General features: G+C 36.5%; 55 protein-coding genes. 33 read left to right on the top strand and 22 right to left on the bottom strand.

The features are described 5' to 3' along the window. Positions 1-271: 271 nt before the first annotated feature. The 13 genes from EK17_RS08790 (at position 272) to EK17_RS08730 (ending at position 16,258) form a co-directional block, all read left to right on the top strand. Complete coding sequence (locus EK17_RS08790; protein ID WP_198018184.1) at positions 272-2,131, top strand: AMP-dependent synthetase/ligase; 1,860 nt, start codon at positions 272-274, stop codon at positions 2,129-2,131. 67 nt (positions 2,132-2,198) lie between these two features. After that, positions 2,199-4,595, top strand: coding sequence for a 3-hydroxyacyl-CoA dehydrogenase/enoyl-CoA hydratase family protein (locus EK17_RS08785; protein ID WP_035589833.1), 2,397 nt, complete (start codon positions 2,199-2,201; stop codon positions 4,593-4,595). Positions 4,596-4,609: 14 nt separating this feature from the next. Further along, on the top strand, positions 4,610-5,821 hold the full coding sequence (locus EK17_RS08780) for a thiolase family protein (RefSeq protein WP_035589830.1): 1,212 nt from the start codon (positions 4,610-4,612) through the stop codon (positions 5,819-5,821). Between the two features lie 17 nt (positions 5,822-5,838). After that, positions 5,839-7,629, top strand: a complete 1,791-nt coding sequence (locus tag EK17_RS08775) for an acyl-CoA dehydrogenase family protein (RefSeq protein ID WP_035589828.1) — start codon at positions 5,839-5,841, stop codon at positions 7,627-7,629. Beyond that, positions 7,610-8,560, top strand: a complete 951-nt coding sequence (locus EK17_RS08770) for an MBL fold metallo-hydrolase (protein WP_051904558.1) — start codon at positions 7,610-7,612, stop codon at positions 8,558-8,560. Before EK17_RS08775 ends, EK17_RS08770 begins: the two co-directional genes overlap by 20 nt. Before the next feature lie 19 nt (positions 8,561-8,579). After that, a complete protein-coding gene (locus tag EK17_RS08765) occupies positions 8,580-10,598 on the top strand; it encodes an FAD-dependent oxidoreductase (protein ID WP_035589824.1) in 2,019 nt (672 codons plus the stop codon). Continuing rightward, complete coding sequence (locus EK17_RS08760; protein ID WP_035589820.1) at positions 10,595-11,095, top strand: hypothetical protein; 501 nt, start codon at positions 10,595-10,597, stop codon at positions 11,093-11,095. Before EK17_RS08765 ends, EK17_RS08760 begins: the two co-directional genes overlap by 4 nt. A gap of 2 nt (positions 11,096-11,097) precedes the next feature. Then, positions 11,098-12,246 (top strand): iron-containing alcohol dehydrogenase, encoded by a 1,149-nt coding sequence (locus EK17_RS08755; RefSeq protein WP_051904557.1) that lies wholly within the window; start codon positions 11,098-11,100, stop codon positions 12,244-12,246. A 4-nt stretch (positions 12,247-12,250) separates the two neighbouring features. Further along, complete coding sequence (locus EK17_RS08750; protein WP_035589816.1) at positions 12,251-13,612, top strand: aldehyde dehydrogenase family protein; 1,362 nt, start codon at positions 12,251-12,253, stop codon at positions 13,610-13,612. 3 nt (positions 13,613-13,615) lie between these two features. Beyond that, complete coding sequence (locus EK17_RS09190; protein WP_051904556.1) at positions 13,616-14,614, top strand: lysophospholipid acyltransferase family protein; 999 nt, start codon at positions 13,616-13,618, stop codon at positions 14,612-14,614. A 67-nt stretch (positions 14,615-14,681) separates the two neighbouring features. Next, a complete protein-coding gene (locus tag EK17_RS08740) occupies positions 14,682-15,107 on the top strand; it encodes a MerR family transcriptional regulator (RefSeq protein WP_035589814.1) in 426 nt (141 codons plus the stop codon). After that, positions 15,082-15,474 carry an acyl-CoA thioesterase gene (locus EK17_RS08735; protein ID WP_051904555.1) on the top strand — a complete coding sequence of 131 codons (393 nt, stop codon included), beginning with the start codon at positions 15,082-15,084 and terminating at the stop codon, positions 15,472-15,474. Before EK17_RS08740 ends, EK17_RS08735 begins: the two co-directional genes overlap by 26 nt. Then, positions 15,467-16,258, top strand: a complete 792-nt coding sequence (locus tag EK17_RS08730) for an enoyl-CoA hydratase/isomerase family protein (RefSeq protein WP_035589808.1) — start codon at positions 15,467-15,469, stop codon at positions 16,256-16,258. Before EK17_RS08735 ends, EK17_RS08730 begins: the two co-directional genes overlap by 8 nt. Here the strand turns inward: EK17_RS08730 and rfaD are convergent, their stop codons facing one another. Next, a complete protein-coding gene (gene rfaD, locus EK17_RS08725; RefSeq protein WP_035589805.1) occupies positions 16,259-17,197 on the bottom strand; it encodes an ADP-glyceromanno-heptose 6-epimerase in 939 nt (312 codons plus the stop codon). Between the two features lie 52 nt (positions 17,198-17,249). Between rfaD and EK17_RS08720 the strand changes: the two genes are divergently transcribed. Continuing rightward, positions 17,250-17,816: a hypothetical protein gene (locus EK17_RS08720; RefSeq protein WP_156957541.1), complete on the top strand. Its 567-nt coding sequence runs from the start codon at positions 17,250-17,252 to the stop codon at positions 17,814-17,816. Positions 17,817-18,082: 266 nt separating this feature from the next. On the opposite strand, the gene EK17_RS08715 is transcribed toward EK17_RS08720, so the two are convergent. Continuing rightward, positions 18,083-19,480 carry a dihydrolipoyl dehydrogenase family protein gene (locus EK17_RS08715; protein ID WP_035589800.1) on the bottom strand — a complete coding sequence of 466 codons (1,398 nt, stop codon included), beginning with the start codon at positions 19,478-19,480 and terminating at the stop codon, positions 18,083-18,085. 123 nt (positions 19,481-19,603) lie between these two features. On the opposite strand from EK17_RS08715, the gene EK17_RS08710 reads away from it, so the two are divergent. Then, positions 19,604-19,984, top strand: coding sequence for an RrF2 family transcriptional regulator (locus EK17_RS08710; protein ID WP_035589797.1), 381 nt, complete (start codon positions 19,604-19,606; stop codon positions 19,982-19,984). Here EK17_RS08710 and EK17_RS08705 read toward each other — a convergent pair. Beyond that, complete coding sequence (locus EK17_RS08705) at positions 19,981-20,940, bottom strand: iron-sulfur cluster assembly scaffold protein NifU (RefSeq protein WP_035589794.1); 960 nt, start codon at positions 20,938-20,940, stop codon at positions 19,981-19,983. The genes EK17_RS08710 and EK17_RS08705 overlap by 4 nt on opposite strands. Before the next feature lie 10 nt (positions 20,941-20,950). Further along, on the bottom strand, positions 20,951-22,120 hold the full coding sequence (locus tag EK17_RS08700) for a cysteine desulfurase family protein (protein ID WP_035589791.1): 1,170 nt from the start codon (positions 22,118-22,120) through the stop codon (positions 20,951-20,953). A 200-nt stretch (positions 22,121-22,320) separates the two neighbouring features. Here EK17_RS08700 and dtd point away from each other — a divergent pair, with 200 nt between their 5' ends. After that, complete coding sequence (gene dtd / locus EK17_RS08695; RefSeq protein ID WP_035589788.1) at positions 22,321-22,776, top strand: D-aminoacyl-tRNA deacylase; 456 nt, start codon at positions 22,321-22,323, stop codon at positions 22,774-22,776. On the opposite strand, the gene EK17_RS09185 is transcribed toward dtd, so the two are convergent. Then, positions 22,770-24,653 carry a diguanylate cyclase gene (locus tag EK17_RS09185; RefSeq protein ID WP_051904554.1) on the bottom strand — a complete coding sequence of 628 codons (1,884 nt, stop codon included), beginning with the start codon at positions 24,651-24,653 and terminating at the stop codon, positions 22,770-22,772. The genes dtd and EK17_RS09185 overlap by 7 nt on opposite strands. A 112-nt stretch (positions 24,654-24,765) precedes the next feature. Here EK17_RS09185 and EK17_RS08685 point away from each other — a divergent pair, with 112 nt between their 5' ends. From EK17_RS08685 to EK17_RS08670, 4 genes are read left to right on the top strand one after another with little or no spacing between them, the layout of a single operon-like run. Next, the gene (locus tag EK17_RS08685; protein WP_035589786.1) at positions 24,766-25,401 is read left to right on the top strand and encodes a 7-carboxy-7-deazaguanine synthase QueE; all 636 of its coding nucleotides are present in this window, start codon (positions 24,766-24,768) and stop codon (positions 25,399-25,401) included. Further along, positions 25,398-26,117 (top strand): 7-cyano-7-deazaguanine synthase QueC, encoded by a 720-nt coding sequence (queC, locus tag EK17_RS08680; RefSeq protein ID WP_035589783.1) that lies wholly within the window; start codon positions 25,398-25,400, stop codon positions 26,115-26,117. The genes EK17_RS08685 and queC overlap by 4 nt, the downstream gene beginning before the upstream one ends. After that, positions 26,095-28,689 carry a CBS domain-containing protein gene (locus EK17_RS08675; protein WP_035589779.1) on the top strand — a complete coding sequence of 865 codons (2,595 nt, stop codon included), beginning with the start codon at positions 26,095-26,097 and terminating at the stop codon, positions 28,687-28,689. The genes queC and EK17_RS08675 overlap by 23 nt, the downstream gene beginning before the upstream one ends. Continuing rightward, entirely contained in the window at positions 28,664-29,203 is a 540-nt protein-coding gene (locus EK17_RS08670) for a nucleoside deaminase (RefSeq protein ID WP_035589776.1), read from the top strand. The genes EK17_RS08675 and EK17_RS08670 overlap by 26 nt, the downstream gene beginning before the upstream one ends. Here EK17_RS08670 and EK17_RS08665 read toward each other — a convergent pair. Genes EK17_RS08665 through EK17_RS08640 form a run of 6 tightly spaced genes read right to left on the bottom strand, consistent with a single transcriptional unit; the run spans position 29,200 to position 35,836 of the window. After that, positions 29,200-30,474, bottom strand: coding sequence for a TRAP transporter large permease (locus EK17_RS08665; protein WP_035589774.1), 1,275 nt, complete (start codon positions 30,472-30,474; stop codon positions 29,200-29,202). The genes EK17_RS08670 and EK17_RS08665 overlap by 4 nt on opposite strands. Beyond that, the gene (locus tag EK17_RS08660; RefSeq protein WP_035589771.1) at positions 30,474-31,013 is read right to left on the bottom strand and encodes a TRAP transporter small permease; all 540 of its coding nucleotides are present in this window, start codon (positions 31,011-31,013) and stop codon (positions 30,474-30,476) included. The genes EK17_RS08665 and EK17_RS08660 overlap by 1 nt, the downstream gene beginning before the upstream one ends. A 59-nt stretch (positions 31,014-31,072) precedes the next feature. Beyond that, the gene (locus tag EK17_RS08655) at positions 31,073-32,071 is read right to left on the bottom strand and encodes a TRAP transporter substrate-binding protein (RefSeq protein WP_035589859.1); all 999 of its coding nucleotides are present in this window, start codon (positions 32,069-32,071) and stop codon (positions 31,073-31,075) included. Positions 32,072-32,090: 19 nt separating this feature from the next. Then, positions 32,091-34,391, bottom strand: a complete 2,301-nt coding sequence (locus EK17_RS09555; protein ID WP_035589770.1) for an NADP-dependent malic enzyme — start codon at positions 34,389-34,391, stop codon at positions 32,091-32,093. Between the two features lie 34 nt (positions 34,392-34,425). Then, complete coding sequence (locus tag EK17_RS08645) at positions 34,426-35,202, bottom strand: ABC transporter permease (RefSeq protein ID WP_051904553.1); 777 nt, start codon at positions 35,200-35,202, stop codon at positions 34,426-34,428. After that, on the bottom strand, positions 35,195-35,836 hold the full coding sequence (locus EK17_RS08640) for an ABC transporter ATP-binding protein (RefSeq protein ID WP_035589768.1): 642 nt from the start codon (positions 35,834-35,836) through the stop codon (positions 35,195-35,197). Before EK17_RS08640 ends, EK17_RS08645 begins: the two co-directional genes overlap by 8 nt. 35 nt (positions 35,837-35,871) lie before the next feature. On the opposite strand from EK17_RS08640, the gene EK17_RS08635 reads away from it, so the two are divergent. From EK17_RS08635 to rsmG, 10 genes are read left to right on the top strand one after another with little or no spacing between them, the layout of a single operon-like run. Further along, the gene (locus EK17_RS08635) at positions 35,872-36,795 is read left to right on the top strand and encodes a KamA family radical SAM protein (protein WP_051904552.1); all 924 of its coding nucleotides are present in this window, start codon (positions 35,872-35,874) and stop codon (positions 36,793-36,795) included. Then, a complete protein-coding gene (locus tag EK17_RS08630) occupies positions 36,788-37,147 on the top strand; it encodes a molybdenum cofactor biosynthesis protein MoaE (RefSeq protein ID WP_035589766.1) in 360 nt (119 codons plus the stop codon). Before EK17_RS08635 ends, EK17_RS08630 begins: the two co-directional genes overlap by 8 nt. Continuing rightward, a complete protein-coding gene (locus tag EK17_RS08625) occupies positions 37,144-38,181 on the top strand; it encodes a polysaccharide deacetylase family protein (RefSeq protein ID WP_051904551.1) in 1,038 nt (345 codons plus the stop codon). Before EK17_RS08630 ends, EK17_RS08625 begins: the two co-directional genes overlap by 4 nt. Positions 38,182-38,238: 57 nt before the next feature. Next, on the top strand, positions 38,239-38,373 hold the full coding sequence (rpmH, locus tag EK17_RS08620) for a 50S ribosomal protein L34 (RefSeq protein ID WP_022671092.1): 135 nt from the start codon (positions 38,239-38,241) through the stop codon (positions 38,371-38,373). Continuing rightward, on the top strand, positions 38,361-38,711 hold the full coding sequence (gene rnpA / locus EK17_RS08615; protein WP_084675139.1) for a ribonuclease P protein component: 351 nt from the start codon (positions 38,361-38,363) through the stop codon (positions 38,709-38,711). Before rpmH ends, rnpA begins: the two co-directional genes overlap by 13 nt. Next, positions 38,680-38,955: a membrane protein insertion efficiency factor YidD gene (gene yidD / locus EK17_RS08610; RefSeq protein ID WP_051904549.1), complete on the top strand. Its 276-nt coding sequence runs from the start codon at positions 38,680-38,682 to the stop codon at positions 38,953-38,955. Before rnpA ends, yidD begins: the two co-directional genes overlap by 32 nt. Continuing rightward, complete coding sequence (gene yidC, locus EK17_RS08605) at positions 38,942-40,483, top strand: membrane protein insertase YidC (protein ID WP_035589763.1); 1,542 nt, start codon at positions 38,942-38,944, stop codon at positions 40,481-40,483. Before yidD ends, yidC begins: the two co-directional genes overlap by 14 nt. Next, positions 40,473-41,831 (top strand): tRNA uridine-5-carboxymethylaminomethyl(34) synthesis GTPase MnmE, encoded by a 1,359-nt coding sequence (gene mnmE / locus EK17_RS08600; protein ID WP_035589760.1) that lies wholly within the window; start codon positions 40,473-40,475, stop codon positions 41,829-41,831. The genes yidC and mnmE overlap by 11 nt, the downstream gene beginning before the upstream one ends. A gap of 30 nt (positions 41,832-41,861) precedes the next feature. Next, positions 41,862-43,748: a tRNA uridine-5-carboxymethylaminomethyl(34) synthesis enzyme MnmG gene (gene mnmG / locus EK17_RS08595; protein WP_035589758.1), complete on the top strand. Its 1,887-nt coding sequence runs from the start codon at positions 41,862-41,864 to the stop codon at positions 43,746-43,748. Continuing rightward, complete coding sequence (gene rsmG, locus EK17_RS08590) at positions 43,723-44,292, top strand: 16S rRNA (guanine(527)-N(7))-methyltransferase RsmG (RefSeq protein ID WP_035589756.1); 570 nt, start codon at positions 43,723-43,725, stop codon at positions 44,290-44,292. The genes mnmG and rsmG overlap by 26 nt, the downstream gene beginning before the upstream one ends. On the opposite strand, the gene EK17_RS08585 is transcribed toward rsmG, so the two are convergent. The 11 genes from EK17_RS08585 to ppsA all read right to left on the bottom strand — a co-directional run bounded on the left by EK17_RS08585 (position 44,287) and on the right by ppsA (position 54,000). Further along, on the bottom strand, positions 44,287-44,823 hold the full coding sequence (locus EK17_RS08585; RefSeq protein ID WP_198018183.1) for a helix-turn-helix domain-containing protein: 537 nt from the start codon (positions 44,821-44,823) through the stop codon (positions 44,287-44,289). The genes rsmG and EK17_RS08585 overlap by 6 nt on opposite strands. Before the next feature lie 124 nt (positions 44,824-44,947). Further along, positions 44,948-45,499 carry an acetate uptake transporter gene (locus tag EK17_RS08580; protein WP_035589754.1) on the bottom strand — a complete coding sequence of 184 codons (552 nt, stop codon included), beginning with the start codon at positions 45,497-45,499 and terminating at the stop codon, positions 44,948-44,950. Between the two features lie 105 nt (positions 45,500-45,604). Continuing rightward, complete coding sequence (locus EK17_RS08575) at positions 45,605-46,366, bottom strand: polysaccharide deacetylase family protein (RefSeq protein ID WP_035589752.1); 762 nt, start codon at positions 46,364-46,366, stop codon at positions 45,605-45,607. Beyond that, complete coding sequence (locus EK17_RS08570) at positions 46,363-47,094, bottom strand: glycosyltransferase family 2 protein (protein WP_035589749.1); 732 nt, start codon at positions 47,092-47,094, stop codon at positions 46,363-46,365. The genes EK17_RS08575 and EK17_RS08570 overlap by 4 nt, the downstream gene beginning before the upstream one ends. Continuing rightward, on the bottom strand, positions 47,094-47,399 hold the full coding sequence (locus tag EK17_RS08565) for a metal-sulfur cluster assembly factor (protein ID WP_035589747.1): 306 nt from the start codon (positions 47,397-47,399) through the stop codon (positions 47,094-47,096). Before EK17_RS08565 ends, EK17_RS08570 begins: the two co-directional genes overlap by 1 nt. Then, positions 47,399-47,779, bottom strand: a complete 381-nt coding sequence (locus EK17_RS08560; protein WP_035589745.1) for a hypothetical protein — start codon at positions 47,777-47,779, stop codon at positions 47,399-47,401. Before EK17_RS08560 ends, EK17_RS08565 begins: the two co-directional genes overlap by 1 nt. A gap of 9 nt (positions 47,780-47,788) precedes the next feature. After that, positions 47,789-49,207 (bottom strand): Asp-tRNA(Asn)/Glu-tRNA(Gln) amidotransferase subunit GatA, encoded by a 1,419-nt coding sequence (gatA, locus tag EK17_RS08555; protein ID WP_035589742.1) that lies wholly within the window; start codon positions 49,205-49,207, stop codon positions 47,789-47,791. A gap of 2 nt (positions 49,208-49,209) precedes the next feature. Further along, positions 49,210-49,497: an Asp-tRNA(Asn)/Glu-tRNA(Gln) amidotransferase subunit GatC gene (gene gatC, locus EK17_RS08550; RefSeq protein WP_035589740.1), complete on the bottom strand. Its 288-nt coding sequence runs from the start codon at positions 49,495-49,497 to the stop codon at positions 49,210-49,212. After that, positions 49,481-50,203, bottom strand: coding sequence for a tRNA pseudouridine(38-40) synthase TruA (gene truA / locus EK17_RS09315; protein ID WP_269557970.1), 723 nt, complete (start codon positions 50,201-50,203; stop codon positions 49,481-49,483). Before truA ends, gatC begins: the two co-directional genes overlap by 17 nt. 14 nt (positions 50,204-50,217) lie before the next feature. Continuing rightward, entirely contained in the window at positions 50,218-51,573 is a 1,356-nt protein-coding gene (locus tag EK17_RS08540) for a TldD/PmbA family protein (RefSeq protein WP_035589736.1), read from the bottom strand. Between the two features lie 33 nt (positions 51,574-51,606). Next, positions 51,607-54,000 (bottom strand): phosphoenolpyruvate synthase, encoded by a 2,394-nt coding sequence (gene ppsA, locus EK17_RS08535; RefSeq protein WP_156957540.1) that lies wholly within the window; start codon positions 53,998-54,000, stop codon positions 51,607-51,609. Between the two features lie 250 nt (positions 54,001-54,250). Between ppsA and EK17_RS08530 the strand changes: the two genes are divergently transcribed. From EK17_RS08530 to EK17_RS08520, 3 genes are all read left to right on the top strand, one after another. After that, positions 54,251-55,993, top strand: coding sequence for an acyl-CoA synthetase (locus EK17_RS08530; RefSeq protein ID WP_035589730.1), 1,743 nt, complete (start codon positions 54,251-54,253; stop codon positions 55,991-55,993). A gap of 22 nt (positions 55,994-56,015) precedes the next feature. After that, positions 56,016-57,164, top strand: coding sequence for an acyl-CoA dehydrogenase family protein (locus tag EK17_RS08525; protein ID WP_035589727.1), 1,149 nt, complete (start codon positions 56,016-56,018; stop codon positions 57,162-57,164). 12 nt (positions 57,165-57,176) lie between these two features. Next, positions 57,177-57,671, top strand: a 495-nt coding sequence (locus tag EK17_RS08520) for a thiolase family protein (protein ID WP_035589724.1), incomplete at its 3' end; no start/stop codon positions are given.

Below are 57,671 nucleotides of genomic sequence, written 5' to 3'. Positions count from 1 at the left end.
TTTTATTATACAAACTTTGATAAAAAAAACAATATTTAACCTATTGGTAATTATATTGCCGATATGGTAATTTTTTTCTTGACTTAATCTATTTTATAAATAAAGTTTAAATTAGTGAGAAACGGAAAAATTAGTTAAATTTTCGCCTTTATGAGGAGAATATGTTTAAGCATTAATAGAAAAGGCGAAAAGATGATGAATGTCTGTTGTAAATTTTTTATTGACTTTTACGTAAATGTAGATTATAAATTAAGCGAAAGGGAGGTTAGAGGTGAGCGACTACAGATATCCATTTAAGTCAATCCCTGAAATGCTGAGGGAAAGTGCCAGGAAATATGCTGACAAAACGGCCATTATGTACAAAAAGGAGGGCAAATATATATCTCTCTCCTACAGGCAGGTTTATTACCGAACCCTTCAGGTATCAAGAGGTCTGAAAAAGATGGGCATAAAGCCCAAAGACAAGGTTGCAATTCTATCTGAAACAAGACCTATGTGGGTATTGGCTGATTTTGGTATTTTGAATATTGGTGCAATTGAAATACCCATATATCACACAGATTCTCCTGAACAGATTGCTTATATAATAAACCACTCTGAAGCAAAAGCTATCTTTGTCTCCAACAAGGCTCAATACATGAAACTCCTTCAGGTCAGAGATAAAATACCTTCTATAGAGTTTGTTATTGCTCATGATAGATTCTTAGGTAATAGTTCTTTGCCTGTTTATACTTTATTCCAGGTTTCTGAGATTTCAGAAGAACTCTCAGAAAAAGATCAGAAAGAGATAGAAGATTTTATGGATACAATTGAACCAGATGATATTTATACGATACTATATACATCTGGCACAACGGGTAACCCAAAAGGGGTATTACTAACCCATAAAAATATAATTTCTAATGTTCATAACACTGTTATTAAAGCAAAAGATTTTTTAGGGGAAGATGAAATATTCCTGACTTTCCTACCATTCAGCCATGTACTTGGAAAAACCGATAGCTGCTATCTACCAATATATACAGGAGGTGTAATAGCGTTTGCTGAAAGTATAGATACACTGGCTGATAATATGAAAGAAGTTAAACCGACAGTGATAGTAACCGTTCCAAGACTTCTTGAGAAAATACATGCAAGAATCAATAATGTTATACATGAAATGCCACCTTCCAAAAAGAAACTTATTCAATGGGCAATAAATACAGGCATTCAATACATAAAAGATAAATATATAGAGCGTAAAAATCCATCTACATTTAAGTATAACCTTGCAGATAAACTTGTATTTGAAAAACTAAGAAAAGTTATGGGGTTAGAAAGACTCAAAGGATTTGTCTCTGGAGGAGCTCCTCTTGACAAAGACCTGAATATTTTCTTCTGGGCTTTAGGGTTGAGAGTATTTGAAGGATATGGTTTAACGGAAACTTCCCCCGTTTTATGTGTAAATACCCCCACACAATTAAAGTTTGGGTCTGTAGGTACATTAATAGATGAAACCGAGGTAAAGGTAGCAGAGGATGGGGAGTTACTATTTAGAGGTCCACAAATAGCCAAAGGTTATTACAAAATGCCTGAGGCTACAGAAGAGGCATTTTCAGATGATGGATGGTTCAAGACAGGTGATATTGGAAAGATTGATAGTGAAGGTTTTATTTACATAACCGATAGAAAGAAAGAATTAATAATCACCGCTGGCGGCAAAAACATTGCACCCCAGCCTATAGAGAACATGCTTAAGATGTCTGAGTACATCTCAAATGCTTGTCTGTATGGTGACAGACGTCCATACATTGTGGCGCTTTTAACATTAAACATGGAGAGGATTATCGATTATGCAAAAGAGCATCACCTGAAGTATTTTGATATCAAAGACCTGGCAAAAAACGAAAAAATTCTTCAGTTGATAAAAAACGAAGTTGAGAAGGTAAATAAAAATTTAGCACGAGTAGAAACAATCAAGAAATTTGCAATTCTTCAGGATGATTTTTCAATCGAGGGTGGCGAGCTTACATCTACACTAAAATTAAAAAGAAGGGTTATATACAAAAAGTACTGGGATATTATTGAGTGTCTATATGCCGAAGATGGATCATGTTACAAATGTTCAATTGGCTCTCAACAAAACGGATAAGCTATCACTTTAAATAGGCTACCTGCAGGTGGCCTGAAGAAAACAATTTTTGAAGGAGGTTGGATAAATGAGGGTTATTAGAAAAGTAGCCGTCTTAGGAGCAGGTGTTATGGGCTCCACAATAGCGGCACACCTTGCCAATGCTGGTTTGGATGTGCTGCTTTTAGACATTGTGCCTAAGGATTTAACAGAAGAGGAAAAAGCCAGGGGATTAACTTTAGAGGATAAGCAGGTAAGAAACAGAATTGTTATTAAAGCCTTAGAAAACCTCAAGAAGATGAAACCTGCTGCGCTATATCATAAAGATTACATAAACAACATAGAGATAGGTAACTTCGAAGATGATATGGCAAAGATCAGAGACTGTGACTGGGTTATAGAGGTTGTTGTAGAAAATATGGATATTAAGAAATCTCTTCTCAAAGATAAAATTATCCCTAATATTTCCGATACAGCAATTCTTTCATCCAATACAAGTGGTCTTTCCATTAATGAGATGGCAGAGGTTGTGCCGGATGATTTAAAAAAGCGCTTCTTGATAACGCATTTCTTTAATCCACCGAGATACATGAGACTTATGGAGATTGTGCCATCCAAATACACAGATCCTGAAATAGTTAAATTTATGGCTGATTTTATATCGTTTAGGCTTGGCAAGGGCATAGTTTATGCAAAGGATACTCCAAACTTTATAGGTAACAGAATAGGCGTCTATGCAATGTTTGCAGCTTTGAAGCATATGCAAGATCTGGATTTGACAGTTGAGGAAGTCGATTCTATTGCAGGGCCTTTAATCGGTCTTCCAAAAACAGCCATTTTTAGACTCGCAGATCTTGTAGGAATAGACACAATGGTTCATGTGGCAAACAACACCTACCAACTTCTGGATCCTTCAATAGATGATGAAAGAGAAATATATAAAGTACCCGCCTTTCTTGAAGATATGGTAAAAAAGGGTCTCTTAGGTAACAAAACAAAACAGGGTTTTTATAAGAAGGAAAAAGTAGAGGGCAAAAAAGTTGTATATTACTATGATATAAAAACAGGCGAATATAAACCTGCTACAAAACCTTCATTTCCATCCACTCAAGCAGCCTCGCAGGGAAAATCGCTTAAAGAAAAGATAAATATCCTCATTAATGGTAAAGATAAAGCTGCTCAGTTCGCATGGAGACTGCTTAGAGATATTCTGATTTATTCCTTTAAAAGAATTCCCGAAATTGCAGACGATGTTGTCAATGTAGATAACGCAATGAAGTGGGGATATAACTGGCAGATGGGACCGTTTGAGTTATTCGATGCTATTGGTGTAAATCAGTTTGTAAAGAAAGCAAAAGAGGATGGAGTAGCTCTGCCTGAAAAATTAGAGAATATAGAAGTATTCTATAAACTTGATGGTGCAAAGGAACTCTACTTTGATATTCTAAGCGGAGAATACAAAGAAGTTCCAAGAAAAGAAACATACATTAACTTAGATATTCTCAAAAAAACAGGCAATCTTGTTGAGCAAAACAGTGGTGCATCTATTATAGATTTGGGCGATGGTGTATTTAACCTTGAATTCCATACAAAGATGAACGCTATCGGTGCAGAGATTGTCTCTATGGCTAAAAAAGCTATTAAAAGAGCAGAAGAGGAAGGAGTTGCTTTAGTTATTTCTAATCAGGGAAGAACATTCTCTGTTGGAGCAAACCTTTTCCTGATAGCCACATCTATTGCCGAAGGTGCGTTTGATGAAATTAATATGGCTGTAAAGCAGTTCCAGAATATGACAATGGGATTCAAATATGCAAGAGTGCCTGTTGTTGCGGCGCCCTTCCAGATGACTTTGGGTGGCGGATGTGAAACATGCTTGCACTGTGATGCCATTGTTGCACATGCTGAAACATACATGGGTCTTGTAGAGGTAGGCGTTGGATTAATACCTGCTGGTGGTGGTACAAAAGAGATGGCTCTGAGAGTAATGGAATTAGTAAAAAGATTCAAGGCTCCTGATTTTATACCATTCCTTGCCAAATACTTCGAAAATATAGCCATGGCAAAGGTTTCTACATCTGCAAGAGAGGCTTTTGAGCTTGGATACATGGATGACAGTGATTCAGTTACAATGGATATCGACAACCTCATATACGATGCAAAACAGGTTGCTTTAGCCCTTGCAAGGAATTATAGACCTAAAAAGCCAGCTACCAACCTGCCGGCACCAGGAAGAGATGCTTTTGCTACAATTAAAAATATGCTTTGGACAATGTATAAAGGAAACTACATCAGCGAATACGATATGAAAGTGGGCGAAAAAATTGCCTATGTAATGTGCGGTGGTGATGTTGCACCTGCAACGATGATTACAGAAGAATATCTGCTTGATTTAGAAAGAGAGGCTTTCCTGTCGTTGTGTGGAGAAAAGAAAACTATCGAAAGAATTCAACATATGCTTAAAACAGGCAAACCATTAAGAAACTAATAGGAGGTTTAAAGATGAGTAGAAACGCATACATTTTAGCAGCCTACAGAACACCGGGATGTAGAACATCAAGGAAGGGTAGATTTGGCAAGGGTCAATTTAAGGACTTAAGACCCGATGATTTAGCAGCTATTGCGATAAAGGGATTAATTGAAAAAACCGGTATAGACCCAATGACAATTGACGATGTAATATTGGGGTGTGCATTTCCAGAGGCTGAACAGGGAATGAATGTAGCAAGAATTGCCTCTCATAAGGCAGGATTGCCGTATCAGGTTCCTGCCATGACGGTAAACAGATTTTGCTCCTCAGGTCTTCAAACCATAGCAATCGCAGCAGAAAAAATAATGGCTGGCTTTGTTGATTGTGTTATAGCAGGTGGAACCGAGTCCATGACCATGGTTCCAATGGGCGGCATTAAATACTCTGCAAACCCTGAACTCATAGCTACCTGGCCAGAGACCTACACACCAATGGGTTTAACAGCAGAATTTGTTGCACAGAAACACAATATTTCAAGAGAAGACCAGGACGAATTTGCTTATAACTCCCATATGAAAGCTGTAAAAGCCATTAACGAAGGCAAATTTAAGGACGAAATTATACCTGTTGAGGTAGAACAAACGATTCTTGAAGGTAATAAAGTCAAAAAAGTCAAAAAAATCGTTGATATTGATGATGGTCCAAGACCCGAAACAACCATTGAAACACTTTCAAAACTCAAACCAGCATTCAAAAAGGATGGCACTGTAACAGCTGGAAACTCCTCTCAGATGACAGATGCTGCTGCTGCCGTTCTTGTGGTAAGTGAAGATTATCTAAAAAAGATTCAGAAGGATCCAATGGCTCGGTTTGTTGCCTACGCCGTGGCAGGCGTAGAGCCACACATGATGGGAGAAGGACCAATAGCAGCTGTTCCTAAATTGCTAAATATAGTCAAAAAACTTGAAGGTATAACAATGGACGATATTGGCCTAATAGAACTCAATGAGGCATTCGCGGCTCAATCACTTGCCTGCATTAGAGCCCTTGGCTGGAATGATATAATGGATACAATAAATGTAAACGGTGGAGCAATAGCTTTAGGTCATCCACTTGGAGCAACGGGTGCTAAACTTGCTGCAACCCTCATTAATGAAATGAGAAGAAGAAATGTTAAATATGGACTGGAAACAATGTGTATCGGCGGTGGAATGGGTGCTGCCGGATTATTTGAATTAGTATAAAAAGGAGGTTTAGAACAATGTCTGAAGTTTTAAAGGGTGGTGAATATCTAATTAAAGAAATTTCAAAAGATGATGTATTTACACCCGAGAATTTATCCCCAGAACAAAAACAGATGATGGAAACAACGGAGCAATTCATAAAAAATGAGGTCTTGCCTTTTGTCCCCGATATGGACAACTCCAACCACGACTTTACCCTGCTTGTTGAAAAAATGAAAAAGGCTGGAGAATTAGGTCTGTTTGCTATATACGCACCGGAGGAATACGGCGGAATGGATCTTGGTCTAACAACAGGAGCATGTGTAGTAGAAAAAGTTGCACCTGCTGGCTCATTCTCCGTTGCTTATGCAGCACACACAGGTATAGGTTCTTTGCCTTTAATCTATTACGGCACAAAAGAGCAAAAGGATAAATATTTAGAAAAATTAGTAACAGGTGAATGGATTGCTGCTTATTGCTTAACCGAGCCAGATGCTGGAACAGACGCATTGGGTTTAAGAGCTACAGCAAAACTCTCCGAAGATGGCAAATACTACATTCTTAACGGAACAAAACAGTTTATTACAAACGGGAGTATAGCAGATCTTTACACCGTTTTTGCAAAAACACCTGAAGGTGAATATATTGCGCTACTGGTTGAGAGAAGTTTTGATGGTGTAAGCATAGGTAGAGAAGAAGACAAATTGGGCATCAGGGGCTCCTCTACAGCCCAAATCATGTTCGATAATGTTAAAGTGCCTGTAGAGAATGTATTGGGTAAGATCGGTGAAGGTCATAAGATTGCATTCCAGGTGCTTGATGAGGGAAGGTTTATTTTAGGTGCTGCAGCTGTGGGTGCTGCAAAAGCAGCTTTAGAGGATGCTGTAGCATACGCAAATGAAAGAAAACAGTTTAAAATGCCTATATCCAGCTTTGGAGCAATCAAGGAAAAGATTGCAGATATGACTTCCTTGATCTATGGTGCTGAATCTTTAGCATACAGACTTGCAGGATTGTACGATCAGAGGGTTGCCGAAATTGAGGTAGACAAAAGCAATCCTGAATATTACAAATACTACCACAAGGCATTAGAAGATTACGCAACAGAGTGTTCAATTACAAAGGTCTTTTGTTCTGAGGCATTGGATAAGGTTGTTGATGAGGTTGTTCAGATCTATGGTGGATATGGATTTGTTACAGACTATCCGGCCGAAAGATACTACAGAGACTCAAGGATAAACAGAATTTTTGAGGGAACAAATGAAATAAACAGATACCTAATACCTGGTATGTTGCTTAAAAAAGCCATGAAAGGTGAATTACCACTTGTAGCAAAGGCAAAAGAAGCCTTAGATGCCCTCATGACACCAAGCTTTGAAGAGGTTGATGAATCGATTAGATTTGCAAGGGAAAAGATGCTCATCAAGAATCTTAAAACCATGTTCTTGATCTTGGCAGGCGCTGCAACCCAGAAGTATATGGATAAAATTAAATACGAACAGGAAATACTCTTTGCTCTTGCAGATATAGCTATGGGTATCTTTGCAATAGAAAGTGCTGTTTTAAGGGCTGATAAAATCTATGATTCATTGAGTGATGCAAAGAAAAAGCTCATTGAGGGTCTTGTTAAGACATTCACATTTGAGCAGAACGAAAACATAAAAAAGGCTGCCAATAAGGGTGCATTCTTTGTGGAAGAAGGAGATAATCTAACGGCTATACTGAGTGGAATCAGAAGATTTACAAAATACGAAGCCGCTGGATTATTAACTGCAAAACGTGATGTGGCAAATTATATGATTGAGAATAATGGCAAATACCCGTTCTAATGAACCGCAAGTTTTCACCCTTAATACACCCTATCCTGTAGGTGCTGTCCACATCTATACCCTCCACAGTGTGGGGGGGCTTGTTCTATTTGACACAGGTCCTCCCACACCCTCCTGTTTTAACTTTTTAAAGTCACACATAAATTTAAAAGATCTAAAATATCTGCTTATAACTCACTGTCATGCGGATCATTATGGCGCTGCAGCATTTATAGAGGAACACTCAAAAACCAAAATTGTAATATCAAAAAATGATATATTAAAACACACTCAGGGAGAAAAAAGAATAAAATTAACAAAAGAAATTTTTAGATCATTAGGTTTTCCTTCAAAAGATCTAACAGAGGTTGAAAGTATAGTCAAAAGCTTTCTTGTCAACTTCCCTAAAAATCCTTCTCCATTGGAAGACATTGCAACAGAAATAAGAACATTGGGCATAGATTATATACATTGCGGTGGACATTCATCTGATGATATTGTTTATTTAACAAACAAATACGCAATAACTGGTGATATATTACTAAAAGGTATTTTTCAAACCCCACTTATCGATGTTAAGATGGAAAGTGGCGCAAGATTCAGAAGTTACGAATCCTACTGTGATACTCTGAATAAACTAAAAAAAATAAAAAAATACAAAATACTCCCTGGCCATAGAGAAGTTAGTTCAGTTGAAGAGATAGTTTTATTCTATGTTTCAAAGATGTTTAGCAGAATAATATCCATTAAACAATGCTTGAACAATTGTACTGTCTATGAAACCGTAATGAAAATTGTTAAAGACAATAATCCTTTCAAAAAGTTTATTAAAGCCGGTGAAATTGCCTTTTTTAAAGATTTTTTAGAAAACCCAGAGCTACTTAAAAAGCAACTGATACATTTAGGTATTTTTGATAACGTAAAAAATTTATATTTACAAGCATTAATATAGTAAAAAGAGGGAGGATAAGATGGATTTTAAGCTATTATTTTCACCTATTACTGTAAATAGTACAGTAATACCAAACAGGATTGCAATGCCACCCATGCATTTAAATTATACTCCAAATGGTTACATAACAGAGCAATTTACAGCATTTTATAGAGAAAGAGTTAAAGGTGGTGTTGGATTAATTGTAATTGGGGGATGTTCTATAAATGCAACAGCCGGCGGTCCGATGCTTGTGGGTCTGGATGATGATAAATATATACCGGGTTTAAAGAACTTTGTAGAAACACTGAAACAACAGGGTCCCACAGTGCTAATTGCCCAACTTTACCATGCAGGCAGATATGCACATCCGTTTCTTATTTCCCAACAACCGGTAGCTCCCTCACCTATACCTTCAAGATTAACAAAAGCCCAGCCCAAACAGTTGACAATAGAAGAAATCCAGGCAATAGAGGATGACTTTGCCAATGCTGCCAAAAGAGCCATTGAGGCTGGTTTCGATGGTGTTGAAATTTTAGCATCAGCAGGTTATCTCATATCACAATTTTTATCACCTTTGACAAACAAAAGGGATGATATGTATGGTGGAAACCTTCAAAATAGGATGAGATTTGGTCTTGAAGTTATAGAAAAAGTAAGAAACGTTATTGGTATAGATAAAATTCTCTCCATTCGTCTTGGTGGTAGTGATTTCATGGAAAACTCAAATGACTCTGATACCATTAAGGAGGTTGCAAAGGCGTTTTCAAAGGCAGGTATAGATTTATTCAATGTAACTGGAGGCTGGCATGAAACAAGGGTGCCTCAGATAACCTCTCATCAACCGCATGCAACCTTTAAATATCTTGCATACGGTATAAAAAAAGCCACAGGTAAGCCAACGATTATATCAAACAGGATATCAACCCCTCAAATAGCAGAACAACTACTCAGGTATGGATGGGGAGATATGGTTAACTTTGCAAGACCATTAATTGCAGATCCATACCTGCCCCTAAAGGCAAGGGAAGGCAAAACAGGGTTTATAAGACCATGTCTGTCGTGTAATCAGATGTGTTTTGATAGAATTCTTCAGGGAAAACCATCCCAATGCGTCGTTAATCCATTTGCAGGAAAAGAAGAAAAATTATCTGAAGATAGTTTAAAGATTTCAGATAAACAGCTAAATATTGCCGTAATAGGCGGGGGTATAGCTGGCTTAACAGCTGCTGTATATCTTGCTCAAAAAAATCACAGGGTTACCATATACGAAAAAGGCAGTAAGATCGGCGGCAAGATGGATATTGTTGCAGCTCCACATGCAAAAAAGGATTTTAAAAAGATTATAGAATATTATAAAACCCTTCTGGATAATTTAAATGTATCTATTAAGCTAAATAGTAAACCCACCATTGAAGAACTAAAAAAATCGGGTTTTGATTATTTTATTGTGGCAACTGGCTCGAAACCCTTTATCCCTGATATCGATGGTATTAATTCAGTAAATGTTAAAAATGCTGAAGATGTATTAAGAGGAGAAGCTGTTATAGGTGAAAAAGTTGTGATAATCGGCGGTGGTGCTGTTGGTGTGGATGTAGCAAACTACATAATTGACAATTCAACATTGGATGGCGAACAGGCAAAATTTTTACTGGAATGGAATGCTGAGGAGTGTCAAAAAGTAATAAATCTTGCTACCCAACCAATCAAAAAGATAACTGTAATAGAGATGCTGGATGATATAGGAAAGGATATTGGCAAATCTACACGCTGGGCTGAACTTTTAAGACTAAAAAGGGCCGGCGTAGAATTTATGGTTAACACAACAGCTAAATCAATAAAAGAAAACGGTGTTGTAGTAAAAACAGCTGACAGCAGGGAGTTATTTATTGAGGCGGATGCTGTTATAATCGCCACAGGTTATAAGCAGGAAAATTCAATAGCAGAGGAACTTAAAAAGGAATTCCCATCTAAAGTTTTTGTTATTGGAGATGCCAAAAAACCGGGAAAAATAGAAAATGCTATAAGAGATGCATTTGAGGTGGTACTGCAATTATGAGAATAGATTGCTATTACACGGATAAAATTTTGTTATTGAAACCCCTGATATTTATCTTCAGGCGAAGCTTTTCTTATCTGTCTTTTGAAGATACAAAGATGAACGGTATACTCGCCTCTCTTCCCAATGGTTTTAAGTTTTCCATATGCATTGAAAATTATGGATGCATTGATTTTGTAAAGTTCAATGGAATTTTAAACACAAAAAATCCATACAACGATTTAACAATAACAATAAAAACATTATGCTGGGCGTCTTTGTTGTTTACAGGTGGCATTTCTTTAGATGATGCATTTGCTAAAAATATGGTAAAGCTTAAAGGTGATATATCTTATGCCCTGATTATTTTGAGGGCAATTAAGCGGCTAAACCACATCATTTTCCCATCATTTATCACAAGATACCTGGAGAAAAACCCTGAAAGTAAAACAACTGAAGAGATTAAATTAATGCTAAAAAACTACAGTGTAGGCTTAAAAAAATCAAGAAGGTGGTAAAAATGCTGTTTGAATTCTTTAGTCCAGTAAAAATAATAGCCGGAGATAACGCGATTTTTTCTCTTCCTGTGCAACTAAAAGCACTTAATGTTATCAATCCTATTATCGTAAGCGATGATGGTGTAAAAAAGAGTAATTTATTGAAATTCGTGTTTAAAGCTTTAAAAGAAGGTGGCATAACAAATTTAACTGTTTTTGATGACATACCGCCTGAAACGTCAACGACATCGATTAAAAAAGCTAAAGAATTGTTTCAAAGTAAAAATTGTGATGGAATTATTGCAGTCGGCGGTGGTTCTGTCATAGATTCTGCAAAAGCATTGAATATGCTTATTTCATCGAATAAAAACGAACTTGACGATCTGGCCGGTGCCAATAATCTGGAGCATGATACACTACCTTTTATTGTTATACCCACAACAGCTGGCACAGGTTCAGAAGTTACCACTGTGGCGGTTATTTTTGATGAAAAGCAAAATAGAAAGGTTGCACTTGCAGATGAAAAAATTCTACCCGATGCTGCTATTATTGATCCAGTCATGACAATGACAATGCCCAAAAAACTCACAGCTTCAAGCGGTATAGATGCTTTAAGTCATGCAATAGAGGCATATATTTCGATTGCAACAAACCCGATAAGCAGGGTATTTGCAACTACATCGATTTCATTGATACTTGACAACCTAATAGATTCGATACAAAAACAGGATAAAACCCATAGATTTAATATGGCCTTAGCCTCAACACTGGCTGGTATTGCATTTTCAAATGCCATGGTTGGAATCAATCATAGCCTTGCGCATGCTACAGGTTCTGTTTTACATATTCCCCATGGTATTGCCGTGGGTGTTTATCTTGTTGAGTCGTTAAGATATATGGAAAATTCTATAAAAAGTGAGTTAGAACAACTTTCTGTTTATACACAAAAAGGTTATACAAATCAGGGTTTTATAGATATGATTGATAGTTTTTTAGAGAAAGTGTCTCAGTTAAGTGGCGTATCGTTTAGGCTAAAAGATTATCTGAAGGATGAGAATCTAATAGATAAAATAGCAGAATTGGCAGTTATAGATGGTTCAAGTATTTTTAGTAAAATAGAGTTTACCAGAGATGTAGCAGTAGAAATTATTAAAAACTCCTTAAAGAGGTAGGAAAATGAGATGGATAATAGAAAAACAGAGAGATTTTTTTAATACAACAAAAACATACGATCTTAATACGCGACTATCGTGCTTAAAAAAACTGAAAAGATGTATAAAAAAATATGAAAAAGATATTTACGATGCGTTGTATAACGATTTAAGAAAGCCAAGATTCGAAGCCTATGTTGGAGAGGTTGGATTTATCATAAGGGAAATAGATTTTGTTCTTAAACATTTAAAAGATTGGGTAAAGCCTCAAAAGGTAAAAACAGAGCTTGTCAATATACCAGCCGAAAGCTTCATATACAGACAGCCCTACGGCGTTTGTTTGATTTTAAGCCCATGGAACTATCCATTTCATTTAACATTTTTGCCATTGATCGGTGCAATTGCAGCAGGCAACACCGCAGTTGTAAAACCATCTGAGATAGCCCCAAATAGTGAAAGTCTTATCAAAGAAATTATAGATAATTGTTGCCCATCCGAATATGTGTCGGCGGTTGTTGGACCAAAAGAGATTGCAGAAAGTCTTTTGAATGAAAAATTTGACAAAATATTTTTTACAGGAAACACTGCAGTTGGAAAGATTGTAATGAAAAAAGCATCAGAACACCTAACACCTGTTACGCTTGAATTAGGCGGTAAATCACCCGCTATTATACTTAACGATGCCAAACTAAAAACAGCAACAAAGAGAATAGTCTGGGGAAAGTTTTTTAATGCAGGCCAAACCTGTGTGGCTGTTGACTATGTATGCGTTGAAAAGAAAATTTACAAAAAATTTATGAAATTACTTATTGAAGAGACAAAAAGATACACATCGATGAAAAATTTCACAAAGAATTACTCAAAAATTATCAATTTTAGACATTTTAAAAGATTAACGCAGCTTATAAATGAAAGCAATGTGATTTTTGGTGGCAGAACAGATACAGAAACATTGACGATTTATCCAACTATTGTTGAAGCGCAAAAAGAGGATAAAATAATGGAGGATGAGATATTTGGTCCTATTTTACCGGTTTTGAAATTTGACAGCTATGAAGAGATAAAAGATTTTGTAAAAGCAAAACCAAAGCCACTTGCCATGTATATTTTTACTGAAAAGGCATCAATGAAGGAAAAAATTCTGAGAGAAATCCAATCCGGTGGAGTAACAATAAATGACACATTGATTCATCTCTCAAGCAGCCTTCTGCCTTTTGGTGGCATAGGCTCAAGTGGTATGGGCAGTTACCACGGATGGTTTTCGTTTGAGGAATTTTCTCAAAAAAGAGCCGTTGTGGATAGATCAACAGCTATAGATATTCCTCTAAGATATCCACCATACGGTTCAGTAAAATTTTACAGCGTCAAAAAAATATTTTATAAATAAGGGATGGAAATAGAAAAAATTATTGAGACTCTAAAGTTATCTCAAACACCGTATGGCCAGATAGTGGTTGGTCATCTATTTTTGAGACCTATATATTTTTTTAGCAAACTAAATATTGTAATTGAGGGTATAGAAAATATACCAGACCAACCGGTGATTTTTGCAATGAACCATACAGATAGATACAACTACTGGCCATTTCAGTTTAAATTGTGGAGAATTCATAAAAAATACAACATCAAATATCCCTATATAACCACATGGGTTAAGGGGAAATACTACGAAAATAAGTGGCTTGCCCGCTTTATGAGTTTAACAAACAATATTCCTATACCTTCAAAGGGTTATCTTTTAGCAAAAGACTTAAAGGAGTTCTTTAAAGAAAGATATCCTCTAAAAAAGGAGGAATTTTTACTCCTGAAGCGTTATATAGATGGAGCATTGTCATTAGATGAACTCATTAAAAAAAATATAGATAAAATAAACAAAATAATCTCAACAAAACATGACAATTTTAATCCCGAGAATGAAAGCTACAGGGATTACATAAACAATCTATTCAGAAGGGTTATGAAAAGCGTTTATAAACTCAACTACCAGGCAATTTACGAGAAAAACTTAAACATAACGATTTTTCCTGAAGGCACACGTTCAAAAACCTTAACTTATCCAAAACCGGGCCTTGCACAAATTGCGTTAGCCCTGAAGGTTCCAGTGGTTCCAATAGGCTGCAGTGGATCTGATAAAGCCCATCCTGGTAATGCTCCTGTTCCCATTAAAAACAGCACTATAACTTACCGCATAGGTAAACCTATTAAACTGCATGAAGTTTACAAACTAAATGAAGAGTTTGAACCTTTTGTTAGCTACCCAGAAGAATATAAAAAGATTTTTGAAGAAGCGATGCAGTTAGTTATGAGCAAAATAGCAAGATTGGTTGATAAAGAATATATCGGTGATTTTACAAAAAAAAACCAAACAGACTTAGAAAACTTCGTATAGTTTTTTATTGCTTAATTTTATAGATTGTGTATAATATATCCAAGTTTAACGTAAAGGGAAGGTTGTTATGAAAAAGGAAGAAAAAAAGGAGTATTATCACATAGGCGAAGTGGCAAAAATGCTCAATATAACCCCAAGAACAATACGTTACTATGAAGAACTAAAATTGATGGATGAACCCTTAAGAATCAACAACAGCATAAGGTTGTATTCAAAAGAAGATATCCGAAGGCTAAAATTTATATTAAAGCTCAAAGAGCTTGGTCTAACACTTAAAGAGATGAAAGAGCTTGCCGATATTTACAATGAACATAAAAAAGAAAAAAGCATTTTACCAAGGCTTGTCGAATTACTGGATGCTCACATTGACAAAATAGATAAAAAAATGGCCAAACTGGCTTCTTTAAGAAGTGATATAGTGGAATACAGAAAAAGAATAGTAGATGCTATGAATGAGGAGGATAATGATGAAGCCAATAAAAGTGCAGGTTAGATTTAAAGACCTTGATGTTTACGGTCACGTGAATGAATCCATATATTATCAATATATGCTTCAGGCTCGATGGGAACTTTTAAAAAACGAATTTAATAAAGAACTCCTAAAAACGCTTTTGATTGTTGTTGCTCACTCAGAATGCACTTATAAACAACCGATAACAACAGAAGATTTTGTGTATATAAGTGTAAGTCTGGGTGAGATAGGCAAAAAAAGTTTTACTTTAGTTTATAATATCTTCAACGCAGATAAACTATATGCTGTGGGTAAAACAACACTGGTATGCTTTGATGCCAAAACAAGCAAAACAATAGAAATACCCGATTGGTTAAAAGAAAAATTACAGGAGTTGGGTAATGAGTGATGCTGTTAAGATCTACAAAGAGGATGGAATAGGATTTTTGGCGCTCAACAGGCCAGACAAATTAAACGCACTAAATAAAGATATTTTTGATGGTATTGCAAAAGGCGTTAAGGAGTTTGATAAGGATAATGATGTTAGTGTTGTTGTCATTTATGGCGAAGGCAGGGCTTTCTGTGCGGGATTGGATTTTAAGGATTTTCTTGGCAGATTTAGACCGGAAAATTTTAAATCCACTGAAGACCTTTACAACGCCGTTTATGAATATGTTGTCTTTATGCAGGATAGCTTCTCAGTTATAGAAAATTCAAAAAAGGTCTATATAGCTGCAATTAACGGTTTTTGTGTTGGAGGCGGATTGGATCTTGCCGCAACCTGTGATATTAGAGTTGCAAGCAGGGATGCTGTATTTTCAATAATGGAAACCCAGGTTGGTGTTATAGATGATCTTGGTGCACTCCAAAGGCTACCCAGGATTATTGGGGAGGGGCATACAAAATATTTAGCTTTTACATCCGATAAAATATCATCTAACGAAGCTTACCGCATGGGTTTAGTTGAAAAAATTACTGAAACTAAAAAAGAGCTATTGCTTCTGGCAAAAAAGATTGCCAAAAATATTTCTTCTAAAAGAAAAAAAGCTGTATTTGGTACAAAGATAGCCCTTCATCATCTAAGAGAACACACAGTAGCTGAATCTTTACTGTTTACAGCCAAATCAAATGCTGATCTATTTGACCCACAACTGCTTATGGAAAACTTTCTAAAAAATATAGGAAAAAAATAATTATCTTAAAATACCGCCTGAGGTTTTGAGAATCTCAACATATTGCCTAACACCTACCTCAAGCGGTGTAAATTTTTTCATATAGCCTGCCTCTCTTAGTTTTGATAAGTCAGCCTGCGTAAATGTTTGATACTTACCCTTCAATTCATCGGGAAATTTAATAAACTCTATTCTTACATTCTTATAAAGACCCTGCATAATCTCAGCGATTTTTAGAAAGCTTTCTGCTTTCGAGCTACCAACATTAAAAATACCGCTTTTGTGTGGGTTTTCAAAGAAAAACATATTTACATCTGCAACATCATCAATATAAACAAAATCCCTTTTAAAATTTTCGCTCCCCTCAAACAGTTTTATCGTTTCCTCCTCTAAGATTTCGTTGTGGAAATGGTAAACCACTGAGGCCATTCTGCCTTTATGAGCCTCATTGGGGCCATAAACATTAAAATATCTCAAACCAACAACCTGGATATCCAATTCGCCCAAAAACCTATTAACATACCTATCAAACAAAAACTTTGAAAAAGCATAAATATTAAGCGGATACTCACATTTTTCTTCTTCCTTAAAACCATTTTCTCCGTTTCCATAAACTGAGGCACTGGAGGCATAGATAAATCTGATGTTATTTTTGGAGGCAAACTCAAAGAGTTTTTTTGAGTACTCGTAATTGTTCTGCATCATATATCTGCCGTTTTGCTCAAGCGTATTTGAACATGCGCCCTGATGAAATATAACATCAAAGGAGTCAAATTTATCTAAATTTTCGATAAAATCACGTTTATCAACAAAATCCAAAAACCTCAAAGCATTAAGATTTAGATGCTTTTTTGAATTTTCAAGGTTATCAACAATAATTATATCACCAACACCCCTTTTATTTAATGCCCTGACAATATTACTTCCTATAAAACCAGCACCGCCCGTTACAACAATCATCTCAAACCTCCAAAAATTTGATAGAAACCGATTAAAAGTATATAAAATAGATATGTTTAAGTTCAAGTGTATCACATCTTACTGCGTCGATATGGGCAACAGGCTCTACATAAAAGCAATAACAGAGGATGGAAATAAAGATTTAATTATATATGGCAGACACACAGACATAGACACCTTAACACTGCTTGAGGTGTCGGGAAAGATAAAAAATGAAAATAAAAGTTACCTCATTGTCGATAGTATGAACATTATAGATAGATTTGATGCTATTAGAGGCTCATTCTCCAAGCTATCTGTAGCCATGCTTTTTTTAGAAATCGCATATAGATCAAATCTAAGGCTTTCGGTTTTATTGACAGGTCTAAACAGACTAAAAAAAGAGGATTCGCTACCTGCTTTAGTAATCTTTTTGGTAGAATTCTTAAAGGAAAATGGCATACTAAACACCTCAATGCTTACGCAGGTTGAAAAAGAGGAGTTAGAAAATATCCTCCACCATCCTTATTCCAGAAAACCAAACAAACACATACTTACTTCTTTAAAAAATAAACTTCTTAAGGAAACACAGAAATATATAGAACAACCGCTAAACAGTTTAAAACTATTGAAACTTTAAAGCTTAGATATGGTTAAGATTTCTCAAAATTCTCTACAAAAATATGTTATCGTAGTAATGACTTTTGCATTTTAGATATTGAAATATTTTGTTGTTTCTTTAGGTTTATTATGCTTAAGTAGTATGTGCTGCCCTGATCGAATTGAAAATCTCAGATGTTCCATATTTCTCTATTACATCTTTAATTATTTTAAGCCCCCCCTAATATATTTGAAGATTCGGGGGGCATTATTGTATTTAGAGAAATCTAAAAGGTATATTAGACTTTATGCAGTTTGAGGAAGAGTCCCTTTATTAGCATAAAATTGCATCATAGCCATCTGTGCAACCCTTAAATTCATCATAGATAAAGTTGGAAAAGCATGCTGCATCATTGCAACATCCATGATAGTTATATGGTTTTGGATAGCCATTGTCCATTCTGCTATCAACTCACTTGCATGGTTTCCAACAATAGAAGCACCTAAAACATACCCTCTATCATCCACCATTATTTTTACAAATCCCTCATCCTTCAAATCAACTAAACTCCTACCGTAATTTTTAAAATAATCTTTAACAATACTGAACTTTATCCCTTCTTTTTCAAGTTGTTTTTCGGTAGCTCCAACATGAGCAATTTCTGGAAAAGTAAATATTGCCCATGGAACAGGATAAATGCTTCTTTTTAAGTTGCATGGTGAATCTGTACCTAAAAGATGCATAACAGACAACATACCTTGATGCATTGCTGCATGGGAAAAAAGATTTATTCCATTACAATCTCCAACAGCATAAATGTGCTTTTCATTTGTTCTATTAAATTCATCAACTATAATACCTTTTTTTGAGTAGTGCACATTTGCTTTTTCAAGAGCCAATCTGTCAATATTTGGAACTCGTCCAGCTGCAACTAAAATCTTATCACATTTAAGCATACCATTGGTTGTGTTAACTACAATGGTATTACCATCTTTATAGACTGAAGTTGCAATTGTGTTGTTATGAACCTCAATACCCCTTTTTAAGAATTGCTCTTCAAGCACCTCAGCTACATCCTTATCTACAGAAGGAATCAAATGTTCATCCATGTTAATCATTGAAACCTGTTTTGAGCCCAATACTTTAAATGATAGAGCCATTTCAGAAGCAATTGCCCCACCACCAATAATTACTAATCGCTCAGGTATTTCATTTATTTTAAAAATATTTTTGTTTGTCAGATAATCAATTCTTTCAATACCTTTAATATTCGGAATAAATGGTTTAGAACCTGTAGCTATAAAAATAGCTTTAGAGGCATAATAAAGATTATTACCTGCTTTAATTGTATGGGAATCAATAAACTCTGCTTGAACGCCTATTAGCCTATCGACATTTTCAAAAACCTTTTCTGCTTTTTTTTGCCCAATTGTATCAATCCTGTTTTGAATAGGTAAAAATACATCTTTAATATCCAATGAGCCGTTTATTTTTAAACCGAATTCACTAATATTATCAATATCATCTTTTAAAGCCGCAACATTTAAAATCGCCTTAGAGGGAATACATCCACAATTAAGACACTCACCCCCTATTTTATTAGATTCAATAGCCAAAACCTTTAATCCAAAATTGCTTGCCGTGGTAGATGCAGCCATACCCGCAGGACCCATTCCAATGACAATAACATCATATATTTTCATAACAACCTCCAAAAAATCACAAAAAAGTTAGTAAACTACTAACTTAATATAATAAGCATAACTTTTTGTCAAGAAAAATTGCTTTATATTGACTACCAAGCCTATTTAATTTATAAGAATAGCATGAAGTTACCAACAAAGGTGAGATACAGCCTAAGGCTTTTAATAGAAATAAAGAACTCAGAAAAGATGCTAACTCTCTCTGAAATTTCAAAACTCACAAAAATATCTGAAAATTATTTAAAACAACTTGCAGCCGTTCTTGAGAAAAAAGGCATTCTAAAAGGTAAAAAAGGTCCAAATGGTGGATATGTTATCGTAAATGATAAGGTTTCATTAATGGATTTAATAGAGATATTTTCAGGGGGTGTGCAGCTTGCGCCCTGCATAGATGAACAATACAAATGCGAACTCATTAACTCATGCAGGGCACGTGGCACGTGGCTAAAACTAAACACACAAATTTCTGAACTTTTTAAAAGCATCACCCTAAAAGATTTTTAAACCTGAATAACCTTTATTTTATTGGTTTTTAAGGCATCCTTAAGCGTTTCCTCTATCATATGCAATGTCAGAAACGCAGCATTGCATGTAGAGCATGTGCCTGCATATTCAATTAATACTTCCACAGATTTATCATCATTCTCTTTTACATCAACAAGTTTTACACTGCCGCCGTCCATGGCCAATATAGAAGATACATCGTTTTTCAATACATTTTCTATGGCTTTTATCTTATTAAAAAGACTCATATCTTCGAAACGTTGCGGTTTGAGTCTTTCCTCTTCTTCCATCTTTTTATTAACATCTTCAATTATATCTACAAGATAAATGGGCCTTTCTTCATGTCCACCCGGTTTAACGCAGCTTTTGCAGTAAGTACCTGCATCTGTATACTTTTGAAGTTCCTCAATGGTTTTAACCTTATGTTTTCTTACTATTTCTTCAATTTCTCCACGCGTAACCCTGGCACATTCACAAACAATTTCAGAATCTTTAATTTTATTCGGATTTATTTGTTTGTATTTTGCAGCCGCCTCAACAATTACATCATAAGCCATAACCGAGCAATGCATTTTTTGGGCAGGAAAAGCAGGAGTATCTGGATCATCTCTAAGCGCTTTTTCAACATCCAAATTTGTTATTTTTGTAGCCTCATCCACAGTTTTACCTATGGTTAACTCTGCCATCATATCACTACTTGCAATTGCAGTGCCGCACCCAAACGATTTAAATCTTGCATCAATTATTCTGTCTGTATCAGGATCAACTAGCCAGTATAATCGAACAGCATCTCCACAGGCTTCACTTCCAAAATCAGCCACAACTAATTTTGCATTTCTTTTTGCGGCATCCTCTTCTGAAAACTCGCCCAAAAACCTTGGAGCATTCATACGCTGTATAACCTTTTTGGAGTATTTTTCCCAGATATTTCCACCTATAAGATCACTTTTAGCCATCTATACCTCCTTAAACGGGCTTGACTTTTGCATACGTCATTGATATTTCCCTTAACTTTTCAACTATCGGAGGAAGAATTTCTATAACATAGTCTATTTCTTCCTCTGTGGTAAATCTACTTAGAGAAAAAATTATACCAGTATGTGCAATTTCTGGATCTTCGCCAAGAGCCTCAAGCACTTCACTACCTTTAAGCCTCTCACTTGAACAGCTGCTGCCTGTTGCTGCATATACACCCCTTCTATTTAGTTCCCATAGCATGGATTCCCCTTCAATTCCTTTAAAAGAGGCTATTACAGTATTGGGAAGTCTGAATTTTTTATCCACATATGTCTTGGTATCGGGTATTTTTCTTATAGCATCTTCAAGTTTATCTCTTAATCTTGAAATTTCAGTTTGCACATAATCTAAATTTTTATTTGCAAGCTCTATTGCCTTTGCCATGGCAACAATACCGTTTGTATATATGCTTCCTCCTCTTTTGTAACCCATCTGCTGTCCATGAATTAAAGGAATAAAGGGTGCACCATTTTTTACATACAACCCTCCAACACCTTTGGGACCGTGAAACTTGTGAGCTGAAAATGTAAAATAATCAACTCCTATTTCTTTAATATTCACCTTTAGCTTTGAGATAGCCTGCGCTCCATCACAATGAAAAAAAACTCCATATTTATGAGCAATTTCTGAAATTTCTTTTATTGGTTGAATAGCACCACTTTCGTTACTTGCATACAAAACAGAAATCAAAGCAGTATCATCTCTTATTTTATCTTCAAGCTCCTCTATATCTATTCTACCGTTCTCATCAGTTTTAAGATAATCAACTTCCATTCCAAATGTTTTAACAAAAGCACAGGGAGCCTTTATTGAACTGTGTTCAGCCACTGTGGTTATAATGTGTTTTTTATCAGACCCAGACAAGAAATTATGTAAAAAAGTTTTTATAACAGCACTGTTGCCTTCCGTTGTTGATGATGTAATGATTAGATCATCTTCTTCAGGGATAGAAAGTTCATCGTAGATAGTATCGTATGCTTGTTCTACAGCTTTCCTTGTTTTAGAGCCCAGGTTATATATGGAATTGACATTGCCAAAAAGTTCTACAGCCTTACAATAAATCTCTTTTACCCTCTCATCCATCGGTGTGGTGCTGTTGTTATCAAGATAAACCTCCATAATCACCTCCTAAATTTAGTTAGTAATAAGATAACTTTTTTCTGTGAAAAGTCAATATAAAAAATTTATCTATAAATATGAATTTGCGGTATTCTTTTATAACTTGCCAGAAAATAATAATGCCTCTCTATGTAAAATAACGATGGCAATTTTGTATTGACAGTTTACAAATTAGCATTGAACTTTTATACTATTTAGTAATGAGAGCTGTAATCCAGAGAGTCAGTCAGGCTGCTGTGGTTGTTGATAAAAAAACTGCGGCAGAGATAAAAAAGGGATTATTAATATTTTTGTGTGTTTGTAGCGATGATAACCAAAAAGACCTTGAGTATCTTGCAAAAAAAATTGCAAACATGAGGATTTTTACAGATCAAAACGGTAAGTTTAATCTTTCAGTCAAAGATATTGGCGGTAGTTGCATTGTTGTCAGTCAGTTTACACTGGCTGCAGATACAAAAAAAGGCAATAGACCCTCCTTTTTTTATGCAGCAGAACCGAAAAAAGCAAAAGATTTTTATGAAAAGTTTATTGCTATTTTAAACGATCAATACCGTATACCAACTCAGGGCGGTGTTTTTGCAGCTCACATGGATGTTTCATTGACAAACGATGGACCTGTTACGATTTTCATCGACTCAAAGATCAATATTCAATAGTTCTCCTCTGTCCACATATCAGCTTCAAATCTCACAACCCTGTTTCTACCTGACTCCTTTGCTTTATACATTGCAACATCACTAAATTTTATACACTTCCACAAATTTTCAGAATCCTCAGGGAAAATCGATACACCAATCGATAGAGTTTTTTTAATAATCGTTCCCTGAACTGTAATCTCTGTGTTTTCAACCTCTCTTCTGATCCTTTCTGCAACATCCATTGCAACAGCTTCATCTGTATCCTGCAGAAGAATCAAAAACTCTTCCCCTCCAAACCTTATAGGAATATCTGCCTCTCTTGTGCTTTTTAGAATAGCCCTTACCACACCTTTTAGCACCTCATCGCCCACATTATGCCCATAAACATCGTTAACCTGCTTGAAAAAGTCTATATCGCACATCAAAATACCCGCTTTTGTGTTGCGACGCTTAACGGTGGCTGCAAAAGTTGATGCAAACTCATCTAAAAATCGCCTGTTGTACAAACCGGTTAGAGGATCTCTCATGGTGGATTCCCTAAGCTGGGCAAGTAGTCTTTTTGCCTCTAATACCGGTGCTGCCTCTTTCAAAAATATCTTTATCCTTTTAACCTTTTTTGTAATCTCTTCGGTTTTTGTCTTCTCATCAAATATTAACTGTACAACACTACCAACGCTACCGCCAACAATGAGCGGTAAACAGATATGATTTTTGGGTTTGCCTGCAAAACTCAAGCAAACATCGCTCTCTAAAAAAGAATCTACATCCCTGGCTGTTCTTACAGCCCTACATAAAGAACAGTCAATCAAAATATCCTGTTTACAAAGCATCTTCTCATCACCATACACCTCTATCTGCTTCATGGCATTCTTGCTATTGTTAACCTCAAAAATATTGAACTGCTTTATACCAAATTCATCCCTTAGCAGATCAAAAACCCTTTTGTATACAGCATTAACATCTAAATCCTCCTCTATGGTCTTTTTAAATAAAACGAGTTTATAGCTCTCATCGATAAATCTGTTAAAGTTATCAACCAGTTTGCCTATCTCGTCGCTGCCCATCCAGGGAAGTTTTATTTCCGGTGAAATTTCACCCTCAATAAGTTTTTCGGATAATTCTCCAATCTCTCTAATTCTTTTTGTTATACAGTAGACTATTAAATAAAATACAGCTGCTGCAACTAAGGATACCAAAACGCCAATAAGAATACTTGAAATGGTTACAACAATAATATCATGCCTTTTTTGTTCTTTATAGTTATCAATAATATTCTCTATGTCAGATAAATAAAAACCACTACCAACAACCCAGTTAAACGGATAAAAATATCCGACATAAGATATTTTATCGTAACATTTATTGCTCTGTTGTCCCAATTTTGCCCAGCAGTACTTAACAAAACCCCCTCCTTGAGTTTTTATAACCCTCGCCATCTCTCTAAAAAGATACACACCGTTTTTATCCTTCATATCCCACACATTCTTACCATTCAAAAGCGGCTTTGGTGGATCTAAAACCATAATGCCATCAAGTGTGTTTATCCATACATAATCGTAACTTTCGGAGTTCTTTGAAATATTGTAGCGGATAGAATAAACAAACTTAATGGCTTCGATCTTAGCCTCTGCAAGCGAAATCTTACCCTCTTTGTAGTCTTCATAGTATTTTTCTATGCCATCTATGGCTATATTAACAATACTTCTAACCATATTTTTCTGCTGATTTATCAGGTTTCTTTTAAACATCTGGGTTTCTTTTTTTATCATCTTTATATTTGACATGAAATAGTAGCTGTAGCCTATTACACCAATCAACAATATAGAAATAAAGTATGCTGCAAGTATTTTATACTTTATACTGCGAGATAAAAACCATTCTTTCAAATTATTCATACCATCTGACTTTCTTATACGATTTGTTTTATGTTAATAAATTAAACCACTACTGTCAACAAAAAGATTGATTGTTTCTAACAAGCCTGTTATAAAATTTTAAAGGGGAACAATGAAAAACAGTACCAACATTAGTGAAATATTTTATTCCATACAGGGAGAAGGAAGCTTTATAGGCATGCCCGCTGTATTTGTAAGGTTTTGTGAATGCAATCTGAGGTGTCCGTTTTGCGATACAAAATATGCACTAAACTGTTCCAATCCTATGACAGAAATAGAGATTTTTAAACAGGTTGAATCCTTTAGGTGTAAAAATATAATATTTACAGGGGGTGAGCCGGCTTTAAGGGATAATTTTATTGCTCATTTTATAAAAAAATACCCTCAGTTTAGATACTTTATCGAAACAAACGGCACAATTTTTTTGCAAAACAGTGCATCATTACTTGACCATATTGTGGTAAGTCCAAAAATGTTTGCTTTAAACTTAGATGTTTTAAAAAAATACAAAGAATTAAAAGCGGAATTTAAGTTTGTTGTCGATGAAAACTTTGATGAGGAGCTCAAATTAATAGATTTGCTTAACCTAACCGATGTCGTATTTCAGCCAATATGGCTAAACGATACACCTCAAAGCTACATAGAAAAAACAAAAAGGATAATAGAAAAGGTTAAAAAACTATCAATCAATGTTCGGATAATACCACAACTTCACAAAATCTTATATAAAGAGGAGAAAGGCGTATGAAAAAGGCAATTGTTATATTTTCCGGTGGACTTGATTCTACAACATGTCTGTTCTGGGCTTTGGATGAGTTTGATGAGGTGCACACCATCACATTTAACTATTCTCAACGGCACTCTATCGAGATAGATTTTGCCAAAAAAACCCTGCAACTTGCAGAGCAAATCAAAGGCAAAAAAATCTTTCCACACTTTTTCAATATCGATCTATCACAGATTGGTGGTTCTGCCTTAACGGATAGTTCAATTGATGTGCCAAAGAACCGCAGCATCAATGAAATTGAAAGTGGCATACCCGTAACATATGTGCCTTTCAGAAACGGCATTTTCCTTTCAATAACAGGTGCAATGGCAGAAAGATACGAAATATTCAACATTATAGGTGGCTGGAATATGCTTGATTACTCCGGTTATCCAGACTGCAGGGAAAATTTTCTAAGAAGCTTTGAACAAACCTTAAACTACGGCACAAAAGCAGGCAGCGAAGGCAAAACATTTACAATTCATACACCGCTATTGAAGATGAAAAAATCTCAAATAATAGTATTTGGCAAGAAGCATCAGGCTAACTATTCATATTCATATTCCTGCTATGAGGGAAAAGAAACCCCCTGTGGTAAATGCGATGCTTGTATATTAAGGGCCAAGGGCTTCAAAGAAGCAGGCATAGAGGATGATTTTCTGGTAAGGTTAAGAAATGAAGGTCATAACAACACATAAAAACCCCGATTTTGATGCAATAGCAAGTTGTATTGCAGCAAAAAAACTATACCCTGATGCCATAATTATGCTTCCAAAACTGCAATTTTCATCACAAACAAATTTCATGATCCAGCTTTTGATATATGAATATGTGGGCAATACAGAAGAAGAAATAGAAAATATCGACACACTGATTGTTGTTGATACTCACTCCTCATCAAGAATTGAAGACAAACTCAAACCGTTTTTAAAGAAAGCCAAAATTATCTGTTTTGATCATCACAAAGAAGGCGATATCAATTGTGACCAGCTCAGTCTGGTTAACTATGGAGCCAACACCACACAGCTTATTCAGCGAATAATAAAAAACGATATAGAGATTGATGAAGAAGACGCCACTCTTTTCATGTTAGGAATTTATGCAGATACCGGCAGACTTACATATACAAACACAAAACCTGAGGATATTGAGGTTTGCGCCTACCTTTTAAGAAAAGGTGCAGACCTTGAGACAATTAAAGAGGTATTGGAAGAAACACTTACAGAAACAGAGGTTTATCTTCTTAATGAGCTTGCAAAAAACAAAAGAATTTTTGAGGTTAAAGGTATTCGCATAGGTTTGTCTTTTGCAAACTTAGATTATTTTTCATCAAACGCAGCATTAACCGTCTCAAAATTTATCGAGATGGACAAATTAGATGCAGCGGTTGGGATTTTCAGGATGGGAAGTAGAATCTATGTTATTGGACGCTCAAAAAATAAAGATATAGATATTGCGCATGTTTTAAAGAACATCGGTGGTGGTGGTCATCCTTTTGCTGCAAGCGCTACAATCAAAAATGCAACACTTATAGAGGTGGCAGAAAAGCTGTCATCTATAATTAAAGAAACCCTTTTAGATAGAATTACAGCAGAAGATATAATGACCTCTCCGCCAAAGTATGTCTACAGCCAGACAAAGATGGAGAAGGTCAATAAAATCATATCAACAGGCGGCATAAACGCCTTGGTGGTTGTTAATAAAGCAACAAAAAAAGTAGAAGGCATTATAACTCGCCAGGTTATCAACAAAGCTATCTATCACGGCATGGGCAACAAGCCTACTGGTTTATTTGTGGATACAGAAATCAAGACTGTTGATATCAATGAAAGGTTCAGCACAATTAAACGCATCGTCCTTGAGGAAAAACAGCGTCTGATACCCGTAGTATCCGACGGCGTGCTTGTTGGCGTAATCACACGAACAAATATACTCAAAATCCTCACAGAAAGCTCTGAAAGAGATGTTAAACTAAAAAAGAAAAACATAGCAGCAAAAATCAAACAACACTTACCACAAAATATCTACAACTACTTAATAGAAATAGGCAACACAGCAAAACAGATGGGTTTTAACGCCTACCTTGTTGGTGGCGTTGTAAGGGATATCATTTTGGGCTTTGAAAATTTAGATATAGATATTGTCATAGAAGGTGATGGTATTGAATTTGCAAAACAGTTTGCAAAGCTCAATAATGCACGAGTAGCTACACATGAGCGATTCAGAACGGCAACAATAATTATGCCTGATAGTATAAGAGTTGATATAGCCACTGCAAGAGAGGAGTATTACGACTTGCCTGGCTCACTACCCACAGTTCAAAGCAGCTCAATAAAATTAGATCTATACAGACGAGATTTTACGATAAATACACTTGCCGTAAAGCTGCACGATGAATTTGGAGACCTGCTTGACTTCTTTGGTGGATTGAATGATATTGAGAATAAAAAAATTCGCATATTGCATATGTTAAGCTTTATCGAAGACCCAACGCGCATGTACAGGGCTGTTAGATTTGCTACAAGGCTGGGTTTTGAAATAGGCAAACAAACAGACAGGTTGATAAAAGTAGCTGTAGATTTAAATGTTATAAAAAATGTTGAACCCATAAGGATTTACAATGAAATTGTTCATATTCTCAACACGCCTGATGTTTCAAAAAGCTTTGAATTGCTAAAAAAATACAGACTTATCAGAGCGTTAAATAAAAAGTTGATAATAGAAGAGAGAATATTAAAAGCATTGGATGAGGCTGAGGAGATCTTAAAGAGCTGCGAGTTTTTCTGTGGCAGTAAGAAAATTAAAAAAGAATATGTCTTTTTAATAGTGTTAGAGTATCTATTTAGAAACTCGGCAAGCTTTGTTGAGGCTATCGGAGCAGATGAACAGACAAAAAATTTCATTATAAAAGCAAGTAAAAAAATTGCTGAAGCTAACGGAATATTGTCAGCAAAGGGCAAAAATAAATTTACAATATACGAAACGCTTTCAAAGCTGCCCATAGAGGCGGTGCTTGCCATGTATGCTCTAAATCTTTCAAAAGATGCAGTTGTTGTTTTTCTAAAAGAACTCATTCATATAGAACCTTTGATAAAGGGCAGGGATTTGATAAAATTGGGATTGAAACCATCAAAACTGTTTGGTGAAATAATAAACGAAATATTTAAACTGCAATTGCTTGAAAAAATGAAAGACAAGCTTGAGGCTTTAAAGTATATTGAGAAAAAATACCTGGAGAAAAAGCATGGAACTGACAATAAAAATACCTGAATGGCTAAAAACAGATCAAGAAAGAATATTTAACAGTGATAATGAAAAAATACAACTTGCCATAGAGCTTGCACAAAAAAGTATTGAAAACAAAGGTGGGCCGTTTGGAGCTGCTATTTTTTTAAACAATAAGGTTGTGGCTACTGGTGTAAATCTTGTAGTCAAAGAAAATTTAAGCATACTGCATGCCGAAATTGTGGCTATTATGCTGGCTCAAAAAAAATTTAAAACATACGATCTTTCCAAAATTGGTTCTTTCGAACTTTACTCATCCTCTGAACCCTGTGCAATGTGTCTTGGTGCAATACTCTGGAGCGGGATAAAGAGCGTTGTTTTTGGTGCAAAAAGGGAAGATGCAATGGCTGTAGGTTTTGATGAAGGCCCAGTATTTGAGCAATCCTGGGAGTATCTCAAAAACAAAGGTATTAAAGTAAAAGGAGGAGTCTTAAGAAATCAGGTAAAAGATATTCTCCTCCTTTACAAGAAAACAGGGGGTGTTATCTATTCACCCTAAAAGACTTTAAATATTATTAACGATAACTGTGGGATATATGTTGCAAGCAGTAAACCCACAAGATACGTTAAAAACCATGGTAGAGTGGTTTTTGTAATATACTCGATACTCTTGCCTGTTATTCCCATGGCAACAAAGAGGTTTAAACCCACAGGTGGTGTAATCTCTCCAACACCCATATTTATCGTATAGATAATACCAAGCTGAATGGGGTTTACACCAAGATGCACCGCTACAGGGAAAAATAGAGGTGCTGTAACCATAACAATACTGGATGGCTCCATAAAAGCGCCGAAAATAATCAACAGAATATTAACGCCAGCTAAAAACATTATTTTGCTTACATGAGCCTGAATAATCATATCAGACAGCTGCTGAGGAATTTGTTCGATTGTTAGAAAATAAGCAAAAAGCATGGCGTTTGCAATAATGAACAGGATCATGGCACTTGTGGCCGAGGCTTTTAAAATAACATTTGGCACTTCTTTCCATGAAAGATCTCTATATATGAACTTAGCCACAAAAAACGCATAAACAGCAGAAACTGCCGCAGCTTCAGTTGGTGTAAACAAGCCTGAATATATACCGCCAATAATAATTACAATTAACATCAAAGCCCAGAAACTATCAACAAAAGTTTTAAACCTGTCCTTCCATGGCATAGGTTGAGTTTTTTTAAACCCTGCTTTTCGAGCCATAATATATGTAAGAGCCATCATCATGCCTGCGATAACAATCCCTGGCACAACACCGGCTAAAAACAGATCGCCAATGGATTGATCAACCGTTACACCGTAAACGATTAAAACTATGGAGGGAGGAATTAAAATACCCAATGAACCAGCGGTTGTTATAGAACCTATTGCAAATGTATCTGAATAGCCTGCCTCTCTAATAGCTGGAATCATAATCGATCCAATTGCAGCAACTGTTGCAGGACCAGAACCACTTACTGCTGCAAAAATTGCGCAGGCTAAAATTGATGTCATCGTTAAACCGCCAGGCAAATGCCCAACCATCGAATGGGCAAAATTAATTATCCTTTTGGCCGTTCCACCTTCTGACAAAAAAGCACCAGCTAAAACAAAAAACGGAATTGCCATCAATGCAAATTTATCCAGCGCAGTAAATAGTTTTTGGGCTATCGATAAAACAGGCAAACCCGCAACATAATAGATCATAACAATAGCCGTTGAGCCTAAAGCCACAGCAATCGGTACATCAATAGCAATCAAAAAGAATAATAGGGCAGCAACAATTAAAATAGTCATTAGCTACCTACCTCCTCTGCCTCTTCTAATTCAGCAGGCCCTCTCTTTTTCAGCTCTATCCCTGGCGTTTGAATTATTTCAATAAGCTTAACAAATGTCCTCCAGGAAGCTGTGGCCATTGTAATTGGCACTGCAAGATAAATAATCCAGAATGGAATTTGCAAATCGATAGATACCTGACCTGTCATATAATCAAACTTCACAAGATTTATACCCCAGACTGTTAGAAGAATTAAAAAAACAAGCACTATCAATGTAGAAAAGATTGTAACAGCTTTACAGAGTTTTGATGGAAGTGCTTTAACCAATGCATCAAAAGACATATGCATACCAATCTCAAAACCGTAACTTGCACCAAATAAAGTCATCCATATAAACAGATAGGTAACAAGCTCTCCTGCCCATACAAAACTTGAATTAAACAGGTATCGGGCAACAACATTTATAAAGGCAAGAATTGTTGCAAGAGATGCAAGCACTACCATCAAAAACTTATCTATCTTGCTTAATACAGCATCAATCTTTCTGATGATCTCCATAGATTTCCCCCAAATAAAAAGAATCGGGGGCTAACGCCCCCTAAGTTAAAAGGCAGGTATTATAAACCCTGACCCTCTTTAATAGCCTCATCAATCAAATCTTTGCCAATACTTTTATAGAATTGAGGATAAATCTTTACAAGCACTTTTCTCCACTGCTCTCTTTGTTCTGGAGTCAATACAACATCCTTAACCTTTGGATCCTTCAAAACAAGTGCTCTTTGCTTCTTTGTCAGCTCAGCAGCAAGCTTTCTTTCATACTCTGTAGCATCTTTTACGCATCCCTTAATAATCTCTCTTAGTTTTGGAGAAAGGCTATCCCAGAATTTTGCGTTTGTAATTAAAACATAGCCTAAATAACCGTGATATGTCTCTGTTGTGTAAGGTGCAACCTCATAGAATTTCTTTGTGTAAAGGTTGGACCATGGGTTCTCACAACCATCAACAACACCCTGCTCTAAAGCAGAGTAAACCTCAGAGAACGGTAAAACCTGAGGAGAAGCTCCCAATGCTTTAAACTGTGCCTCAAGAACCCTTGAGGACATAATTCTGAACTTTAAGCCTTTACAATCTTTTGGAAGAACAATTGGATGCTTGTTGTTTGATAATACCTTGAAACCGTTATCCCAGTAAGCCAAACCAACCATACCCTTTCTTCTGAACAACTGCAGAATCTTCTGACCCACAGGACCATCCATAACCTTGTGTAGATGTTTAGCGTTTTTAAACAGGAAGGGTAGATCAAACAGCTGAAGCTCTGGCAACCAACCTGTAAATTTAGCCGTTGCAGGACAGGCCATCTGGATAGCGTTCATCTGCAATGCCTCAACCGCAGCCCTGTCTCCATAAAGCATAGCGTTTGGATAAACCTTAACGATAACCTTGCCGTGGGTTCTTTCCTTAACCAGCTTAGCAAAGTAGTTTGCAGCCATACCCTTTGGAGTATCCACGGCAACAACATGGCTGAATTTAATAACAATCGGTTTGGCAAAACTTGTTATGCCAAACGCAAGCAACATGAAACCTGCTATCAAAGCAGCAAAAAACTTACGCCTCATAAGCGCACCTCCTAAAAAATTATTCACAACCTTTTCTTTGAGCATCAAACGACGCTATTGCTACCATATCCTCAATCATTGAAGATGTTGAGCCCATCTCAAGCACATGTGCGGATTGCTTTAATCCAACAAGAATCGGACCTATTGGATAAGCATCACCCATCTTGTATAACAACTTATAAGCTATATTTGCCGCATCAAGGTTGGGGAATATCAATACATTAACATTCTTACCTGCAAGATCACTGAAACCGTAGAATCTCTCAAGAAGGTCTTTATCAACGGCAACATTTGCCTGCACTTCGCCATCTACGGTTATCTCTGGATATTTCTGTTTAATGATATCAACAGCTTTTCTAACCTTAACAGCCTCCTCCTGCTGGTTGCTACCGAAATTGGAGAAAGACAGCATTGCTACAACAGCTTTATCATCTGTTAGATCCTCATAGAAACAGGCGGCTTCTTTTGCGATAACGGCAAGCTCTTCACTTGTGGGATTAATATTAATTGTTGTATCACCAAACACATAGATCTTATTCTTTATAATCATAATATATAAACCAGCCACAACGCTTTCTGGCTCTCTATCCAGAACACTTAAAACCGGTCTTACGCCTGCTGGATAGTTATAGGTCTCTCCGATAATCATTGAATCTGCATCACCATTTTTAACCATCATAGCGGCAAAGTAATTGGGCCTATGCTCCATGATATAGGAAGCCTCTCTTCTTGTTAAACCCTTCCTTTTTCTTGCCTCGTATAACATCTCTGCGTATTTTTCAGTCTTATCGTAATAAAGCGGATCGATAAATTCTATCTTTTCAAGTATACTATCCTTCAAGCCAAGCTCTTTAATCCTTTTTGCCACATCGTCTTTAGTAAAGCTTCTTGCCCCAATAAATATAGGCTTAACAATACCTTCATCAACACTATCCTGAACAGCTCGCAGAATATTTGCATCCGTTGTTTCTGTAAATACAACCCTTTTTGGATCAGATTTTGCCTTGTTGTAGATGTATCTTGTTACAGCCTTTGTTTTATCCAATCTTTCCTTTAGCTGCTCTTTGTACTGCTCTAAATCAAACTGACTTGCATCGACCTGGGCAACACCTGATCGTATAGCTGCCTCAGCCACAGCCGGTGCCACATAAAACAACGCCCTTGGGTCAAACGGTTTTGGCAAAATATACTCTGGACCAAACTTTAGATTTTCAACCCCGTAGGCTTTAAGCACACTTTCTGGCACATCTTCTTTGGCAAGTTGAGCAAGTGCTTTTGCAGCTGCCATCATCATCTCATCGTTGATCTGGGTAGCATGAGTATCTAAAGCCCCTCTGAATAAAAATGGGAATGCCAGAACATTGTTAATCTGGTTTGGATAGTCGCTTCTGCCTGTGCCCATAATAATATTTGGATTTGCCCTTTTTGCTTTATCGTATGTAATTTCTGGATCGGGATTGGCCATCGCAAATATTATTGGATAGTCGTTCATGCTTTTGACCATTTCTTCTGTTAAAATATCGGCTTTGGAAACACCCAGGAAGATATCTGCCCCCTTTATTGCCTCCTCAAGCGTCCTTGCATCCGTCTCGGCGGCAAACTGCTCTTTGTAGGGATTCATACCCTCTTTTCTACCCTTATAGATAACACCACGGGAATCAAGCATTATTACATTTTCTTTTTTTATACCCAGCGTTATAAAAAACTTCGTACAGGCAATTCCTGCAGCTCCTGCACCATTTACAACAAGTTTACACTTGCTTATATCTTTTCCTGAAATCTCAAGGGCGTTTAAGAGTGCTGCTCCACTGATAACAGCCGTTCCATGCTGATCATCGTGAAATACCGGAATATGCATCCTCTCTTTTAGTTTTTCTTCTATAAAGAAACACTCAGGTGCCTTAATGTCCTCAAGGTTAATTGCCCCAAAGGTAGGTTCAAGTGCAGCTATTATCTCTACCAATTTATCAGGATCGGTTTCGTTGATCTCTATGTCAAAGACATCAACATCGGCAAAATTTTTAAACAGATTACCTTTTCCTTCCATAACAGGCTTACTTGCTAAAGCTCCTATATTACCCAGTCCCAAAACAGCTGTACCATTTGAAATAACGGCAACAAGGTTGCTCTTTGCTGTGTAGTCGTAAGCCTTTTTAGGGTCATCTGCTATTACCTCGCACACCTCAGCAACACCGGGCGTATAGGCAAGTGATAAATCATTCTGCGTCTTCAATGGCTTTGTTGGTCTGACCTCTATTTTCCCTGGTCTGTCTTTTGAGTGATACTCTAATGCTAACTTTCTCAACTTCTCGTGTTCCATCTACTACCCTCCTTAGAATTCCTAATTTATTTTTTTATATTTTAATATCACCTCTGTCAAATAAAAAATTAATTGATTTTTTAGATAAAATTTTTAACATAATATAATTTGTTAAACAGACAGCAACTGCAATCGCTATTACTATAGCAATCTGATACTTTACAGCATTCTCTGGATTAACCCCGCTTAACACCTGGCCTGTCATCATACCAGGTAGAAATACAACACCCATACCGCTTGATGAGGTCAGTGTGGGCAAAATGGAGGCCTTAAGTGATGCCTGTTTGACGAAATCCACAGCTTCTTCGCTCATAGCTCCAAGGCACAACAAATCCTCAACCATCTCTTTTGAGTTGTTTAAAGTTGAAAAAAATCTTTCTATGCCTATAGCAGTAGAGTTCATGGAATTGCCTATAATCATACCTGCAAGCGGAATAAGATAGCTTGCCTTAGGATAGGATAATCCAACTATACCAAACACAACTATCGATAAAACAGATAACGATGAGACAAGAATAGACAGGAAAATATATTTAGCAATACCTATATATGAAATATTAGCCCTTTTTAGAACAATTCTTGTAGCAAAAAACACCATACCTACAAGCACAACAACATTTAAATAAAATTTGTCAACCCTAAAAAGCCACAAAAGAACAAAACCAGCTAAAAACAGTTGCAGACTCATCCTGCCAAATGAAACAACTACATTCTTTTCAAGCTTAAGTTTTTCCTTAAAAGAAACAGCAATTAAAACAAACAACAAGAGGTATGCCAAAACAAGTCCGTAAATAGATATGTTTTTAACCATCAACAACCTTTCCGTTTTTTAGTTCTATAATTCTATCTGCAAATGAGTAAGCTACAGGATCATGCGAAGTAATAAGACAAATCCTATTATTGCAATACTCCTTTAAAAACCCAAGCATATTTTCTGCTGTCTTATTATCAACCGCTGAAACAGGCTCATCAAACAGTGCTACATCTGGTTTTAAAATAAGCAGCCTTATAAATGCAATCCTCTGCAGCTCACCACCTGAGAGATTTGAGGCTTTGTCATACAATATCTCTCTTCTCAAACCAAAAAGAGCCAGAAGGTGATATACCTCCTCTGCATCAAAACTCTTTTTTCTGTTGTTTTTGAATTCAAACGGCAACATCAATGTTTCAAGCGGCGTCTCTGCAATATAAAAACCCTTCTGCTTCATCATCATACAAACACTGCGCCAGATAAACTCATCAACCGCCGATATATCTGATCCGCTAAAAAAAATGCTACCCTCTTTAGGCTTGATCAATCGATTGATAATTCTCAATAGCGTGGTCTTTCCACTTCCGCTTTCACCCTTTAGCAGTGTTAACCCTTTGGTCAATTTAAAATTAATATTGTCAAACAGATGTCTTTTGCCCATGCTATAGCTAATGTTTTTAACTTCCAACACCATTGCCTTAATCCTGATTAATTATTATACTTAGCTTGATGAATGAAGTAAATAAAATTCTCAATAACTATCTTACTGGTTTAATTCATAAAAAAGCCATAAAAAGACAGTTTATAGGCAATCTTACTGAGTATAAATCAGAAGGATATCCGGATCCGCTGGGCGAAAAACAATTTTTAAAAGCAAAAGGTCTTATACACCGATATCCAGATAGGGTTGTGTTAACTGTTACCAATAAATGCTTTGCTTACTGTAGATTCTGCTTTAGAAAAAACAACTGGCAGAAATTCGACGGCTTTGACTTAAAAGAATCTTTAAATTACTTAAAGCAAACAAAAACAGTTAGAGAGATATTAATCTCTGGTGGTGATCCTTTTACTTTGAGCAATAAAGAACTACTAAACATTATAGATGCTCTAAACAATATAGATCACATAGAAACAATCAGAATCGGAACAAGGGTTTTATCAGCTTATCCCCAAAGAATAACGGACAACATAACCAAACAGCTATCCCAATACAAATCGATCTGGCTTGCCATACATATCAATCATTCAGATGAAATTACACAAGAATTTGTTATAGCTTCAGGCAAAATAATAGATGCAGGAATCCCGATTGTCTCTCAAACCGTACTTTTAAAAAACATAAACGATGATGTATATACGCTTAAAACCCTCTTTTGCACACTCACAAAATACAGAATCAAACCGTATTATCTTTTTGGATGCGATCAGGCATCAGGAAATGGGGTTTTCAGAGTAAGCATTGAAAAAGCAATGAAAATTATATCATCGCTTAGAGGAACAATCAGTGGCCTGTGCATGCCTTCTTTTGCATTTGATCTGCCAGATGGTGGGGGCAAGGTTGTGTTAGAACCAAATAGTATTATATCAAAAAACAAAAACCACTATATTTTTAAAAACTTTGAAGGAAAAAGGAGGGAGTATATCGATGTTTGATTTAGCAAAAACACTAAAGTCTATCAAAAAAAGGGCCAATAAGGATAACCTGGGAATGATTTTAGTCCACAACGGCGTTGTCAGAAAAACCTCCAAAGAAAACAACGAGCCAGTTAAAAAACTCTATATAAGCTACGATAAAGAAAAGCTTCAAAAAGAAATTAAGAAGATTAAGGCGATGAATTTTATTGAAGCAGTTGAGGTGTGGATAAACTCTGGATGGCTTGAGGTTGGAGATGACATCATGTATGTCGTATTAGCTGGTGATAGGAGAAAAAACATATTGCCTGTCTTTGAAAATCTTATAGAAACAATAAAAAACGAAATTGTTAAAGAGATAGAGGAAAAATGAAAAAGGTTTTAGTTGTAACTTTTTTGATCGTTTTTTTATTGTCAACAAAACTTAACGCTTGTGTGGTTTTTATCTACCATAAAATAGGTGACAACTCTACACCATCAACGAATGTTTCAAAAACCCTGTTTTTCAAACAGATGGCTTACTTAAAAAAGTATAATTACAATATAATAAGCTTAAAAAAACTCTTCAATCTACTAAGCAGCAAATCCAGTTTGCCTCCAAAATGTGTTGTGTTGACTTTTGATGATGGATACAAAAGCATTTTTACACCAATAAAAAAGGTTATCAAGCTATACCATTATCCGATCACGGTTTTTATACCAACTCAGGCAATTCAATACAGATATCCCGCATATCTCACCCTAAAACAGATTAAAGAATTGATGCATCTTGGCGTTGATTTTCAGTCTCACAGTTTTGCTCACCCTCGCTTCACCAGCCCACCTAAAAATCTCGATCGCACAAAATATTTAAAATGGATAGAAACAGACCTCAAAAAAAGCATAGATTTTTTCAAAAACTATTTAGGCTACAAACCCTATGAATTTGCCATACCCTACGGAGATTACAACAAAACCGTTATTCAGGCTGCAAAAAATGTTGGTTTTAAAATAATCCTTACACAGGATGCAACACCGCTTGGAAAAAATACACCCCTTTATCTCATACCAAGAGAGCCGATACTGGGTAGATACTGGTCAGCCATGGCTCACTTTAAAGAGGTTCTCAATGAAAAATACCTGGCAGTAAAAAAACGTATACCTGATATAGGAAAATGCGATAGAAAGCCTAAAATCATAGGCGGCGAGATTTTAAATATAAATAGATACATTAAAAACAGCTTTTACATATACACATCTCAAACAGGCTATATTAAAGCAAAAACAAAGGGCAATCTGGTCTATATCAAGCCGAATTTTAAATTTAGAAAAAAACTACTGCGTGTTGGTATTAAAGCCTTAACCAAAAACCACAAAAAAGCTGTTATTTTATGGATGATTCAGCCAACGAAAGTTAAAAACCGTTGATTTTTTATAGCTTTATCGTTATACTTCTCTACGCAAAAAAACGGGGAGGTATTTGAGATGAAAAGAACTTTTCAGCCACACAATAAACCAAGGAAAAGAACACACGGCTTCAGGGCAAGAATGAAAACAGCAGGCGGTAGAAAGGTTTTATCAAGAAGGAGAGCCAAGGGTAGAAAAAGATTAACAGTTTAAAAAAGCAGTTCTCTTCTCTTAAAGGTAAAGAGTTTAAGGAGATATACAACAGCGGCACTAAAATTGTGACGCCTTATTTTGTAATTTTTTTAAAAAAGGCAAGCGAATTCAAAGTTGGTGTGATTGCAAGTAAAAAAATAGGCAACGCAGTCAAAAGAAACAAAGCAAAAAGAAGATTAAGGGAGATTGTGAGGTTATCTCAATTAGATATAAGCAGAAATTTATGGATAGTGTTAATTGCAAGAAAACCCGTTTTAGCCGCCAATTTTAATGAAATGAAAACACTATTCATTCAAAAAGTAAACAATGTTAGCAAAGATAAGCAAAACAATAGGTAATTTTTTTATATCCATAATAAAATTTTACCAGAAATATATATCACCGCTGCATAGACCATCTTGCAGATTCTATCCCACCTGCTCAAATTATGCAATTGAGGCAATAAAGAAATTTGGACCTTTTGAGGGCTCCATTATGGCCGTATATCGCATTCTAAGGTGCGGGCCATGGAGTGCAGGAGGTTATGACCCACCAGACAAACCACTTTTTAATATAAAAAGGAGAAGCAATGGAAGGCAATGAAAAAAGGATTCTTTTAGCCATATTGGTAGTTACACTTTTGATTACATCCTATACTTATTTCTTTTTACCCTCACAACCTACAAAAACAACTAAATCAAATCCAAAAAAGAACAACAAGTCAACAAAACTTATAGAAAATAAGGTCAATAAAACAGTATTAAAAAATGAAAAGGTTATTAGCGTAGAAACTGATAACTATATCTTAAAAATCTCATCTCTTAACGGTTCTATAAAGTCACTCATTTTAAAAAAATATAGTGTTAATAAAAAAAATATTGAGCTTGTAAAAGCAACCGGAAATTACAATACATTAGAAACTGTCTTTGAAAACAAAACGCTTGAGCATTTAGAGGAAACTATGCCCTACAAAGCCAGCAATGAGCATCTATTGCTTTTGAATAAAAAAGCCGGTAGTCTTGTCTTAACTAAAAAATTTGATAACTACACGATAATAAAAACATTTAACTTTAAGAATGGGCAGTATTACTTTAGTTATTCTATAAAGGTTTTAAAAAACGACAAAGTTGCAAAAGAGGCCTTTTCGATCTATGCTGGGCCTGATTTAGGAGATCTACAGAAGAAAAAATACTCCCACCTTGGCGCTGTGGCTTTAGTTGATAATGACAAAATAAAAACAGACAAAAAGATTACACCCGATGAGAAGATTCACTGGATTGCTCTTGAGAGTAAATACTTCTGTTTTGCTTTTCTTCCTACTAAATCAAATCGTCTACTTGCCGGTTATACTCATTTAAACGATGGGAATTATATCTATGTAAACTCCAAAACGCCTTCTGAGTTTACCATCTATGCTGGTCCAAAAAGCAAAGAAACAATAGCCCCTGTGGATCATAAGCTATCTAAAATAATTAGATTTGGCATGTTTGGCTTTATTGGTAAACCCTTGCTTTATGTATTAAACTGGCTTTACTCCATCTTTGGCAATTACGGTGTTGCAATAATTATTTTAACTGTATTGATAAGGATTTTATTCTATCCGCTGAGCTTTAAATCCTATAAATCGATGAGAGAGATGGCAAAACTGCAACCCAAGTTAAAAGAGTTGCAGGCAAAATACAAGGGCAAACCGGATCAACTAAACAAGGCAACCATGGAGTTGTATAAAAAACACAAAGTCAATCCGTTTGGTGGATGCCTGCCAGTTATCATTCAGATCCCTGTATTCTTTGCACTTTACAATGTTTTGCTTAACGCAATAGAGCTTAGAGGTGCACCTTTTATCCTATGGATTACAGATTTAAGCACAAAAGACCCATACTATGTTTTGCCGATTATCATGGGTATAACGATGTATATTCAACAAAAGTTGACACCCTCAACACCAGACCCAACACAGCAGAAAATCATGATGTTTATGCCCATAATATTTACCATTATGTTTATGGGATTCCCTTCGGGTCTTGTGTTATACTGGACAACAAACAATCTATTGACATTATTACAACAGCTAATCGACTCACGAATCCTTGCTGCTCAAGAAAAGAAACTAAAGCACAATGCTACATGATAACGATATTATAGCGGCAATAGCAACAGCAAAAGCTGAAGCTGCCATCGGTATCATAAGGGTCAGTGGAAATAACTGCTTAGAACTTTTGCCAAAAATTTTTACTAAACGGCCACCATACCAGCACAGAAAAATATACTACGGCCACATAATTGACAGCAATGGTGAAATACTTGATGAGGTCTTGGTCAGTATATTTAAAGCTCCACACTCCTATACGGGTGAGGATTCGTTTGAAATAAGCTGTCATGGAGGTCTTGTTGTTTTAAACAGCGTACTTGAGAGAGTAATTGAAGCTGGAGCAAGGCTTGCTCAGCCTGGTGAATTTACAAAAAGAGCCTTTCTTAATGGAAAGCTTGATTTATCTCAAGCTGAAGCTGTTGCAAAGGTAATCTCATCAAAAAGCAAAAGGGCTTTATTTGTTGCTCAAAGACAACTCAGAGGAAACTTTTCTGATAAATTAGATGAAATCAGAGAACAAATTCTTTTTTTGATGGCTGAAAATGAAGTGAGAATTGATCATCCAGAAGAAGAATTAAGCGATTTAGAAATTGAACTAAAAATAGCTATATTAGGTCAAATTAAACAAAGGTTGATCGATATTTTAAGGGCTTCTGAGTCATCCCATTATCTGTTTGAGGGAGTATATCTAACCATTGCTGGCAAACCCAATGTAGGGAAATCAAGCCTTTTAAATGCGATAGTTGGCTCAGATAGGGCAATAGTAACAGACATTCCAGGAACAACAAGGGACATTATAAAAGAGCAGTTTACCATAAACGGTATCCCTTTTTTAATTATTGACACTGCTGGCATAAGAAACTCAAAAGATAAAGTTGAACAAATAGGAGTAAAACTTTCATTTGATGCGATAAACAAAGCCGATCTTGTATTGGCAGTGTTTGACGGCTCTCAAAAATTAGAAAAAGAGGATTTTGATCTTATTAGTTACCTAAAAAAGATTGATAAAGAAACCATAGCTGTAGTTAACAAAATAGACTTAAAGCAGCAATTAGATATTCAAAATATTCCATTCAAAAAAATTGTTAAAATTTCAACACTGACTAAAACTGGATTGGAAAAGCTGCTTGATGAATTAGCTCAGTTTGCAACTAAAGGCATAGTTGATGCCGATATTGTTAGTCTTACTGCCCAGCAAAAATCCAACCTAAAAAATGCGATAATAACGACAGACAAATTGGTTGATGATATTAAAAATGATATTGACCCTGCTTTAATTAGTGTTGACTTTCTTGAGCTTTCCAGCTATCTTGATGAAATAGTTGGACGAATCACAAACGAGGACATGCTGGATGTTATGTTTAAAAATTTTTGCATAGGCAAGTAAAATGTTTCACGTGAAACAGGGGAGCAAAAAATGATATATCCTAAAAATTACGATGTAATTGTTATAGGCGGGGGGCATGCTGGTATAGAAGCCGCTTTAATAAACGCACGCCTGGGTTTAAAAACACTTCTTTTAACTATATACCTCGACTCTATCGGTCAGATGAGCTGCAACCCTGCTATTGGCGGACTGGCTAAAGGCCATCTTGTTAAAGAAGTAGATATTTTTGGCGGCGAGATGGCACGCTGCATCGATGCCACAGGATTACAGTTCAAGATCTTAAACAAAAGCAAAGGACCAGCTGTCTGGTCTTCAAGGGCTCAGGCTGACATGACAGCATACAAGCTAAGGATGAAATACACATTAGAAAGACAAGAGAATTTAGACATAAAACAGGAAACGGCAGATGAAATTCTGGTTGAAGATAACAGGGTGGTAGGAGTAAAAACCAACCTTAAGAACGAATACCTGTCAAAAGCCGTTGTTGTAACAACCGGTACATTTATGAAAGGCAAAATATTCATTGGACTTGAAACATTTGAGGCAGGCAGAGCGTGGGAACCCCCATCAATAAAACTATCAGACAGCCTAAGAAGTCTTGGTCTTAAAATAGGCAGACTAAAAACAGGCACAACTCCAAGATTGGACGCAAGGACGATAGATTTTGATGCAGTTATTCCTCAACCGGGTGATGAGGACCCGATCCCTTTCTCATTTAGAACACAGAAGCTCAACAGACCAAACATACCGTGCTATTTAACATATACAAACGAAAAAACACACGAGATAATATTAAAAAATCTTGATCAATCTCCGTTATATAGCGGGCTTGTTGATTCAGTGGGTCCAAGATACTGTCCATCTATCGAGGATAAAGTGGTTAAATTCTTTGAAAAGAAGCAGCATCAGATATTTTTAGAACCAGAGGATGAAAAATCTACCGAGATTTATGCAGATGGTCTGCACACATCGATGAGCTATGAGGTTCAACTAAAATTTTTAAGATCGATAAGGGGTCTGGAGCAGGTTGAGATACTGAGGCCTGGCTATGCGATAGAATACGACTTTGTTATACCCACCCAGCTAAAACATACACTTGAAACAAAAAAGATTAAAGGCCTGTTTTTAGCAGGGCAGATAAACGGAACAAGCGGATATGAAGAGGCTGCAGCACAAGGCATCGTTGCAGGTATTAATGCCGCTTTTTCCATTATGGGCAAAGAACCGTTTATAGTAAGAAGGGATGAGGCATACACGGGTGTATTAATCGACGATCTTGTTACAAAAGGCACAAAAGAACCCTACAGAATGTTTACATCAAGGGCCGAATACAGGTTGATTTTAAGGGAAGACAACACTCACTTAAGACTTGCAGAAAAATCATTCAAGGCAGGATTGTTAAAAAAAGAAGAATACGAAATGGTTATTGAGCAAAAACGCAAAATTGAAGAAACAATTAAAAAACTAAAAACTACATATATCTACCCAACAGCTGAAACAAATGAGAAACTCAAAAAATTAGGCACAGAAATTATTAAAACAAAAACAGACCTTGCAAAACTTCTGCGACGCACAGAGATGAACTACGACAAACTAAGAGAATTGAAAGAAGAATTAGAGGAATTGGACAGTTATATAAAACAGGAAGTTGAGATAGATATAAAATACGAGGGCTACCTCAATCTACAAAAGCAGCAGATCGACAAATTTAAGAAATATGAAAACATGAGAATTCCACCTGATTTTGATTATACAAAAGTAGGCGGATTATCAAATGAGGTTAGAGGCAAACTTATGGAGATAAAACCATCATCCATTGGTCAGGCAATGAGAATTCCTGGCGTAACTCCAGCTGCCGTGTCAATTTTGATGGTTTACATCAAAAAACACAATGAAAGACTCAAAAACACGGCTTGAAAAAGGATTTCAAAAGCTAAAGCTTCCTGCAAAAAATATAGATAAATTTTTAGAATTTTTAGACATATTAAGCCAGTGGAATAAAAGCATATCTTTAACCACAAAAAAAGAGGAAATTGTCTTAAGTCATCTACTTCTACCATCATTGATGTTTTTCAAATTTTTTACAGATATAGAAACAGTTGTCGACATAGGTTCTGGTGCTGGTTTTCCTGCAGTAATTTTAAAAATATATCAGCCAGAGCTAAGCATCACAATGATTGAATCTAACGCCAAAAAATGCAGTTTTTTAAGATATGTTTGCTCCAGATTAAATCTTACCTGCAATATTATAAACAATAGGATAGAAAATTTAAGCACACCATTTAAGGCTAATTGCATAACGGCAAGGGCCATAAATCTAAAACCACTAATGGACGCTATAAAAAGAAAAATAAGAGCTGATTATCTTTTTTATATGACTTCCAAAGACAATCAGCTCCCGTTAGTATTAACTGAAGAGTTAAATTTTAAAAAACATCACGCAAAAATCTATAAATTATAATACCGGCGGGCTCACAACCCAGATGGTTTCTACATCAACATCTCCTACATTTCTATAGGAATGTGGTTGACTGGATGAGAAATAAAAGCTATCACCAGGTTCTAAAACCTTAACCTGATCGCCTACTCTCAACTCTAATTTTCCCTTTAAAATATATCCAAACTCCTCACCTGCGTGCCTGTGCTCTCCCTTAGAATCACAACCAACAGGCACAACCTTGTAAAGCGGCTCCATAGCTTTATTAGAGATCTTTGCCACCAGCAGTTCTGCATAAACATGGCTTCCAGGATAGATAATCTGGGTTCTTTCCTCTTTGGTTAGAAAGATTTTATCATTCGTTTGCTCATCACTTAACAGATCCCTAACCTGAACATCTAAAGCCTGAGCGATCTTTTGTAAAACACTAATAGAAGGCACAGCCTTTCCTGTTTCTATTTGTGAAATATAAGCATCCGTACAACCCACCTTCTCAGCTAACGCCTTAAGTGTCAATCCTTGCTTTTTTCGATAACTCTTAATCTTCTCAGCCATCTTCATCGCCACTAAATCCTCCCTAATAAAAATTAACTAACAGGCATAAGCATAAAAAAAACAGGGGCTTTTTGTCAAGCCCCTGCTAATTCATACCTACGCCCAAAGTTAACATTAAGAAATATTAAGAAGCCTCTTCAAACTGTGCTTTTAGGCCCTCCCACATTGCATACCAGGCTGAGAATGCTGTCAAGATTCCTTCATATCCAGCAAATGTTGTAATGGCCTTACTGCCTGTGTAATGTCCTATAACAAGCAGAATGAATAGAATCTCCAATAAAACAAAAACCACAATGACCGAGGTATGCCCCGACTTTAACACAACAATCGTCATGATGGTTGTGAAAATGGTCCAAGCAATTAGTGTTATTCCAATAGCAGGACCCAATGCAGCTGCCGGAACCAAACCAAGTTTTGTAAAGTAGATTAAACTGGCTAAAGCCATCCAGAATGCACCATAAGAACCGAATGCTGTCATTCCGAATGTGTTACCCGTCCTCATTTCCATAAAACCAGCGATTAACTGAGCCAGACCTCCGTAAAACAATCCCAATGGCAATGTTGCATCAAGTGCTGCTGGCACAAGACCTGCGTTGTGTACATTAAGCACGAATGTTGTTAAAGCAAATCCACCAAGTCCCAACGGTCCAGGATTAGCAAGTTTCCCTTCAGCCATAAAACACCTCCACTCAAAAAATTAATTCAACTAAACAACTCTTAAAATTGTAATTATATTTATACTGATTTTTTTAATTTTGTCAAGTGTAAAATTAAGTGAAGGTTAAAATTTACTACGACCGCGCGTAATTATTAAGTAAAAATCTATTTCATCTGTATCTTTTCTTACTATTGCACGGGGAATTTTAAACTCAGAGTCAACTTCGGGCTGAAAAATCCTCTGGCCAATAATATAACCACGTCTAAAGTTTAAGCCTTTAATAATCTCATCAAGCCAGCAATCATATCCACCAAAAGGATAAGCAATATCCTCAACAGGGTAAAACTTTGATAAAATGTCAATTGATTTTTTTATTTGATTATATGCCTCATTACGACTTAGCTTTAAAAGGTTTTTATGTTCATACGAATGAGAGCCTATCACCATACCCATATTAACCAGTTCTTTAATATCAGCCTCATCAAGCATCTCTACACCATCAAGCGTTTTACCAATATGTGCTGCGGCGATAAAAAAAATAGCCTTAAATCCATGTTTTTTAAGAATCTTTGCGGCAGTTAAGTTATCTTTATAGCCATCATCAAATGTTATCAAAACATACCGTTTATTAAGATAGCTTTTGTTTTTAACAATTTCATCGATTTGTGTTGGTAAAATGGACTCAAAACCCTTCTTTTTTAAATACAGAATCTGTTTTTCAAACTTAGTCAAACTTATCGAAAATTTATCAAGCGGAGTGTGGGTTTCTTTATCATCAATTCTGTGATACAGAAGCACAAGAATACCCTTTTTTGTGGGTCTAAAAAAATTATAACGAGCCAGAAAAGCTAAAATAAACAAAAGAAAAATCAAAAAAGGAATCATTTATCAAGCTCTTTTAATTTTGCATATTTTACCATACTGTAAAAACATGAAAAAAAAGCAAATAGCGAGCCTTCATAACCATCCAAAAATGCAGCTTTTAACACAAATCTTTTAAAACACTCTGCAAAAAAACGCCCAAAAACAAAGGCTTTTGAAACCCTTTTATTGTTTTTAAACAGCTGCTCTGCAGCAAGCGATGTGTATCTATTAAATTTTTCAAAATAATCCTCTATGCTGTCATAGCTGTAATGCAGCATGGTGTTTTTTAACCTTTTGGCTGGTGCTTCAATTCCTTCATGCACAGAATCTTCTCTAAACCAATACCTGCCCTTTTTAAAAAGCCTTACATGGTAGTCGGGGTAATTTCCTCCAAACCTTAAAGGTTTTCCCAAAAAAATCAGTTGAATATTGATGGCATAAGCATCAGATTGGGGGGATTTAAGCGTTTTTATAATCTCTTCTTTTAAAGCCTCAGTTACAACCTCATCTGCATCAACACTCAACACCCAATCGGTAGATAGCTTTGAGATAGCAAAATTCTTCTGCTTTCCATAGCCCATCCATTCTTGAACAAAAAACTTATCGGTATATCGGGATACGATTTCTAATGTGTTATCACTGCTACCTGAGTCAACAACAACTATCTCATCACAAAACGAAACACTCTTTAGCGTGCGTTCTATTGAGTGCTCTTCGTTGTAGGTAATTATAGCGCATCCTAAAGACACTACTCACCTAAAAGCCTTTTTCTTGCCTCTTCAGACATCATAGAGGGATTCCACGGTGGATCCCAGACGATCTCTACACTGACATCGTTTGCACCAATCTCTTTAATTCTATTAACAACATCCTCCTGAAGTGGCGCAACAAGTGGACAGCCCGGCGTTGTTAGAGTCATAACAACCTTAACATTATCGTTTTCGTCGATATCTATACCGTAGATAAAGCCAAGATTAACAACATCCAGACCTATCTCCATATCAATTACATTGTAAAGGGCATCAATAACATCTTTTTTTGTTAGTTTACCCATTAAAGCCTCTCCTTATTTTTTGGTTTAAACCTCAAAATATTTTTTGCCTGTAGATTGACAGGTTTCTTTTTGCTTTCAATTTCTGAGTTTAGCTTTTTAACAATATCTGTATCTTCTTTTAAAAACTTTATAGTTAGAATGTTATCGGTGTTCATTATTATCATGCTGCTTTTGTATAAAGAGGTTTCGTTATCAAGTGGCTCAAGTTCAATTTTTCCATCTTTATCAATACACTTATGCACATTATCGATCTTTAAACCCAGATATGCCTGCTCCTCCAAAAAAAACATAAAATCCTCATTTTCATCAAAAATGCTATCAACCGAGCCTATATAGCAATCACCACCAACCATATCGATTCTCAACCAGATTCGTGCCATTTTTTAACCTCAATCAAGCGGCAGTTTATCTGCCAGATTAAATTCTTTCTCAAAAGCACTTGCAAGTTGATAAATTATACCCTCTCTAAAGGCATCTGCAACAATCTGTAATCCAAGCGGCAAGTTATTTTTGGATAAGCCATTGGGAATACTGATTGCAGGAAGTCCGGCTATGTTTGCAGGTATGGTAAATACATCTGAAAGATACATTTGAAGCGGATTATTCACCTTCTCACCAATTTTAAATGCCTCGGTGGGTGTTGTAGGCAAAACAATACAATCAACTTCTTTAAATGCCTCATCAAAATCCTTTTTAATCAGACCCCTTAACTTCTGGGCTTTCAGGTAATATGCATCGTAATAACCGCTGGATAGCACATAGGTGCCAAGCATTATGCGCCTTTTAACCTCTTTGCCAAAGCCTTCAGAACGTGTTTTTATATACATTTCTCCTAAATCATCGAACTCTTCAGATCTAAAACCATACTTCACACCATCATATCTGGCAAGGTTGCTGCTTGCCTCAGCTGGAGCAATAATATAATAATCGCTAACGGCGTATTTTGAATGTGGCAGATCAACTTTTGTAATTTCACACCCCAATCGCTTTAGGATTTCAAGTGTATTTTCCATCGCCGATTTTACATCATCTGAACTTTCCTCAATCGCATCTTCATATACGCCAACCCTCAAACCTTTAACAGGCTTATCAAGATAGGCTGTAAAATCTTCAACCTCAACATCTGCACTGGTTGAATCCATTTCATCCCTGCCGCAAATAATATTCATTAAAATTGCATTATCCCTTACATCCCTTGTTATCGGTCCTATTTGATCAAGACTGGATGCAAACGCTACAAGCCCATAACGCGACACCCTTCCGTAGGTTGGTTTAAAGCCAACAACTCCGCATAAACTTGCAGGCTGTCTGATTGAACCCCCTGTATCTGAGCCAAGCGCAGCTATAGCCTCACCGCTTGCAACAGCAGCAGCAGAACCACCGCTTGAGCCACCGGGGATCCTATCCAGACTCCAGGGATTTTTTGTTGTGCCAAAATATGATGTTTCTGTAGATGAACCCATAGCAAACTCATCTAAATTGGTTTTGCCTATAAATGTAGCTGCTGCCTCCTTTAGCTTTTTGACGGCTGTCGCATCAAATATAGCCACATAGTTTGAAAGTATTTTTGAGCTGCATGTGGTTGGTTTACCTTCAATATGCATGTTATCTTTAATTGCAATGGGGATATTTTTTAAAAACCCGTCATCCTTGTATGTTTCAAACTCCTCAAACACATTAACATAGGCATTTATCTGTTTATCCTTCTCATTAATCCTTTCAAGTAGCGATTTATAAATATCGTAAGCGGTTATTTCACCTTTTTCAATAAGCTCAATCAACTCATGTAAAGTTTTTTTAAACAGCATGGCTACCTCTCAATCACCTTAGGCACCCTGAAGGCACCGTAGGCGGCATCTGGAGCATTTTTAAGTGCTTTTTCATTGCTGATCGAGGGTTTAACAACATCCTCTCTAAAAACATTTTTTAATTCCACAATATGGTAAACCGCATCGCAACTGCTTAAATCAAGCTCATTAATCTGCTCCATATAGTTCAAAATATCATTAAACTGATCTACAAATGTATCAAGCTCACTATCGTCTATGTTCAGCATAGATAGTTTTGCAATCCTTTTCACCTCATCCTTTGTTATCATCCTTATACCTCACTCTTCTAAAAAAAAGTCCCTTTGCAGGAGCCTTAAAAGATTTAACATTGCCCTTGGAAAAAATTATATTACCTGCATCGCCTTTTTGCAAGCCCTTAGCATATTCAACAAGTAAACCTACAATATTTCTCACCATTCCACGCAAAAAAGCGTTGGCTCTAATATGCACAACCACAAAATTTCTGATCCTTTTTATCCTTATAAAATGAACCTCTCTAATGCAATTCTTTTGATTATCCTCATTTGCAACAAAAGAAAAATCCCTTCTGCCTACAAAATAACGGCTTAGCTCTTTCATTCTTTCTAAATCTATTTTTTCTAAAACATGCCAGCAGTAGTTTGAAACAAAGGGTAAAACATCCCTGCAGTTGCAAATAAGATATAAATAATCTCTGTAGAGTGCTGAATATCTGCTATGAAAATTATCATCAACATTTTCTACATTCAAAACCCTGATATCTGAAGGAAGTAGGCTGTTTAACGCCCTTTTAAGGTTTTGGTGCTCTATAAAAAACAGAGGCTTAAAATCGATAACCTGCCCAAAGGCATGAACACCACTATCGGTTCGGCCCGCAAAATTAATCCTTATATCCTCTTTAAAAACCTTTGCTATTGCTTTTTCAAGCTCACCCTGAATTGTCTTTGTATTGGGTTGTATCTGAAAACCGTGATAGTTTGTGCCGTCGTATGCTATCGTTAGCTTGAATCTTATAGTGAGCTACCTCCAACAAGGATAGAAGGTATTCTTAAAGTCGGTTCACCATCGCTAACAGGCACACCCTGCCCGGATTTTCCGCAAGTTCCCACTTCTATACCAAAATCATTACCAACCATATCGATTTCGTTTAACAATTTAGGTCCATTGCCTACAAGTGTTGCACCCCTAACCATGTCGGTTATTTTTCCACTTTTAATGAGATAGCCTTCTGCTACCTCAAAAACAAAATCGCCCGTTGTAGGATTTACCTGACCGCCACCCATTCTTTTAACAAAAAGACCCTCATCGACACTTGATATAATATCATCAGGATCGTCACTACCGGGCAAAATATAAGTATTAGACATCCTTACGATAGGTGGATATCTAAACGATTCTCTTCGTGCATTACCTGTGGTTGTTAAGCCTGCTTTTCTTGCATACCGTTTATCAAACATATAGTTTTTAAGAATCCCATTTTCTATCAAAAGGGTATTTTGAGCTTTTTCTCCTTCATCATCATAGGCAAATGAACCCCTCATATAAGGCCTTGTGGCATCGTCAACAACGCTGATTTTCTCATTTGCCACCTTTTTGCCCAACCTGTTTTTATAAACACTCATATCCTCAAATACCAAATCAGCTTCAAGTCCATGCCCAACAGCCTCATGGATCATGGTTCCACCGGCCTTGCTTGAAAGCACTACAATCATATTTTTCGCCTTAAGTGTCGGTGCCTTAAGAAGATTAAGCAGTTTCTGGGTTTCTTCTGTTGCTATCTGCTTAAAATCAAAATCAGCAAAAAACTCAAATCCTCCAAGGCATCCAAATGGCCTTCGCAGACTTTGAACAACACCGTTTTCTTGTGCTGTAATTTCAAAAAACAAAACCGTATATATCCTTTCTTCCTCAACAACCCTGCCTGTTTCATTTATTATCTTGATCTGTTTTTTTGCATCGGAAAATGTCATCGAAACCTGTTTAATTTGATTATAAGCATAAGCTACATCGCAAAAGGTTTGATAAATCTCAACAATTTTATCTATATGGGGATTATAACCACCATACATTTCCACTTTTGCAGCTGGCAGTCTGTTTAGCTGATAAACACCCTCTTTTGGGTTTGCAACATCACCTAAAAACCTTGCTATCTTTTCTATATTTTCAGGGCTTTTATCAAAGGAGGATGAATACAATACAGATAATCCCCTAACAAGTCTTACACCAACACCGCTATCTATACCAACCTTTATAGATTCTATTTCTCTATTTTTTGCCTCTACAACCCTTGTTTCAGTTCTCTCTATATAGATATCAAAAAAATCAGCCTTCGCATTTTTCAAAATAGAATAAGCCTTGCTATACATTCTGCCTCCAAAAAAAGGAGGGGCTAACCCCTCCTATCTGCCAAGTTTCTCCTCAAGCTTTTTAATATTGAGTATCGTTGTCATAACGCTATCTGGATTCAGGCTCATGGAATCTATACCTTCCTCAACCAAAAACTCTGCAAAATCGGGAAAATCACTTGGCCCCTGCCCACATATACCCACAGGCTTGCCGTGTTTATGAGCCGTTTGAATAAGCATATGAATCATTCTTTTTACAGCAATATGTCTTTCATCAAACAGATGTGCAACAAGACCAGAATCCCTATCGATACCCAGTGTAAGCTGGGTTAAATCGTTTGATCCTATGGAAAATCCATCAAAGATCTCCGCAAACTCATCGGCACAGATTACATTGCTTGGAATCTCTGCCATCACATATATTTCAAGTCCATTTTCACCCTGAACAAGGCCGTTTTTTCGCATCTCTTCAATTACTTTCTTGCCTTCTTCGGGTGTTCTACAAAATGGAATCATCAATGCAACATTGGTTAAACCAAACTCATCTCTAACCTTTTTCATAGCCCTGCACTCTAAAGCAAAACCCTCTCTGTATGCATCGGAGTAGTATCTTGATGCACCTCTAAAGCCTATCATCGGGTTTTCCTCTTCGGGCTCAAACTCAGCACCGCCAATCAAATTTGCATACTCGTTTGTCTTAAAATCGCTCATTCTCACAAGAATCTGATTGGGGTAAACGCTTGCAGCAAGCATTGCAACGCCTTCAGCTAATTTATCAACAAAATACTGCGGCTTATCATCATAACCTCTGGTAAGCTTAGCTATGATCTCTTTGGCTTTTTTATCCTCAAGCTCATCGTAATGAATCAAAGCAAGTGGATGCACCTGAATAAAGGAGCTTATAATAAACTCCATCCTTGCAAGACCTATACCGTCATTTGGAATACCGGCTGTCTGGAATGCTATGGCAGGATTACCCAAATTCATCTTTATCTGCGTTTTGGGCTTTTCGATCTTGGAAAGATCCAGCACCTCTACTTCATAATCCAGCTTGCCTTCATACACATATCCAATTTCACCCTCTGCGCAGGATATTGTTATTTCCTCACCCGTTGATAGCTTCTCTGTTGCATCACCACAGCCAACAATGGCAGGCACCCCAAGCTCCCTTGAGATAATTGCCGCATGACAGGTTCTGCCGCCCCTGTTTGTAATGATGGCAGCAGCCTTTTTCATTATCGGCTCCCAATCGGGGTCGGTCATATCTGTGACAAGAATCTCACCATCCTTAAATCTATCCATCTCCTCAGGCGTCTCTATCACATGCACCCTGCCTGTTGCAATTTTGCTGCCAACTGCGATACCCTCAACAAGCACCTTTCCTTTTTCTTTGAGCTTGTACGTTTCAAGTACACTTAAATTCTTTTGAGATTGAACCGTTTCTGGCCTTGCCTGAACCACAAACAGCTGATTCGTTTTTCCATCTTTTGCCCACTCAATATCCATAGGGGTATAGCGGCCGTTTCTCTTTGTGTAGTGATTCTCTATCTTTATAGCCCAATCAGCAAGTGTTAAAACATCCTCATCACTTAATGAAAACCTAAATCTTTCCTCCTCTGTTGTTTCAACATCCTTAATACCGCCGTTTTCATCATAAACAGCTTTGGTAAGCTTGGATCCTAACTGTTTTTTTATAATAGGCTTATAACCCTCCTTTAGCGTGGGCTTAAAGACAATAAACTCATCGGGGTTAACCTTTCCTGCTACGATATTTTCACCAAGACCGTAGCTTGCATTTATTACAACAACCTTATCAAAACCGCTTTCTGTATCTATGGAAAACATAACACCGCTTGCTGCAAGGTCGCTTCGAGCCATCTTTTGCACGCAGACAGACAATCCCACTTTAAAATGGTCAAAGTTCTTATCATGTCTGTAGGATGTAGCCCTATCTGTAAATATAGATGCATAGCAGCTTTTTACATAATGGATTACATTATCAATACCCCTTACATTGAGGTAGGTATCCTGCTGTCCTGCAAATGATGCATCGGGTAAGTCTTCTGCGGTGGCAGAGCTTCTTACAGCTACATCGCTTGCCTCTTCGTTGTAATAATCACTGAGCTTTTGATAGGCTTCTTTAATCTCTTCATATAGATCATCGGGCAGCTGTGCATTAAAAATAAGCTCTCTTGCTTTAGCTGTTTTTTCTTTTAGATTGTTGATATCATGGGTGTCAAGATCTTTTAAAACATCCCTGATTTTATCCCTTAAATTGTTGTAATCCAATAGATACCAGTAAGAATCAGCAGTCAGAGCAAAACCGTAGGGAACATTAACACCTTCATTTTTAAGCTCCCTGATCATTTCACCCAAAGACGCATTCTTGCCACCAACGATATGCACATCGTCTGCTGTAATCTCATCCAGCCACTTGATATACTTCACGGTAAACACCCCCCAAAAATTAATTAAAAAGAGTGCTAAAATAATACAAAATCAAAAACCCGCTATCAAGCAATTTTCATAAAAAAATAAACCTATTTTAAAAATTACAGTTACTTTATTATCTGTTTTAAACAATTAATTTGCAAATAAATTAATAAATATTCCTAATTTTTTATTGAAATTTCAATAATATTGAGTATAATATTAATTGCAGCTTTAAATTTTAATTTATAAAAACAGGGGGTGTGACATGAACAAGGATGTAGAGAAATTTATGGAAATGAGAGATTTCCTGTTAAATGTAAAAAGTTATGAAGAAGCAAAGAAGGGATTTGAGTGGCCTGAAGTGGATGAATTCAACTGGGCATTAGATTTCTTTGACCCTATGGCTAAAGATAACAACAGGCAGGCTCTAATCTGGGCTGATGAAGAGGGATGTTCAAAAATTATGACATTCGATGAACTGCGGAGAAAATCAAACCAGGTAGCAAATATGCTTGAGGACCTGGGCTTACAAAAAGGTGATAGGGTTTTTATAATTGTTGAAGCAATCCCTGAAGTTCATGAGTTAACCCTTGCATTAATGAAAACAGGTGGAGTTTTTATACCAGGGGCAACCATTCTTCCTGCAAAAGATATTTCAGATAGAATTCTAAGAGGAAATGTAAAATTCTTAATTACACAGGATAGATATATTGAGAAAATGGAGCATGTAAGCAAAGAAGCTTTATCCAATCTCAAAGCATTGATAAATATAGGAACAATTGAAAAAGAAGGCTGGGTCAATTACAAAAATTACAAAAAATATTCAGAAGAATATTCACCCAAAAGTCCAACAAAAGCAAGCGATGAATGCTATCTATTTTTTACATCCGGAACAACTGCAAAACCAAAACTGGTAATACATACCCATTCTTACCCAATAGGCCATTTAACAACAATGTACTGGATCAACGCAAAAAAAGATGACATACATTACAATATTTCGGCTCCCGGATGGGCAAAATATGCATGGAGTACAATTTTTGCTCCATGGAATGCAGAAGCAATAATATTTGTATTCAAGTATGAAAAGTTTGAAGCAAAAAAGGTTCTACGTGCTATGGAGAAGTTTGGTGTAACATCACTATGTGCACCTCTTAGCGTATTAAAACTCCTAACACTCGAAGACCTTGAATTATATGATCTAAAACTGAGAAATGTTGTTAGTGCAGGTGAACCATTAATTCCTGAAGTGGTAAAAAAAGTAGAAAAAGCCCTTGGCGGAATACAAATAAGGGAAGGCTATGGTCAGACAGAAACAACTGCTCTAATAGGAAATTTCCCGGGTGAGCCAAGAAAAGATCTATCTTTCGGTAAACCAGCTCCTGGTTTTGAAATTGCTCTGCTTGATGAAAACTTTCAGCCTGTAAAACCAGGCGAAGATGGTCAGATATGCGTAAGAATTCAACCAAAAAAACCGCTGGGGCTTCTTGCAAAATACGATGATGAAGAAGTTAACAATAGAGTGTTTCATGGAGAATGGTATCAAACAAGTGATTCTGCTTATTATGATGAGGATGGCTATTATTTCTTCGTTGGCAGAACAGATGATGTATTTAAGAGCTTAGATTACAGGATATCTCCGTTTGAAGTTGAAAGTGAGATATCTGAGCATCCCGCGGTTTTGGAGGTTGGAGTTGTTCCAACTGTTGATGAAAGGGAAAGAATTGTTCCCAAGGCATTTATCGTACTAAAACCTGATTACAGACCCTCAAAAGAGGTTGCCTTAGACATATTTAAATTCATCAGAGAAAATATGGCTCCCTATAAAAGACCTCGAGTAATAGAATTCCTGCAGGAATTTCCAAAAACAATCAGTGCAAAAATTATGAGAAGAGAACTAAGGGCCTATGAAGAAGAGAAACATAAAGCAGAAGCCCAGCAAGGCATGTATGAATTCTGGGAGAGTGACTTCAAAGATGAACTGGATTTAGGAAAAAGAAAGATTTAAATACTATTGCGGGGGAATTATTATGGAATTTGAACTCAAACCCGAGGAGAAATTAGCCCAACAAACAGCTAAAGAGTTTGCTGAAAAGATTCTGAAGCCAATCTCTAAGAAAATAGACGAGGAAGATAAGATCCCAGAAGAAATACTACAGCAACTGAAGGATTTAGGTTTTTTTGGCGTGTACATGCCAGAAGAGTATGGAGGCGCAAACTTAAGTTTTTTAGCCTACATATTGATAGTAAAAGAGATTTCAAAAGCATCAGCTGCAACAGGTGTTATGCTTGCCGTCCATAACTCCCTCACCTGCGCCTCCATTAACAGATTTGGCACATCAGCCCAAAAAAATAAATATCTAAAAAAACTTATAAAAGGTGAAAAAATTGGATGCTTCATGCTTACAGAACCAGAAGCTGGTTCAGATGCTGCAAATATTTCAACGAAGGTAGAAAAGGACGGAGATAATTACATTATAAACGGAGAGAAAATCTTTGTCACAAACGGTGGATATAAAGGATATGGGATTCTTTTTGCCACTCATGATAGAGTCCTCAGACACAAAGGCATATCTGCCTTCATTGTGGATTTAGAAAAGCCAGGTGTTGAAATAATCAGAAATGAAAACAAAATGGGGCTTCATGGAGCCTATACAACCGCTATTGCGCTTAACAACCTAAAGCTCTCAAAAGAAGAACTGTTAGGTGAAGAAAAAAACGGCTGGTCAATTGCAATGTTTTTGCTTGATGCATCAAGGGTAACAATAGCAGCCCAAGCTTTGGGTATTGCTGAGGCAGCCTTTGAGGAAGCATTACATTATGCCAGTGAAAGAAAACAGTTCGGTAAAAAAATCAGTGAATTTGAAGCAATCAGATTTAAGCTTGCTGACATGGCTTTAAAGATCGAGGCAAGTAAACTTCTAACATATCATGCAGCATGGCTAAAGGATACTGGTAAAATCCCCATTAAAGAAGCATCCATGGCAAAGATTTTTGCATCTGAGGCAGCAAATTTTGTTGCAAAAGAGGCTATCCAGATTTTTGGAGGGTACGGATATATAAAGGACTATGGAATTGAAAGATTTTTCAGGGACGCAAAGGTGACTGAAATATATGAAGGCACCAATGAAATTCAAAGGGTTGTGATAGCAAAAGAATTACTTAAAAATTTAAGTTAAAGGAGCCCCCCAATGGTCTATTTAGTAGAAGCCCTAAGAACCCCCTTTGGTAGCTTTGGTGGTGGCCTATCCACCATCAAAGCCCCTATTTTGGCAAGTGAGGTGATCAAAGCACTCCTAAAAAAGACATCCCTTTTGCCTGAAGATGTGGATGAGGTAATTATAGGTAATGTTGTCTCAGCAGGTGTTGGTCAGGCACCAGCAAGGCAGGCATCCATCTATGCAGGTTTGCCTGTAACCATTCCTGCAATGACAATAAACAAGGTCTGTTGTTCTGGACTAAAAGCCATCATGCTTGCTGCAGGCTCTGTAATGCTTGGTGACTCTCAGATAGTTATAGCAGGTGGAATGGAAAACATGTCTATGGTTCCCTACTATCTACCAAAGGCTCGCTTTGGATACAGGATGGGAACAGGCGAGGTTATAGATGGTATGGTCTTTGATGGTCTGTGGGATCCCTATGACAACATCCATATGGGTCTTATAGCAGAGCAAATAGCAGAAGAG

The organism is Hippea jasoniae (assembly GCF_000744435.1).
Taxonomy (GTDB): domain Bacteria; phylum Campylobacterota_A; class Desulfurellia; order Desulfurellales; family Hippeaceae; genus Hippea; species Hippea jasoniae.
Note: the sequence above shows the minus strand (reverse complement) of the source record. Positions and strands in the feature narration are given on the sequence as shown.

Bases quoted from the DNA above. Each gene is read 5' to 3' on its own strand.
- EK17_RS08785 (WP_035589833.1), top strand. From the start codon at position 2,199: ATGAGGGTTATTAGAAAAGTAGCCGTCTTAGGAGCAGGTGTTATGGGC.
- EK17_RS08780 (WP_035589830.1), top strand. From the start codon at position 4,610: ATGAGTAGAAACGCATACATTTTAGCAGCCTACAGAACACCGGGATGT.
- EK17_RS08775 (WP_035589828.1), top strand. From the start codon at position 5,839: ATGTCTGAAGTTTTAAAGGGTGGTGAATATCTAATTAAAGAAATTTCA.
- EK17_RS08770 (WP_051904558.1), top strand. From the start codon at position 7,610: ATGGCAAATACCCGTTCTAATGAACCGCAAGTTTTCACCCTTAATACA.
- EK17_RS08765 (WP_035589824.1), top strand. From the start codon at position 8,580: ATGGATTTTAAGCTATTATTTTCACCTATTACTGTAAATAGTACAGTA.
- EK17_RS08760 (WP_035589820.1), top strand. From the start codon at position 10,595: ATGAGAATAGATTGCTATTACACGGATAAAATTTTGTTATTGAAACCC.
- EK17_RS08755 (WP_051904557.1), top strand. From the start codon at position 11,098: ATGCTGTTTGAATTCTTTAGTCCAGTAAAAATAATAGCCGGAGATAAC.
- EK17_RS08750 (WP_035589816.1), top strand. From the start codon at position 12,251: ATGAGATGGATAATAGAAAAACAGAGAGATTTTTTTAATACAACAAAA.
- EK17_RS09190 (WP_051904556.1), top strand. From the start codon at position 13,616: ATGGAAATAGAAAAAATTATTGAGACTCTAAAGTTATCTCAAACACCG.
- EK17_RS08740 (WP_035589814.1), top strand. From the start codon at position 14,682: ATGAAAAAGGAAGAAAAAAAGGAGTATTATCACATAGGCGAAGTGGCA.
- EK17_RS08735 (WP_051904555.1), top strand. From the start codon at position 15,082: ATGAAGCCAATAAAAGTGCAGGTTAGATTTAAAGACCTTGATGTTTAC.
- EK17_RS08730 (WP_035589808.1), top strand. From the start codon at position 15,467: ATGAGTGATGCTGTTAAGATCTACAAAGAGGATGGAATAGGATTTTTG.
- rfaD (WP_035589805.1), bottom strand. From the start codon at position 17,197: ATGATTGTTGTAACGGGCGGTGCTGGTTTTATAGGAAGTAATATTGTC.
- EK17_RS08720 (WP_156957541.1), top strand. From the start codon at position 17,250: ATGTTTAAGTTCAAGTGTATCACATCTTACTGCGTCGATATGGGCAAC.
- EK17_RS08715 (WP_035589800.1), bottom strand. From the start codon at position 19,480: ATGAAAATATATGATGTTATTGTCATTGGAATGGGTCCTGCGGGTATG.
- EK17_RS08710 (WP_035589797.1), top strand. From the start codon at position 19,604: ATGAAGTTACCAACAAAGGTGAGATACAGCCTAAGGCTTTTAATAGAA.
- EK17_RS08705 (WP_035589794.1), bottom strand. From the start codon at position 20,940: ATGGCTAAAAGTGATCTTATAGGTGGAAATATCTGGGAAAAATACTCC.
- EK17_RS08700 (WP_035589791.1), bottom strand. From the start codon at position 22,120: ATGGAGGTTTATCTTGATAACAACAGCACCACACCGATGGATGAGAGG.
- dtd (WP_035589788.1), top strand. From the start codon at position 22,321: ATGAGAGCTGTAATCCAGAGAGTCAGTCAGGCTGCTGTGGTTGTTGAT.
- EK17_RS09185 (WP_051904554.1), bottom strand. From the start codon at position 24,653: ATGAATAATTTGAAAGAATGGTTTTTATCTCGCAGTATAAAGTATAAA.
- EK17_RS08685 (WP_035589786.1), top strand. From the start codon at position 24,766: ATGAAAAACAGTACCAACATTAGTGAAATATTTTATTCCATACAGGGA.
- queC (WP_035589783.1), top strand. From the start codon at position 25,398: ATGAAAAAGGCAATTGTTATATTTTCCGGTGGACTTGATTCTACAACA.
- EK17_RS08675 (WP_035589779.1), top strand. From the start codon at position 26,095: ATGAAGGTCATAACAACACATAAAAACCCCGATTTTGATGCAATAGCA.
- EK17_RS08670 (WP_035589776.1), top strand. From the start codon at position 28,664: ATGGAACTGACAATAAAAATACCTGAATGGCTAAAAACAGATCAAGAA.
- EK17_RS08665 (WP_035589774.1), bottom strand. From the start codon at position 30,474: ATGACTATTTTAATTGTTGCTGCCCTATTATTCTTTTTGATTGCTATT.
- EK17_RS08660 (WP_035589771.1), bottom strand. From the start codon at position 31,013: ATGGAGATCATCAGAAAGATTGATGCTGTATTAAGCAAGATAGATAAG.
- EK17_RS08655 (WP_035589859.1), bottom strand. From the start codon at position 32,071: ATGAGGCGTAAGTTTTTTGCTGCTTTGATAGCAGGTTTCATGTTGCTT.
- EK17_RS09555 (WP_035589770.1), bottom strand. From the start codon at position 34,391: ATGGAACACGAGAAGTTGAGAAAGTTAGCATTAGAGTATCACTCAAAA.
- EK17_RS08645 (WP_051904553.1), bottom strand. From the start codon at position 35,202: ATGGTTAAAAACATATCTATTTACGGACTTGTTTTGGCATACCTCTTG.
- EK17_RS08640 (WP_035589768.1), bottom strand. From the start codon at position 35,836: ATGGTGTTGGAAGTTAAAAACATTAGCTATAGCATGGGCAAAAGACAT.
- EK17_RS08635 (WP_051904552.1), top strand. From the start codon at position 35,872: ATGAATGAAGTAAATAAAATTCTCAATAACTATCTTACTGGTTTAATT.
- EK17_RS08630 (WP_035589766.1), top strand. From the start codon at position 36,788: ATGTTTGATTTAGCAAAAACACTAAAGTCTATCAAAAAAAGGGCCAAT.
- EK17_RS08625 (WP_051904551.1), top strand. From the start codon at position 37,144: ATGAAAAAGGTTTTAGTTGTAACTTTTTTGATCGTTTTTTTATTGTCA.
- rpmH (WP_022671092.1), top strand. From the start codon at position 38,239: ATGAAAAGAACTTTTCAGCCACACAATAAACCAAGGAAAAGAACACAC.
- yidD (WP_051904549.1), top strand. From the start codon at position 38,680: ATGTTAGCAAAGATAAGCAAAACAATAGGTAATTTTTTTATATCCATA.
- yidC (WP_035589763.1), top strand. From the start codon at position 38,942: ATGGAAGGCAATGAAAAAAGGATTCTTTTAGCCATATTGGTAGTTACA.
- mnmE (WP_035589760.1), top strand. From the start codon at position 40,473: ATGCTACATGATAACGATATTATAGCGGCAATAGCAACAGCAAAAGCT.
- mnmG (WP_035589758.1), top strand. From the start codon at position 41,862: ATGATATATCCTAAAAATTACGATGTAATTGTTATAGGCGGGGGGCAT.
- rsmG (WP_035589756.1), top strand. From the start codon at position 43,723: ATGAAAGACTCAAAAACACGGCTTGAAAAAGGATTTCAAAAGCTAAAG.
- EK17_RS08585 (WP_198018183.1), bottom strand. From the start codon at position 44,823: ATGGCTGAGAAGATTAAGAGTTATCGAAAAAAGCAAGGATTGACACTT.
- EK17_RS08580 (WP_035589754.1), bottom strand. From the start codon at position 45,499: ATGGCTGAAGGGAAACTTGCTAATCCTGGACCGTTGGGACTTGGTGGA.
- EK17_RS08575 (WP_035589752.1), bottom strand. From the start codon at position 46,366: ATGATTCCTTTTTTGATTTTTCTTTTGTTTATTTTAGCTTTTCTGGCT.
- EK17_RS08565 (WP_035589747.1), bottom strand. From the start codon at position 47,399: ATGGGTAAACTAACAAAAAAAGATGTTATTGATGCCCTTTACAATGTA.
- EK17_RS08560 (WP_035589745.1), bottom strand. From the start codon at position 47,779: ATGGCACGAATCTGGTTGAGAATCGATATGGTTGGTGGTGATTGCTAT.
- gatA (WP_035589742.1), bottom strand. From the start codon at position 49,207: ATGCTGTTTAAAAAAACTTTACATGAGTTGATTGAGCTTATTGAAAAA.
- gatC (WP_035589740.1), bottom strand. From the start codon at position 49,497: ATGATAACAAAGGATGAGGTGAAAAGGATTGCAAAACTATCTATGCTG.
- EK17_RS08540 (WP_035589736.1), bottom strand. From the start codon at position 51,573: ATGTATAGCAAGGCTTATTCTATTTTGAAAAATGCGAAGGCTGATTTT.
- EK17_RS08530 (WP_035589730.1), top strand. From the start codon at position 54,251: ATGAACAAGGATGTAGAGAAATTTATGGAAATGAGAGATTTCCTGTTA.
- EK17_RS08525 (WP_035589727.1), top strand. From the start codon at position 56,016: ATGGAATTTGAACTCAAACCCGAGGAGAAATTAGCCCAACAAACAGCT.